The organism is Gluconacetobacter dulcium (assembly GCF_014174165.1).
Classification (GTDB): Bacteria; Pseudomonadota; Alphaproteobacteria; order Acetobacterales; family Acetobacteraceae; genus Gluconacetobacter; species Gluconacetobacter dulcium.
Map to the genome: position 1 here is coordinate 1 of NZ_JABEQN010000004.1, position 56,553 is coordinate 56,553.

Genomic DNA, 56,553 nt, shown 5'->3' on the forward strand with positions numbered 1-56,553 from the left:
GCTGCTGCTGTCGGAGATCGGGCAGCGGATCGGAGCGGAGATCCGCACGCTGGATATTCCCTGGGGTGAGGTGGCGACGCTGGAGCAGATCGAGGCGGCGATCGTGGCGCACCGGCCGCAGGTGTTCGCGGCGATCCATGGCGATACCTCGACGACGATGGCCCAGCCGCTGGACGGTGTGGGCGCGCTGTGCCGGCGGCATGGGGTGCTGTCCTATGTCGATGCCACGGCGACGCTGGGCGGCATGGCGGTGGCGACGGATGCGTGGGGCGTGGATGTGGTGACGGGCGGCTTGCAGAAATGCATGGGCGGGCCGCCGGGGTCTTCGCCGATCACGATATCCGACCGGGCGGCGGCGCATATCATGAAGCGGCGGCATGTCGAGGCGGGGATACGCGGCGCGGACCTGGACGAAGGGCCGGGGGCGCTGATCCGGTCGAATTACTTCGATCTGGCGATGATCATGGAATACTGGTCGGAGAAGCGGCTGAACCACCATACCGAGGCGACCAGCATGCTGTATGCGGCGCGCGAGGCGGCGCGGGTGATGGTGGAGGAGGGGCTGGAAGCGCGTTTCGCGCGGCATCGGGCGGCGGGTGCGGCGATGAGTGCCGGGCTGCGGGCGATGGGGCTGACCCTGTATGGGCAGGATGCCTACCGCATGACCAACGTGACGGGGGTGTATATTCCCGATGGTGTGGATGGCGAGCGGGTGCGGGCGCGGATGCGCGGGGAGTTCGAGATCGAGATCGGCACCGCGTTCGGGCCTCTGGCGGGGAAAATCTGGCGGATCGGGGCGATGGGCTACAACGCGATGCGGCACAAGGTGCTGATCACGCTCGGCGCGCTGGATGCCGTGCTGCGTGCCGAGGGGTATGTGCCGCCGGCGGGTGCGGCGATCGAGGCGGCCCGCGCCGTTTATGAGGCTGAACCATGACGGCGCCTTATCCCCGCGACCTTGTCGGCTATGCCGGCAATCCGCCCGATCCGCGTTGGCCGGGACAGGCGCGGGTCGCCGTGCAGTTCGTTATCAATTACGAGGAAGGGGCGGAAAACTCGGTCCTGCATGGCGATGCGGGGTCGGAAGCCTTTCTGTCCGAGATGGTCGGCGCCCGGTCCGTGCCGGGGGCGCGGGCGATGGCGATGGAAAGCCTGTACGAATACGGGTCGCGCGCCGGGTTCTGGCGGTTGCGCCGGCTGTTTGTGGAGCGCGGGTTGCCCGTGACCGTGTTCGGGGTGGCCGCCGCGATGGCCCGCAACCCGGATGCGGTGGAGGCGATGCTGGATGCGGGATGGGAAATCGCCAGCCATGGCCTGCGCTGGATCGATTACCAGGATATTCCCGAGGCGCTGGAGCGTGCGCATATCCGCGATTGCATCATGCTGCACACGCACCTGACGGGCTCGCGGCCGCTGGGGTGGTATCAGGGCCGAACCAGCCCGAACACGGCCCGGTTGATCGTCGAGGAGGGGGGCTTCGTCTACGATGCCGATTCCTATGCCGACGACCTGCCTTACTACGACTGCCATCATGGGCGGCCGCAACTGATCGTGCCCTATACGCTGGACGTGAACGACATGCGCTATGTCGCGCTGAACGGTTTTACCGAGGGCGAGCAGTTTTTCCGCTATCTGCGCGATACGTTCGATAGCCTTTACGAGGAAGGGGAGGTGGCGCCCAAGATGATGTCCGTCGGGCTGCATTGCCGCATTGCCGGCCGCCCTGGGCGTGCCCGCGCCGTTGCCCGTTTCCTGGACCATGTGCTGGCCCACGAGCGGGTCTGGGTGGCGACGCGGCTGGATATCGCCCGCCATTGGCTGGAGGTTCATCCCGCATGAATTCGGTGATGCGGCGCGTAAACGAGATGGCGTCGGCGCGGTTCGTCGAACGGTTCGGCGCGCTGTACGAACATTCGCCGTGGGTGGCGGAACGCGCGGCGGGCCTGCGCCCGTTTGGGGATTCCGGCGCGATGCTGGCGGCCATGAATGGCGTGCTGGCGCGCGCGACGACGGAAGAGAAACTGGCCCTGGTGCGCGCCCATCCCGAACTGGCGCGCCGGGCCGGGCTGGACCCCGACCTGACCCGAGCCTCGCAGGCCGAACAGGCCTCGGCCGGGCTGGATCGGCTGACGCCGGAGGAATATGCGCGGTTCAACAGCCTGAACGATGGCTACGCCGCGCGGTTCGGCATGCCGTTCGTGATCTGTGTCCGCCTGTCGGACAAGGCGCTGATTCTGTCGGAAATGACGCGCCGGCTGGCCCACACGCCGGAGCAGGAACTGGAGACGGCGATTGCCGAGATCGGCAAGATTGCCGGGTTGCGGCTGGCCGATGCGCTGGCGCGCGAGGAGCCGCGTTCATGAGCACCTTGTCGAGCCATGTTCTCGATCTGGTATCCGGCCGGCCGGCGGCGGGGATGGAGATCGTGCTGTGGGCCGGTGATGCGTGCCTGTTTCGCGGCCGGACGAACGAAGACGGACGGTGCCCGGATCTGGCGCGGGTGGGGGAGTTGCCGCCAGGAGCTTATCGGCTGGAGTTCGCGGTTGCCGCGTATTTCCGCCGGCAGGGCGTGGCGCTGAGCGAGCCGCCGTTTCTGGACGTGGTGCCGATCGCATTCGGGATTGCGGCGCCGGCGGCCGATGGCACGGGCGGGCATTACCATGTGCCGCTGCTGGTCTCGCCCTACGGGTTTTCGACTTACAGGGGGAGTTGAGGTTCGGACCGGGACATGAAGAGGCAGGCCCTGGTGGCCCGGATCATGGGTCGGTCAAGCATTCTGCGCCGCGTCGATGCCGGGTTCGGACATTAGAACGGCTTCAGGGTTTTTCTCTTCAGCTCCTGAGCCGCCAGCGAAGGGACGTTGAATGCTGCCCGGTTTTCGTCGGTCAGGAGTGCCCTGTTATAAGGTGCCTGGGTTACGTCTTTTCCCGGTGCGGCTGTAAATTGCGTTCCGAATATCTGAGGTTGACCTATCTCCTGAAGGTAACGATCGAGGGTTGCGGCTTCGAGCCAGCGTGCGTTTTCGTCACCAAGGGAAACGGCAGTCATCGCCAGGCAATGCGCAAGCAGATAGCCGTCAGATGTCTCCGCGTGTTGATAGACCATGGCCGCGTGCGCATAATCGGCCGCGCTATGAAGGGCTCCATGCTTCATCAACGTATTCAACGTTGCCCGGCGTGCCTCGTCCCGTTTCGCCAGTTTTGCCCAATCGGCCGCTGTGGCTTTGCCGTGCAGCAGGGTTGTGCGTTCATCCTGATCGGCTTGGAAAATATTTGTAATCTGTGGATTGTCTTGTATCGGGGAAGCAAAAGAATTTTGTTTACCGGTTGATAGCATTGTCATTATGACAATGAAACAAAGCAGACGCCTTCCGTTTGTGAGCTTCATATTGCGGTCCTGGCTTTGTAAATATTCAGCGTGGCATGGTCGCGTGCGATATTTACAGAACCATAGCTTGTTACGAAGTAAATTCAACCGGATGCGCGTGACGGTGTTGTGCTAACGAAGCCGCCGGTTCTGGAGAACCGGCGGCGGTGGGATCAGACCAGGTGCTGCTTCAGCGCGGCGGTGAATTCGCGCGTGCCGGACTTGCCGCCCAGGTCGCGGGTCAGCAGTTCGGGCTTGGTGATCACGGAGCGGATGCCGCTTTCGATGCGGGTGGACAGGTCGTCGCGGCCGACATGCTCCAGCATCATGTTCGCCGCCAGCAGCAGGGCCAGCGGGTTGGCGAGGTCCTTGCCGGCAATGTCGGGCGCGGAGCCGTGAACGGCCTCGAACACCGCGGCCTTCTCGCCGATATTCGCGCCGGGGGCCATGCCCAGGCCGCCGACCAAGCCGGCCGTGAGGTCGGACAGGATGTCGCCGAACAGGTTGGTGGTGACGATGACGTCATACTGCCAGGGGTCGATGACCAACTGCATGGCGCACGCATCGACGATGCGCTCGTTGCATTCCACGCGGCCTTCATATTCCTTGGCGACCTTGCGGCCTTCTTCCAGGAACAGGCCGGTCAGCAGCTTCAGGATGTTGGCCTTGTGGACCAGCGTCACCTTCTTGCGGCCATGCTTGACGGCATATTCGAACGCGAAGCGGACGATGCGGTTACATTCGGCGCGCGAGTTGTAGCCCGCGCCGGTCGCGATCCCGTGCGGGTCGTCGCCCACCGGGATGTAGCTTTCCATCGCCGCGTAGTACCCTTCCAGGTTCTCACGCACCAGGACCAGGTCGATCTTGTCGAAACGGCCCCCGGGGACGAACGTGCGCGTCGGGCGCAGGTTGGCATAAAGCCCGAATTCCTGGCGCAGGGTCACGTTGATGGACTTGAAGCCGCCACCCACGGGGGTCGTCAGCGGGCTTTTCAGGGCCAGGCCGGTGCGGCGGATGCTGTCGATCGTCTGGGGGGGCAGCGGATTGCCGGTCGCGTCAACCGCCGCCATACCCGCGAGCTGCTTGTCCCAGGCGAACGGCGCGCCAACCGCGTCCAGGATTTCGGTCACGGCATCCATGATTTCGGGGCCGATCCCATCGCCGGGGATCAGGGTAGCCGGAATCGTCTTTTCAGCGGACATTGTCGAACGTCTCCCTCTGTGCTCTGTCTGGCCCGACCTGCCGACCGTGCGTTCGCGAGGCGGGGGTAGCCGGGCCGGACCCGTATGGTCCTAAGCCCGTGGCAGACGGGTGACAATCGCGCCCATCCCCGTCACGCGGGCTTTCGCGGTCACATTATCTGGCGCTGTCCGGCGAGGTTTCGCGCTATTCCGCCACGATCGGGGCACAGGCCCCTGCGAGCCATGCGCGGGCGTCGGCGGCCAGTTGCGGTGCGATGAGATCAAAAACCCGTGCATGGTACGTATCCAGCCATGCCGTCTCTTCGCGGGTCAGCAATGCCGGGTCGATCAGCCGCCGGTCGAAGGGGGCGAGGGTCAGAGTTTCGAACGCCAGGAAGCTGCGTCCGGCCTCGGCGGGGGTCGGGTGGGCCAGCAGCAGGTTTTCCAGCCGGATGCCGAAAGCGCCTGGCCGGTAGTAGCCGGGCTCGTCCGACAGGATCATGCCCGCCGCGACCGCCACCGGCCGGTGAACGGGCGAGATCGAGCACGGCCCCTCATGCACCGAAAGATAACTGCCGATTCCATGGCCGGTGCCGTGGTCGTAATCCAGCCCGTCCTGCCACAGCGCGTAGCGCGCCAGGGCGTCCAGCGCGTGACCTGTCGTGCCGACCGGGAAGCGGGCCAGCGCCAGGGCGATATGGCCCTTCAGCACGCGGGTGAAGGGGCCGCGCACGCTGTCGGGCGCTGGCCCCTTGCCGGTCCAGAGGGTGCGGGTAACGTCGGTGGTGCCGAAGGGATACTGGCCGCCGCTGTCGATCAGATAGACCTCGTCGGCGCCGATCGTCCGGGCGGAGTCCGGGGTGACCCGGTAATGGATCACCGCGCCGTTGGGGCCGGCGCCCGAGATGGCGGGGAAGCTTTCCTCGCGATAATCGGGGCAGAGGGCACGGAACGCATCCAGTTGGGTTGCGGCCTGGAGTTCATTCTGCCCGACGCCCTGCGTGTCCACCCAGTGCAGGAAACGGCATAGCGCGATGCCGTCGAGCAGGTGGGCGCGGCGTGCGCCTTCCTGCTCGACCGGGTTCTTGCATGCGCGCGGCAGGGCGCATGGGTCGGTGGCGCGGGCGATGGTGGCGCCGGCGGCCTCCAGCGTCTGGATGAACCAGATCGCCGTGCCGACCGGATCGACCCGCACCGTCCGTCCGGTCAGGGCCGTCAGCGCCGCGTCGAGGCCGGAGGGCGGCACGACCCGGACCTGTTGGCCCAGCCAGTGGGCGGTATCGGGCGGCACGCGGGCCGGGTCGATGAACAGGTCGAGCTGGGCGTCGGCATGCAGGATGGCGAAGGCGAGGCAGGCCGGTGTGTAGGGAACGTCGTTGCCGCGAATGTTCAGCAGCCACGCGACGGATGTCGGGTCGCCCACGATGGCCGCGTCCTGGCCTTCGGCGCGCAGGACGGCCGCCATGCGTGCCCGCTTGTCGGCGCTGTCCTCGCCCGCGAAGGAGAGGGGATGGGGCAGGCAGGGGGTGCCGGGGGCGGCCGGCTGGTCGGTCCAGATCCGGTCCACCGGGTTGGCCGCCAGCGGCACCATGTCCAGCCCGCGTGCCAGGAACGGTTGCAGGCCGGCCTCGCCGACCAGGCGGGGATCGTAGCCGATCCGCAGGCCGCGCCCGCCCTGCGCCGCCAGCCATTCGGCCGGGGGGGTGTCGCGCATATGCAGGCGGGACCAGGCGGTGCCGTCCACCTGCTGGTCCATCTGCGTGATGTAGCGCCCGTCGGAGAAGACCGCCGCCGGGCCGTCGCGCAGCACCACCGCCATGCCGGCGCTGCCGGTGAAGCCGCTCAGCCAGGCCAGGCGCTCGGCATAGGGGGCGACATATTCGCCCAGATGCTCGTCGCCGCGCAGCAGGAGGAAGCCGTCGACATCCATGTCCTCCAGCACGCGGCGCAGCGCGGGGAGACGGGCTGAAATCTCGGGCATTTCCCTTGTCCTTTTACTTTGGAAACAATTGAGAGCAGATCCTGTTTGAATGCGTGCATTCAAACAGGTGGAAATGCTCTGGTCCGCTGGTTCGCGCCTGCGTTGCCTGAGCGGTCAGGCGCCGGTCGCGCCATCGGGGCGGCGCAGGACGAGCGTGGACCAGTCGCCTTCGGTCAGGTGCCGTTCCAGGACCAGGCCCTGCCGCCGGTGGGCGGCCACCACCATGCGGGCCTGGCTGTTGAGCAGGCCGGCCAGGATGGCGGTGCCGCCGGGGGCGAGGTGGGCGGCCAGGTCCTTGGCCATCAGGCAGAGCGGACGGGCGAGGATATTGGCGAAGATCAGGTCGAACGGCGCATGGCGCTTGAGGCCCGGCGTGCGCCAGCCATTGCCCAGCCGGGCGGCGACCAGGGTGGAGAGGCCGTTCAGCGCCGCGTTCTGCTGCGTGGTGCGGACCGACCATGGGTCGATATCCACCGCCAGGACCGGGCGGTGCAGGAGGGCCGCCGCCGCCATGGCCAGGATGCCCGAGCCGCAGCCCATGTCCAGAATCCGGCGCGGGCGGCGATGGGCGACCTGTTCGAGGGCGCGCAGGCATCCGCGCGTCGAGCCGTGTTCGCCCGAGCCGAAGGCCATGCCGGCATCGAGCGTGATCGCGATGCGCCGTGACTGGGTGGGGCCTTCCAGGTGGGTGCCGCGCACCACGAAACGCTGGCCGACATCCTGCTCGGGGAAGGATTCGTAGGTGCGGGCCAGCCAGCCCTCGGCCTCGGTCCGTGTGCGGTCCAGTTCGGCCGCGTGGCCGCTGACGGCGGCGGCGAGGGCCAGGGCGGCCGTCAGTTCGGCTTCGCCGTAACCGAGGTCGCGCACGCCTTCGACCCGCCACAGGACCTGCGTATCGTCCACCTCGAAGATGCCGATGGTGGAGCAGACGACCGACAGGGCCTCCTCGTACGCCATGACGGCATCGGCGGGGACGGTGACGGCGATGGTTTCGAGTTCCGTCGCGTGGCGACGGGTCAGACTTGTCATGGTGCTTTCTCGACAAAACTGTCCAGGAGACGTTTCGGTCCGGCCTTGTCGAAGGCGACTTCCAGCCGGTTGCCCTCGACGGACGATACCGTTCCATATCCGAATTTCTGGTGGAAGACCCGCGTGCCGACGGCCATCGTCGTCCTGGCGGGGGAGGCGGTCGTATCGGCCGCCGCGTCGGCCGCGCGGGGGCGGCGGGCGGTGATGGGGAAGGCGCTGGAGAAGGCGGGGGCCTGGCCGAAGCCGCGGCCGCGCGTCTGGCTGGCGGCGCCGGTGGTGGTCACGTATTCGTCGGGCAGTTCCTCGATGAAGCGGCTGGGGGTGGCCGATTGCCAGTTGCCGTAGATGCGGCGGCTGGCGGCATGGCTGATGATGGCCCGGTGCCGCGCCCGCGTGATGCCGACATAGGCGAGGCGCCGTTCTTCCTCCAGCCCCTTCAGGCCGCCCTCGTCGAGCGTGCGCTGGGAGGGGAAGACGCCTTCCTCCCAGCCCGGTAGGAAGACCGTGTCGAATTCCAGCCCCTTCGCGCCGTGCAGGGTCATGATGCTCAGCCGTTCGGTGCCGGCGCTTTCCTCGTTTTCCATCACCAGGGCGACATGTTCGAGGAAATGGCCCAGGCTTTCGAAATCGGCCAGCGCGCGCACCAGTTCCTTCAGGTTGTCCAGCCGGCCCGGCGCCTCGATCGAGGTGTCGGCCTTCCACATGTCGATATAGCCGCTTTCCTCCAGCAGCCTGTCGATGACCACGACATGGCCTTCGCGCGGGAGGTCTTCGCGGCCCTGTTGCAGGGTGTTCAGCAGGGTGGCCAGGCTGTCGCGGGCCTTGCCCTTGATCTCGCCGCGTTCGAGCATGCCGCCGATCGCCGCCGTCAGCGGCATGCCGCCGTCGCGGGCGGCCTGGTGGAATTTCTGCATCGCGACGGCGCCGATGCCGCGCCGGGGGACGTTGACGATGCGTTCGAACGCCAGGTCGTCCGCCGGCTGGTTCAGCACCCGCATATAGGCCAGCGCGTCGCGGATTTCCGCGCGTTCGTAGAAGCGCAGGCCGCCGACGACACGGTAGGGCAGGCCGAGGGCGATCAGCCGTTCCTCGAACGCGCGGGTCTGGAAGCCGGCGCGGACCAGGATGGCGATTTCGGACATGCGGTGGCCGCCGGCGCGCAGGCGTTCGACCTCCTCGCCGACCAGCCGGGCTTCGTCGTCCGAATCCCAGACGGAGGCCACGCGGACTTTTTCGCCGGATGCATCTTCGCGGCCGGGGCGCAGGGTCTTGCCCAGCCTGCCGTCATTATGCGCGATCAGGCCGGAGGCGGCGCCGAGGATCTGGGCGGTGGAGCGGTAGTTGCGCTCCAGCCGGACGATGGCGGCGCCGGGGAAATCGCGCTCGAAACGCAGGATGTTTTCCACTTCCGCGCCGCGCCAGGAATAGATCGACTGGTCGTCGTCGCCGACGCAGCAGATATTGGCCTGCTGGCCCTCGCGCTGGGCCAGCAGGCGCAGCCACAGATACTGGATGGTGTTGGTATCCTGGTATTCGTCGACCAGGATATAGCGGAACAGCCGGTGATACTGGGCCAGCACGTCGGGCCTGGTACGCAGGATTTCGGTGACGTGCAGCATCAGGTCGCCGAAATCGCAGGCGTTGAGCTGCACCAGCCGTGCCTGGTAGCTGGCGTAGATCGCCCGGCACTGGCCGTTGGCGAAATCGCAATCCTCGGCCGGGGTGACGCGCTCGGGCGTCAGGCCGCGATCCTTCCAGCGCTGGATCACGCCCAGGATGCCTTGCGGGGGCCAGCGCTTGCTGTCGATGCGCAGCGGCTCGATCACCTGCTTGAGCAGGCGGAGCTGGTCGTCGGTGTCGAGGATGGTGAAGCCGGAACCGAGCCCGACATATTCGGCATGGCGGCGCAGCATGCGCGCGCAAAGAGCATGGAAAGTGCCCAGCCACAGACCTTCGACCGGCTCGCCCAGCAGGGTGCCGATCCGCTCGCGCATTTCGCGCGCCGCCTTGTTGGTGAAGGTGACGGCCAGGATCTGGTAGGGCCGCGCCCGGCCTGAGAGCAGGATGTGGGCGAAGCGCGTGGTCAGGACGCGCGTCTTGCCCGTTCCGGCGCCGGCCAGGACCAGGAGCGGGCCGTCCGTCGTCTCGATCGCCATCCGCTGTTCGGGATTGAGGCGCTGGAGATAGTCCGGGGCGTCGGGGGTGGGGGCTGGGGTCTGGTTCACGGTTTCGGTATAGGGCGTCGCGGGATTATGACCAAGCATTGCGGATTGATTCCCGCGCCGGAGGGTGGCGTTCGGCGGGCGGGGGAGGCGGGGAGCGTCATGAGGCGGGCGGGCGGAAGGGGCGGAAAGGGCGCGGGGCAGGCGGCCCCTTTCAAGGAAACCGGGCCGGCCGGGCATCGGGGGCGGATGCGTGCCCGCGTTCTGACATCGGGTGCCGCGTCGCTGGCGGATTACGAGATCGTGGAGATGCTGCTGTTCATCGGCGTGCCCCGGCGGGATACCAAGCCGCTGGCCAAGGCCCTGCTGAACCGATTCGGCAGTCTGGGCGCGCTGCTGTCGGCCTCGCCGGACGGGCTGCGGGAAGCCGGACTGTCGGAGCGGGCGGCGGCGGCGCTGGGGTTGCCGGCCGCCGTGGCCGAGTGTCTGTCGCGGCCCGATCCGCTGACGCGCACTCCGATGCGAGACTGGGATGCGGTGCTGGCGTATTGCGACACCCGGTTGGCCGATGCGCCGCCCGGCCAGTTGCGGGTGCTCTTCCTCGACAGCATCAATCACATCATTGCCGATGAGGCGGTGGATGACGGCGGAGGCGGTGCGCCGGAACTGACCCAGCGCCATATTCTGCTGCGGGCGCTCGACCTGCACGCCACGGCGCTGGTCGGAATCCGGATGGCGCCCAACTGGCCGCCGCCGGTCGCGATGATCGAGGGGGATGCGGTGCTGATGCAGGCGATTTCCTACCACGCGCAGAACCTGTCCCTGACTGTTCAGGACCATGTGTTCCTGCGGCGCGGCCAGTGGCTCAGTCTGCGCCAGCAGCGACGCCTGTAGGAGGCCGGCGGCCGATGCGCGTGCGGCGATCGGGGGCGCATCGGCCGCCATGCGTCGGAAGGTTACTTCGCCGCGGGGTGGATATGCGCGGCCGCCAGTTGGCCCCGGATCGCCGCCATCAGTTCGCCGGGATCGGTGACCAGTGCGTCGGCACCGGCTTCGGTCAGTTCTTCCTCGTCGCCATAGCCCCACAGCACGCCAAGTCCCCTGATATGGTTGGCGTGGGCGCCGCTGATATCGAACCGACGATCGCCGACCATGATGGCGCGGTTTCGGGCGATGTCGTGCTCTTCCAGCAATTGGGCGATGAGTTCGGGTTTCTCCGCGCCGGTATCGTCGGGCCGGGCACCGTAGAGCGCCGTGAAATAGGGGGTCAGTTCCCGCAATTCCAGGATGGCGCGGGCCAGGTGAACCGGCTTGGAGGTTGCCAGGAACAGCCGGGCGCCGGAGGCCGTTACGGCTTCGATCACCTCGCGCATGCCTGGGAAGACCGGGCTGCGATGCATGCCGCGCCGCTCGTAATGATAGCGGTAGCGCCTTACGGCTTCCTCGGCCCTGTCGTCGCCGTAATGCGTGAGGACGCGGGCGACCAGATCGTGCAGGGGGGGACCGACAACCCAGGTCAGGTCTTCCGCCGGATCGGGTTCATGGCCAAGATCGCGTATCGCGTCATGCAGGGAATTGATAATGCCGGCGCGGGAATCGATGATGGTACCGTCGAGATCGAGAAGAACCGCGTCGCGATGATTGAGGGACGACAGAACATTCATACCGGCGATGGTCCTTTTGGCTCCATGAAGCTCCCTTATACCCAAGCTGCCGCTTCGCGGCCATTGGCGGCTTCCCCTCCGGGTGGCCGGGGCCGTGGGATGGCATGACCGCGCCTTCCGCCGATGCCGATGACGTTGGGCTGCTGTCCGCGATCCTGACGCTGATCCTGCCTTCGGGAGGCGACCCTGCCGGGCTGGCGCGCGCCATGCTGGCGCGATTCGGCACTGCCGGCGCAGTCTTCGCCGCCGATGCCGACGAATTGTCGGCGGCGGTCGAGGGGCGGATTCAGGTGGTCGTCACGCTTCCGCTGCTGCGTGAGGCGGCGATCCGGTTGATGCGGACGCGAATCCGGCAGGGCAACCTGCTGGCGTCGCATGACGCGCTGATGGCTTATCTTCAGGCCGTTCTGGCGCGCGACACGCTGGAACAGTTTCGCGTGCTGTTTCTGGACCGCAATGCCCGGCTGATCGCCGATGAAGTCCTGGCGCAGGGCACGATCGACCAGACGCCCGTCTATCCGCGCGAGGTCATGCGCCGCGCCATCCGCCTGAAGGCGAGCGAACTGATCCTGGTTCATAACCATCCCGGCTGGAACCCGATGCCGTCGCGCGAGGACATCGCGATGACCCGGCGGCTGGAGCAGATCGCCACCGTCCTGGGGCTGGCGGTGCGCGACCATGTGATCGTGGGCAATGGGGGAGCGACCAGTTTCCGGCAGGCGGGCCTGCTGTGAGAGGCAGCCTGCCGGCCGGGTGCTTGCTTCAGGTGCCGTTGGCGGTTTGCTCGGTGAGCGTATCTTCGGCGATCATCAGCCGGTTGCGGCCGCCCCTTTTGGCGACATAGAGCGCCTGGTCGGCGCGTTCGATCAGGGCCGCATGGTCCTCGTCGGGCCGGTGGCAGGCGATCCCCATGCTGATGGTGACGTGCAGGGTCGGACCGGATGGGACCACGATGGAATCCGACGAGACGGCGCGGACCAGGCGGCGCGCGAGGCTGATGGCCTGTTCCGGGTTCTGGTCCGTGATCAGGACCGCGAATTCCTCGCCGCCGATCCGGGCGACCATGTCGCCGTCGCGCACGGCGGCCAGGACCGTGGAGGCGACCCGCTGGAGCACGATGTCGCCGATCGGGTGACCGTAGCGGTCATTGACCAGCTTGAAATGATCCAGGTCGAAAATCGCGACCGCGATCTTCGCAGCATCCTGCGCCATGCAGGCATGGAGAGCCTGGAAGAAGGCGCGCCGGTTGGGCAGGCCGGTCAGTTCGTCCGTATTGGCCGCGTGCTCGTTGGCTTCGGCGATCCGGCGGTTCTGTTCGTCCTGTGTGAACTGTTCGGTGATGTCGCGGATCAGCCCGCCATAGCCCAGATCTTCATCCAGGCGATGGGCCAGGATCTCGACATGCCGGATCGTGCCGTCGCGGCGGCAGATGCTGACGACCTGCCGCAGATCTTCCCGGCTGCCCGATACCAGTTCGGACAGTGCCCGGCTGAGGGGAGGGCGGTCCTCGGGGATGACGCTCTCCAGCATGTGCTGGCCCAGCCGGTATTCGACCGGCACGCCGAACAACTGCTCGGATGCCGGATTGAGGTAGCTCCAGCGGCCGAAGGCATCCACCCGGAACAGCACGTCGCCCACGCGGTCTGCCAGGTGACGGAAATCGCGCAGTCGCCGTTCGGCCAGTGCGGCTTTCTGGTCGCGCTGGGTCAGTACGGCGCCCAGCGGCAGGGCGCAGAAGAAGATTGTCGCCAGGTCGAGCTGGAAAATATAGATCCTCAGCGAGTCCGGCCCATGAAAGGGCATGGCGGGGCCGACATCGGTGAAGATGAAATAGCTGCCGATCATGGCGATGATTGCGACGGCCAGCGCGGCGCCCTTGGCATACAGGTGGTAGGTGGCCAGGAGCAGCGGCGGCAGAAGCAGGAACTGGAACGGATAGTGGGCCTGGCCATAGACCACGATCGCTGCCCCCGCGACCAGCGCCATCAGGCCGCCGGCCACAAGCGATGACGGGGAATCGTGGTCCGGGTTGCCCTTGGTATCATAGGGGTTCAGGGCCAGCAGAACCGGAACCGTGATCAGTACGCCGGGCAGGTGGGCCATCGTCCAGGTCGTCGCACCACCCAGCCAGCCGCGCCCTTCGCTGAAATACAGGGCTTCTGCCGCGACGGCCGCCGAGCATATGACGGCCATTGCCGTCACAAGGGCGAAGCGGAATGCCCATCCGGGATGTTCGAAAAAATCGGAGATCGGGCTGAAACGGCGGGCCAGAAAAACGGCGAGCAGGATTTCGACCAGATTGGCGCCTGCAAAGCCGACGCTGGTGACCCAGGGGCGATGGTCACCCAGATTGACCAGCGTGGACAGGACCAGCAGCAGCGGCGGAAACAGCCGCCAGTCGAAATTGCGCATGCACAGGGCCGATGCCACCAGGACCGCGTTGGCCGGCCAGATCATGGCGGAACTGCCGCCATGGCGGGTCCATCCCACGCTGGCAATGGCGACGAGGCACCATACCACGCAGGTCAATATCGTCGACAGACTGTTCCGACCCGCCAGGATTGCTGTCATGCTGCGTGGCTCGTCCTCATTACCCGATGCCAATTATCATCAATTGCCGACTTCGGGACAGCGGGCCTGTTATATCAATTGCGACAGAATGCGGTCCGCATGAGTCCATTGCTGTGTGTGTTCCGGTTCTCGCGGCCCGATGGGCGCTGCATCGATCAGCCGCCGCATGCGCCCGTCCTGGAGTAGGTCCTGTTTGAATGCGTGCATTCGAACAGGTGAAGATTCTCCTAAAAACAATAAACTAGAGTATTTCCACCGAACCGGCTTTCGGTGGCAATGCTCTGGTCTGGCGTTCGACATATTTCTGGACGGTGATCTTCAGTTCGGTGGGCAGGCGGCGGTAGAGTTCGATCAGGTCGTGCTCGTCTGTCGAAAGCGTCATGGGGAATGCCTGTTCCACCATCCCGCTGAGGAAAAGTTCTTCCGGCACCTGAAACAGTTCCGCCAATCGCGGGATGTGCCCGCGTGCGCTGCTGCGGCCGGTCTCCAGCGCCGCGATGGCGGAGCGACTGACATGGAGGGCACCGGCGAGGTCGTTCTGGCTCATGCCTCCGGCCTTGCGCAGGGTTACGATCTTCTTGGCGAGTTCAGCCGCGGGAGATGCCTTTGTCGCATCATTCCCGGCCAGCGTGGCATCGGTATCCCGGATCCACTTTCGAAACAGGGACTGCGGGATGATACCGTCGGGGTTGGTGCCGGTCGGTTTTGGAGAACTCTTTGCCTGATAGGAAATCATGCCTTCGGGCAGGTCGATGATCCTGCGCGGTGGGATGGCGGGATTGCCCGGCATCCATATCTGTCCCGGCTGGAGAAGAGTTCTTCGGGCCATGATGCTTTACGAAAGGAGGACCCCGCTCTTTCATGGAGAGCGGGGTCTGTGGAGATGAACGGATCGGAGCCGTGATGCTCAGAGTGACGAGGTGAGGGCTCGGGTCGTTTCGTCGGAGGCGATATATGGGCCGGCGGACCTGACGGTGATGGCGAGCATGGCGATGCTGTTGGGATGACGCTCGCCGAGGGGAAGGGAGGCGTTACCGCTGGTCCAGCGGCTGTATTCTCCTTCCACGGCGTGCCAGCCGGGCAGGTCGCCGTCTGTCAGGTGGTCCGTGATGGTTCGGGCGTGGTTGCCTTCAAAGAGCCTGATCTCGCCGACTTCGATGCCGAAAGGGCGGCGGTCGTCGACGAAGGGGCCGATCGTGTCGCTGGGGCGGCTTGCCCTGGAGACAAGCCGGACGGTCCGAACGCCGGTCGGGACCATGAACAGGGTGCAGCCGTCGGCCTCACGGATCTTGCGGAGGATCTGTCCCTTGTCTGTGGTGAGGTGGAGGTCGGGCTCATCGGTCAGGACGGGCGCGGGTGCCTGATTTTCGAGATGCGCCGCTTCGGCACGGGATGCGAGCTGGCGGAACAGGGGCTCGACGAATGCGCGGGCGACATTCAGGGGGGCGCCGGCATCTTCTTCCCAGGTACGGACAACGCCGCGCAGCGTGGCGACCTTGCCGTCCTGATGGAAGGCGCGGCGGTTGCCGGTGTCGAGATAGCTTTCGGTCAACATGCCGTCGGCGCGGATCACCGCGTGCGGGTCTGTTTCGATGTGGTAATAGGTGTAGCTGGTAATGGATTTATCGTAGAAGATGGATGTGCCGTTGACGAGCATGCGGGCGGGGATGAAGCTGTTCGCGAAGAACAGGCAGTGCTCGGCGGTGATCAGCATGTCCTTGTAGGGAACGCCATCGGCGACGGCGTCCTTGAGGATGCGAACGGGATAGCCTGCCTCGTCGTCCGGGTAATCTGGACGGACCACGACTTTTCTGCTGCCGACCCAGACGACATCGCGTGTTGCTTCAATGTTGTTGCGCCAGTCGTAGACGCTGATTTCATCGCCGATCCGGATATCTTCGACGGCGCAATCACCATCCGGCGTCCGGATCATCGAGCCGGCGAGGAAGCAGGCACCGATATAGGTGTTGTGGTCCTTGTAGGTGATTTGCAGGGGGTTTGTGTTTACGTCTTCCGTCGCCAGGTTGTTATAGGTTCCGACGGGGAGGTTGGCATTTGCTGCGGGTGTTACAGTGTAGGTCGCAATCTGTGTGCCATCGCTTCCAAAAAGCGTAATCGTTTTGTTTGTGCCTGATGTGGCTATGGTATAACCGGAAACAGTGGCGACTGTATTCTTGATTTCTATGGTATCGTATTGCGGATCGTAGCCGGTAATCGATGTTCCCGACAGATTCAGGAATACACCACCACCATTCAGAACAAGCGTGCCGCCGCCAGTTGTGAAATTGATGGTCGTTCCCTGGAGCAGGCTGATCAGTTGTGTGTTGCCGTTATATGTGCCGCCATACCCTATGTTGATGGTTGAGCCACTCAACGCACCAGCGATGAGGCCACCCGAAAACGTCGCCGTTCCGCCATATATATTCATGGTAATGGCTGTTGCGGCGTTTACAACGAAATCAATATCTGTCGTTCCGCCGATTGTAAAAACGGGTGCCGACAGGGCAGACAGAACAATATCAATGGTACCGCTGGAACCTGGTACAGAGACCCATTGACCACCGATTATAGAAAGCAGACTACCATTGGTCGCATCGGTTCCCGTCTGGATATGGGACAGAAGACCGTCAGGAACGCCGGTTAGCGTTTTTATTGTATTTCCGTTGGAATCCGTAATTGTGATGTTGGAATTTCCGAGGCCGCCATTGAAAAGCGTTCCATCGGTAATTGTCCATGTTGTTTCAATATGACCTTGTGCGTCATATGTATAATACGTGCCAGCGCTCGACATACTGATATCCCCCCAAAGCTGGATGTGCCCCTGCGAAGATCGGGATCTCAGATTGTCATATGAAAGTTAACAAATGCCCCATGTCACCGAGCCTACAGGCATGGTGGCGATAAGCGCCATGCGCCCTGTCGCAGGGAGTGGCCGGGCCTGTGGGGACGAAAAAGGACAGCCGACGATTGCGTCGGTCATTTTTAAAAGGAGATTGGTGCCGGGTGAGGGATTTGAACCCCCGACCTTCGGTTTACAAAACCGCTGCACTACCGCTGTGCTAACCCGGCGGCGATGGGACGTTGCACCATCGTTAGACTATCCGTGGCATCGTGGTTCGTTTTGAGGACCAGGGCCGGGACTGTGTGCTTTTGCCTCTGTCTTCCCGACGGGTCAAGAGGGCAGGGTGGCGGCGGAGGGCCGCCACCCTTCTGATCAAGCCTGCTGGTAGAGCAGGCGGGCGCGGATTGTGCCTTTGAGGTCGCGCAGGCGGCGGAGGATGCGGTTGTCCTTGTCGGTGTCGCGCCCCGTATCCGCCTCGACCACCACGTAGCCCAGTTCACCGTCGGTCTGGAGATACTGGGCCGTGATGTTGCTGTTCTCGGCCATGAAGATCTCGTTGATCTGGAGCATGATGCCGGGAACGTTGCTGTGGACGTGCATGAAGCGGGTGCCGCGCGGGCTTTCCGGCAACTGCACGGTCGGGAAATTGACGGCGCCCAGAGTCGAGCCCACGTCGGAATATTCGACCAGCTTGCGCGCGACTTCGACGCCGATCCGCTCCTGCGCCTCGGCGGTCGAGCCGCCGATATGCGGGGTGAGGATGACGTTTTCCAGCCCCTGGAGCGGCGAGGTGAAGGAATCGCCCGCGCCCTTGGGTTCGGTCGGGAACACGTCGATCGCGGCCCCCAGCAGGTGGCCGTCACGCAGGGCGTCGGCCAGCGCCTCCAGGTCCACCACGTTGCCGCGGGCGTTGTTGATCAGGAACGAGCCGGGCTTCATCGCGCGGATCTGTTCGGCGCCGATCAGGTTGGCGGTGCTGGGGAGCTGCGGCACATGCAGGCTGACCACCTCGCTCTGCGCCAGAAGGTCGTTCAATGTCTCGACCGGCGTGGCGTTGCCGTGCACCAGCTTGTCGATCACGTCGTAATAGATCACGCGCATGCCGAACGCCTCGGCCAGGACCGAAAGCTGCGAGCCGATCGAGCCGTAGCCGACGATGCCCAGCGTCTTGCCCCGGACTTCCCAGCTATTGGCGGCGGATTTGTTCCAGCCGCCGGCATGGCACTCCACCGAGCGGGGGAAGATCCGCCGCATCAGCATCACGACCTCGCCCATGACCAGTTCGGCGACGGAGCGGGTGTTGCTGAACGGGGCGTTGAAGACCGGGATGCCGTGGGCACGGGCCGCCGTCAGGTTGACCTGGTTGGTGCCGATGCAGAAGCAGCCCACGGCGATCAGCCGGTCGGCGGCGGCGATGACCTCGTCGGTCAACTGGGTGCGGGAGCGGATACCCACGATATGCACGCCTTCCAGAGCCTCGCGCAGGGCCGCCCCTTCCAGAGCGGTCTTGAGTCGCGTGACGTTCTCATACCCGTTGGCCTTCAACAGCGACACGGCGCTGTCGTGGACGCCTTCGAGAAGCAGGATGCGGATCTTGTCCTTGGGGAGGGACAGGTGGGAGGTGGCTTCGCTGCTCATCTCGAATACTCGCGCTTATTCGGGGAAGATGGTTCTCCTATCCGATCGACGGATAAATGGATAGGGAGAGGACGGCATCGGTGCCATGTGCTGGCCGGACGGGTGAGGGGTGTCACCGCGCCGGCAGGCCCGTATTCAGCAGGGAGACGGCACCGGCCAGCATGGCCGGGTCGCCGACCGCCAGCACCGTGCCGTCGCTCTGCGCATGCAGCGTGCGGCCGTGCCAGTCCGTCACCCGGCCGCCGGCGCCTTCGATAATGGGCACGAGGGCGGCCCAGTCCCAGATCTTCATCGTGCATTCCGCGATCACATCGACCTGTCCCAATGCCAGCAGGCCGTAGGCATAGCAGTCACCGCCCCAGGTGACGCGGCGGGCGGCGCGGCGGAGCGCGTCCCAATATGGCGTCGGTGCGTCCGCGATCATCTCGGGCGAGGTGCAGGAGAGTTCCGCCAGTTTCAACGCGGTGCAACGACGGGTGCCGATGGTGCCGGGCAGGCGGGATTCGTAGCGCGTCGGCCGGCCGCGCATGCCGATCCAGCGTTCGCCGGTGATCGGCTGGTCGATGATGCCCAGCACCGGTACGCCGTTTTCCAGCAGGGCGATCAGGGTGCCGAAGGTGGGGCGGCCGGTGACGAAGGCCCGTGTGCCGTCGATCGGGTCGATCACCCAGCAGTGGCGGGAGCCCGCGCGCTCCAGCCCGAATTCCTCGCCCAGTACGGCATGGTCGGGCAGGCGTTCGGCCAGGATCGCCCGGATGGTGCGCTCGGCGGTGCGGTCGGCGACGGTGACCGGACTCTGGTCGCTCTTGTCGTCGACCGTGACCCCGGAGCGGAAGAATGGACGGATCACGCAGGCGGCGGCATCGGCGGCGGCGGTCGCTGCGTCCAGCAGGCGGTCGGCATCGGGGAGGGCGGCGGCGAGAGGCGTGCCGGTGTGGGTCATGGCTGGTGTCCTCCGTCGGACAGGGTGTGCAGGTAGGCGATGATCGCCGCGCGGTCGCGGATGTCGGACAGGCCGGGGAAGGCCATGCGGGTGCCCGGCGCGAAGCGGGCCGGGCTTTCCAGCCACGCCGACAGGGTTTCGTCGGTCCAGAGTTCCGACCGGTGTGCCAGGAGCGCGGGGGAGAGGCTGTAGCCGGGGAGGTCGGCGATCGGGGTGCCGGCGACGCCGAACAGGTTGGGGCCGACCGCCGGGGGGGCGCCCTGCGTGAAGCTGTGGCACATCGCGCAGGATCGTGCCGCGAGGGCCTGTCCGGCTTTGGGATCGGCATGCGCGAGGGCTTCGGCGACCGAGAGGCCGGCCGATCCGTCGGGCGGTTCGGGCAGGGCGAAGGCCGGGTGGAGCGGAATGGCCTCGGGTATGGCCCGGTGTCCGGCCCAGACGCTGCCGGCCATTGCCAGCGCGGTCAGCAGGAAAGCTGCGCCGATGCGGTTGGCGTCGTGGCTGTCCATCCGGGTTACGATGCTCCATCGGTGTTTCGGTTGCATGCTGGCCGGTCCTTACCTAGACTGCCGCCCGCCTTGTGTGAAGCTGCGTGGGATCGTGCCGATGGGCCGGAGCGCGTGTCCGCAGCGGCGTTTCCCCGGCCGGACGTTTCCGCCGCTTTCGAGTGTCAGGGCCTGCTGCGTGTTCGCATGAATCCAATCGTCATCATTCCTGCCCGCATGGCCTCGACGCGCCTGCCGGGCAAGCCGCTGGCCATGATCGGCGACCGGCCCATGATCGTGCATGTGCTGGAGCGCGCGCGCGCGGCCGATATCGGGCCGGTCGTGGTCGCCGTGGCCGACCCCGAACTGGCGCGGGTGGTGGAGGCGGCGGGTGGTACCGCCGTCCTGACCGACCCGGCGTTGCCTTCGGGCTCCGACCGGGTGTGGCACGCGCTTGCGACCGTCGATCCGGACGGCCGGCATGACGTGGTGCTCAACCTTCAGGGCGACCTGCCGGGGCTGGCGCCGGAGACCCTGGCCGCCGCCCTGCTGCCGCTGGCCGACCGGGCCGTCGATATCGGTACGCTGGTCGCCCCGGTCACGGAACCCGGCGAGGCGCAGGCGGACTCGGTGGTGAAGGTCGCATGCGCGTTTCCCGAGGGTGCCCCGCGCGCCGTGGCGCGGGCGCTGTATTTTTCGCGGGCGGCGGTTCCGTGGGGCGAGGGGGCGTTGTGGCATCATGTCGGGATCTATGCCTATCGCCGGGCGGCGCTGGCGCGGTTCGTGGCCCTGCCCGAAGCGGCTTTGGAAAGGCGTGAAAAACTGGAACAGCTTAGAGCCCTGGAGGCCGGAATGATCATCGGATGTGCCCGGATCGGGGCGGCGCCGTTCGGCGTGGATACGCCGGCGGACCTGGAACGCGCGCGCCGCATGATGGCGGACGTGGCATGAGCGGCGCGCCGTCGATATCTCCCGACGCGGCGGCGGGTCCCCATATGGGGATCATCGCCTTTCAGGGGCGGCCGGGCGCCTATTCCGACCTGGCGTGCCGGCAGGCCTTTCCCGGCTGGACCACGCTGCCCTGCGAAACCTTCGCCGATGCGATCGCGGCGGTGCATGACGGGCGCGCAGACCTGGGGATGCTGGCCTGCGAGAACAGCCTGGCGGGGCGGGTGCCGGATATTCATGCCCTGCTGCCGCAGGCGGGGCTGAACATCGTCGGCGAGCATTTCCAGCGGGTCGAGCATTGTCTTCTGGGCGTGCCCGGCAGCACGATCGCGCAGGCGCGGCGGGTCCATACCCATCCGGTCGCCATGGGGCAGATCCGGGGGATCGTCGAGGCGCTGGGTCTGACGCCGGTGGTGGAATTCGATACGGCGGGCGCGGCCGAACTGGTGGCGCGGTGGAACAACCCCGAGGATGTGGCCGTGGCGTCGGCGCTGGCGGCGGAACTGAACGGTCTCGTGGTGCTGCGGCATAATGTGGAGGACGCGGCGCATAATACGACCCGCTTCTACATCACGTCGCGCGAGGCGGTGCGGCCGCCGCCGGGGCAGGCAGGCACGCTGACCACCGTGCTGTTCCGTGTGCGCAATACGGCCGGGGCGCTCTACAAGGTGCTGGGCGGGTTTGCGACCAACGGCGTGAACATGACGCGGCTGGAGAGCTACATGCTGGACGGGTCGTTCGCCGCGACGCAGTTTCTGCTCGATGTCGAAGGGCACCCCGAGGATGCGGCGCTGGCGCAGGCTTTGGCGGAACTGGCCTTCTTTTCGGAAACCTCCGCGATTCTGGGTGTTTATCCGGGGTCGCCGTTCCGGGGAAACGGGATGGCGGACCGATGAAGGTTGCCTAGCCACCATGCCCGGCATTAACACCGTGGATTAACAGAACAGGCGGGATCACGATCCTGCCGGGGTGGCCCGAAGGGCGGCCCGTGTCACAGCCTGCGAGATTCGAGTGGAAACGACTATGTTCAAGGGTTCGATCACAGCCCTGATTACGCCGATGAACGATGACGGGTCGCTGGATTTTCCGGCGCTGGGCCGATTCCTCGATTGGCAGGTGACCGAAGGGTCGTCGGGTGTCGTGCCGGTGGGCACGACGGGGGAAAGCCCGACCCTGACGCATGACGAACATGCGCGCGTGGTCGAATACACGGTTCAGGTCGTGGCGGGACGGGTGCCGGTCATTGCCGGTGCGGGCTCCAACAGCACCGCCGAGGCCGTCAATATGGCCCGCCATGCCAAGGCGGCGGGGGCGGATGCCATTCTGGTCGTTGCGCCCTATTACAACAAGCCGACGCAGGAAGGGCTGTATCGTCACTTCATGGCGGTTGCCGATGCGACCGACCTGCCGCTGGTCGTCTATAATATTCCCGGCCGCTCGGTGGTCGATATTTCGGTCGAGACCATGGCGCGGCTGGCGCGGCATGCCCGGATCGTCGGGGTGAAGGATGCCACCGCCAACCTGCTGCGGCCGATCCAGGTGCGTCGGGCGATCGATCACAAGCCCTTCAACCAGCTTTCGGGCGAGGATGGTACCGTGGTCTCGTTTCTGGCCGCCGGAGGGGATGGCTGCATCAGCGTGACCTCGAATGTGGCGCCGCGCCTGTGCGCCGAACTGCACCGGGCCTGGCAGGATGGGCGCGTGGCGGATGCGATGGCGTTGCAGGACCGGCTTTCGCCGCTGCACGATGCGCTGTTCTGCGAGAGCAATCCGGCGCCGGTGAAGTATGCCGCCAGCCTGCTGGGGCTGGGGGGCGAGACCTGCCGGTTGCCGCTGGCGCCGCTGACCGAGCCTTCCCGCGCTCTCGTCCGCGAGGCGCTGGCCGCCGTGGGCCTGTTGAACTGACGATGGCCGAGAAAAACAAGAGTGGCATGATCTCGCACGGGATCGCGGCGCAGAATCGCAAGGGGCGGTTCGACTACAAGATCCTGGAGACGGTCGAGGCCGGGCTGGTGCTGAAGGGGCCGGAGGTCAAGAGCCTGCGCATGGGGCGGGCCACGATCAACGAAGCCTATGCCGGCGACCGGAATGGCGAGATCTGGCTGTTTAACAGCTATATCCCCGAATATCAGGGCGGCGTGCTATCGCGCTTCGAACCCCGCGCGCCGCGCAAGCTGCTGCTGCACGGCAAGCAGGTGAACAAGCTGCTGGGCGCCGTGGCGCGCGAGGGCGTGACGCTGGTGCCGCTGGATATCCATTTCAATGCCCGTGGCCTGGCCAAGGTGACGCTGGGGATCGGCGAGGGGCGCAAGAAGGCCGACAAGCGCCATGCGATCGCCGAGCGCGACTGGCAGCGCGACAAGGCGCGGCTGATGCGCAACAAGGGCAAGGAATAGGCCGGCTCGGCCGCCTTGCATTACGCTATTTTATTGTTTTAACGGCTCTTTGAGCGTGGCTGGGCGCGTGTGCCCCTGGCCGCGACCCGATTTGGGGGCGCGGCGCGCGGGGAAGCGTGCCGTCCAAACAAAAACAGGGCCGCCCGAGGGCGACCCTGCTTGTTGATCAGGCTTGATGCCGAATCAGTCGACGCTGATCGACGCGGCCTCGGGGCCCTTCTGGCCCTGGACGACCTGCACGTTCGCCGTCTGGCCTTCGGTCAGGCCGGTCAGGCCCGAACGCTCCAGAGCCGAAGCGTGGACGAAAATGTCCTTGCCGCCGCTTTCCGGGGTGATGAAGCCGAAGCCCTTCGTGGCGTTGTACCACTTCACGATGCCGCGCATGTCCTGCGCGTGCGACAGGTCGGGGGCCGGGCGGGCCGGACGGGCGCCGAAGCCGCCGGGGGCACGCGGCGCACCGGGGCCGGCACCGAAGCCGCGCGGACGCTCCGGCTGGGCCGTGCTCTCGTCGACCGACACCACACCGGCGACCTGGCGACCCTTCGGCCCCTGGCCGATGCGGACCACCAGCGTCGTGCCGGGGGAGACGGAGCTGTGGCCGGTCGTTGCCAGCGCGTTGGCGTGAAGGAAGACATCGCCCGAACCGTCGGCCAGTTCGACGAAGCCGAAGCCCTTCTCGCTGTTGAACCATTTTACGGAGGCACTGATCTCCGGTCCCGAGGCGATCACCTGGGAGGGGGCGCCACCACCACCGCCCATGGGGCGACGGGGAGCTCCGCTGCTGCCACGATCACCGAACGTCGGCGGCGACATGAAATCGTCGTCAAATCCGCCGCGGCGCGGGGAACGGGGGCTGCGGTCGGTCCTGTTACTTCTCAACGGTCGTAATCCCGAGGTCTAGTTGGCGGGTCCTGTCCCAGGAGCCACCGGATGAAGAAATTTTGCTGGATCAAGGCATTACACAACCGTTCTCCGAACCGCCTGAGCGGCCGTGGCGGACAGCATCCTTTCCCCGCGCGGACCCTAGCACGAATGCGTCGGTGTCCAATACAGATAAGCATAACTTCGGCCCGTGGTTCCATCATGCCGTCATCTTTAATATGACCAAGCATTAATGTTCGCGCCGTCGGCGGTGGGGGTCGGATAGCCGTGCATGACGGCCGGCTGGCGTGGGTCGTCCGATCACGAAAGTCACCCATGGGCTTTCTCGAAACGCCGGGACGTTTTAGACAGTCGGTGGGCGCGGTTCGGATGCGGCGTCGCGCAGGTGAAAAGGGAAGCTGATGGGCCAGACAAAGACGGAAAGAACAGCCCTTTGGATGGCGCGTGTCGGTACGCTCGCCGGGATGGGGTGCCTCGCGGCAGTCGTTTGTGCCCCGGCCCACGCCACGCCGTTGCAGGACCCGTACGGAACCTGGACGATTCAGGGGGAAAACGACGCGGTCAGCACCCTGAAGGGAACGTCGGACCAGTATTATACCAGTGGGCTGCGCCTGAACTGGACCTCGGGCACCGACAACCAGCCGGCCCCGATCGAGACCATCAACCATGCCATCATGGGGGCGGGCGTCACCCGCATCAGCATGGGCTTGCAGCAGCTTATCTTTACCCCGGAAAATACGCAGATCAGCACGCCGTCGCCGCGTGACCGGCCTTATGCCAGCCTTTTGCTCGGCACCATCAACCTGATCAACGATACCGATCTTTCCCGGTCGGTGTTCGGTATCCAGGTCGGTGTCATGGGGCCGGCCGGGCTGGGCGAGAAATTGCAGAACGGCTTCCACGGCGCGATTGGCGACACGCGGAACCTGGGGTGGCACCACCAGTTGCAGAACCAGCCGATCTTCCAGGTGCAGGCCGGGCGGACCTGGCGGTTTCCGCTGGCCGATGTCTTCGGTATTTCGATGGACATGCTGCCCGCGGCCTCGGCCGCGATCGGCGATTACCGGATCTATGGTTCGGTGGCCGATACGTTCCGGATCGGCCAGGGGCTGAACAGCGATTTCGGCACGCCCACGATCGGGCCGGGCACCGATGGTACCGATGCCTACCGGCTGACGCGCCCGGTGTCGTGGTATGTCTTCGGCAACGTGACTGGCTACGCCGTCGGTTATGATGCCACCCTGCAAGGCAATACGATCCGCAGCAATTCGCCGCATGTGCCGGTGAACTGGGATGTGGGCGAGATTCATGCCGGCCTCGCGATCATGTGGCACGGGATGCGCCTGTCCTACAGCCAGGTGTGGCAGACCCAGGAATTCAAGGGCGCGCGCAGCGGGCTGTTCAATTACGGGTCGCTGGCCCTGTCGGCCAAATTCTGAACGCCTGACCGAACATGTGGGCTGGAGAGCGAGAGCGGCCCGTTCCGCGCCGCGCCCGACATGTGTTTCCGAGCATCGGAGCGGAGTGGCCTTGATGGCCATTCGCCGCCAGCGCGCATGTTCGGTCAGGCTCTGGGAATCCGCCCGTCAGGGCGGGCGCGTTCTTCGCGGCGCCGAGGGTCTGCTCTAGCCGGAGCGTAGGGCTCGGGCGGCGTCGTGGCGGTCGAACAGTTCCACGGCCAGGGCGACCGCGCCGCGCCTTGTCTCGGCGTTGCCTTCGACGATCCGTTGCGCGTCCTGTGCTGCGATCGCGACCAGCAGGTCCAGCCGGGCGCCGGTGGCCAGTCGCAGGTCCGGCAGGCCGGACTGGCGGCGGCCCGTCAGGTCGCCGCCGCCGCGCAGGCGGAAATCCTCGTCGGCGATCAGGAAGCCGTCTTCGGTGTCGCGCAGCAGGGACAGTCTGCGCCGCGCCGTCTTGCCCAGGGCGTCGTCATGCAGCAGCAGGCAGAAGGATTCGTCGCCGCCGCGACCGACGCGGCCGCGCAACTGGTGCAACTGCGCCAGGCCGAACCGTTCGGCGTGCTCGATGACCATGACCGTGGCGGCGGGGATGTCGACCCCGACCTCGATCACCGTCGTCGCGACCAGGATGCGCGTGCGGCCGGCGGCGAAATCGGCGATCGCGGCCTCGCGCACCGCGATGTCCTGCTGGCCGTGGGCCAGGCCCACGATCGGGCCGAACCGTTCGGCCAGCACCGCGAAGCGGGCTTCCGCCGCCGCGATGTCCAGGGCCTCGCTCTCGCTGACCAGCGGGCAGACCCAGAAGACGCGCGCGCCGCCGGCGATGGCGCGGCCGATGCCATCCAGCAGGTCGCCCAGTGACGCCATGGCGTGCAGCGAGGTGCGGATGGGCAGACGGCCCGCCGGCTTTTCGTCCAGGCGGCTGACCTGCATTTCGCCCCACTGGGTCAGGAGCAGGGTGCGGGGAATCGGCGTGGCGGTCATGACCAGGATGTCGGTGAGGTGGCCTTTTTCGCCCAGCAGGAGCCGCTGTTCGACGCCGAAACGGTGCTGTTCGTCGATCACCGCCAGCGCGAGGTCGGCGAAGACCACCTTGTCCTGAAACAGGGCGTGCGTGCCGACCACCAGGGGGGCGCGGCCGGTGGAAATCTCGTCCAGCACCGCGCGTCGGGCGCGGCCCTTGATGCTGCCGCTGAGGAAGGCGACCGGGACGGGGGCCAGCCGGGTGAAGGTGGCCAGGTGCTGGCGGGCCAGGATTTCGGTCGGGGCCATGAGCACCGCCTGGTGGCCGGCCTCCACCACGCCCAGCATCGCTTGCAGGGCAACCAGCGTCTTGCCCGCGCCGACATCGCCCTGCACCAGGCGCAGCATCGGGCTGGGGGATGCGAGGTCGGCGTCGATCTCACGCAGGGCGCGGGTCTGGGCGCCGGTCGGAAGGTGGCCGAAACGCTCCAGCGATGTGGTGCGCAGCGCGCCTGTGGGCACGATCGACCGGCCGGGACGGTTGCGGTTGCGCCGCCGGGCTTCGGCCATCGCCACCTGTTCGGCCAGCAGTTCGTCGCAGGCCAGGCGCAGGCGCGCCCGTTCGGACGCGGCGGCGTAGGCATCGTCCTTCAGCAGGTCGGGAAATTCATCGGGGCAGTGCAACTGGCGGAGCGCGGTTTCGAAATCCGGCCAGTGCCGGCGTGCGACGAGCGTGGGGTCCAGCCATTCCGGCAGGGCGGGGAAGTGCTGGAAGACCTGTTGCAGCGCGTTGCGGACATGGCGGGGGAAGAGGCCCGCCGTCAGCGGCCAGACCGGGTCCAGCATCGGGATGCGCCCGATGTCGCCGCCCGGCACGATGTGGTCGGGGTTGGCGATCGAGAGTCGGTCGCCGAACGAATCCAGCATGCCCGAGATCGCGACCGCGCTGCCGGTGACCATCTGTCGTGCCTGATAGGGGGAGAAAAACGCCAGGTCGATCGCGCCGCTGCCGTCCGACAGGCGGACCCGCCAGGGTTGGCGCGAGCCGCGCGCGGGGGCGTCGATCCGCTGCACGGTGCCCGACAGGGTGCAGATCCGGCCCGGAACGGCATCGCGCATCGGGGGGCGATAGCGTCGGTCGATCACGGATTCGGGAAGGTGGAACAGCAGGTCCGCCACGCGCGTGCCGCTGGTCGCGCGCGCCAGCAGCTTCGCGGTGGCGGCGCCGACCCCTGGCAGCGTGGCGAGCGGGGCCAGAAGCGGGCCGAGGAGGCCCGGTGAATCGTCCTGGGGGGTGGTATCGGACACGCTGGGCTCGATCGTCCTCAATTCCCCGGTTTCTTTCTGCGGGGGCCGTTTCTGGGGGGCGGTGCGACTGCCGGGCTGACAGGACCCTGACGGAGGGCTATAGGACAGCAACGCGAAGGAACAAAACGAAACCATATCAGGGCAGGCACCATGTCCCTCGACATACCGGACTTTTCGACCCTCGATCCGCGCCGTCGCCGGATCTATTTCCGCGCCACGCATCGCGGCACGCATGAGGCCGACATCCTGATCGGCGGCTTCGTGGCGCCGCGTCTGGCGGGGATGTCGGAGGCGGACATGGATGCGCTGGAAACGGTGATGGACCTGCCTGACGCCGATCTGGCGGACTGGCTGAGTGGCCGCAAGCCGGTGCCGGCGGAGGTCGATTGCCCGATGATGCGCGCGATCATCGCCGACGCCAACGATCCCGCCCGGCAGGCCGCGATCCGGGGAGAACGATGACAGCAGAGGGAAGGGACCAGCCCGCCGGGCCTTCCGGCTGGATGAATGTCTGGGGCGTGCCGGATGGGTACGACGCCTTTCTCGTCGCCCGGCGCGCGCGCGAGCATGACGGGCCGGTGCTGCATGTGGCGCGCGACGACGCGGCCATGGCGCGGATCGGCGACCTGCTCTCGTTCATCGCGCCGCATGCGGAGGTCCTGCGTTTTCCGGCGTGGGATTGCCTTCCCTACGATCGGGTGTCGCCCAATCCGGCGATCGTCGCCGAACGGGTCGCGACACTGACGCGTCTGCTGGAGCCCGCGACGGGGCCGCGCATCGTGTTGACCACGGTGGGGGGGCTGGTGCAGCGGGTGACGCCGCGCGCGGCCTTTCGCGGCCAGTCGCTGACGGTCGCGGCCGGCGATAATCTGGACCAGGAATTCCTGATCGAACTGCTGGTGACCAACGGCTACAACCGCACCGATACGGTGATGGAGCCGGGCGAATTTGCGACCCGTGGCGGCATCTTCGACATATTCCCCTCCGGCGAGGCGGAGCCGGTGCGGCTGGACCTGTTCGGCGACGAGGTTGAGAATATCCGTCGGTTCGACCCGGCCACCCAGCGGTCCTCCGAGCGGCTGGACCGGTTCGTGATGCGTCCGGTGGCCGATTTCAGCCTCGATCAGGCCAGTATTTCGCGCTTTCGTACCGGTTGGCGCGATCTGTTCGGGCCGGCCGCCGCCGGCGACCCGCTCTACCAGCATGTCTCCGACGGGCGGCGCCATGCCGGGCTGGAGCACTGGTTGCCGCTGTTCTACGAACATCTGGAAACGCTGGTCGATTATCTGCCGGGTGTGGCGGTGATCATGGCGCATCAGGCGGACGAGGTTCTGTCGTCGCGGCTGGAGATGATCGCCGACCATTTCGAGGAGCGGCGCCAGCCGGTGCGCGAGGGCGAGGTTCCGTATCGTCCTCTGCCGCCGCATCTGATGTATCTGGACCGCAAGGGGTGGGACGGCATGCTGGCCGGCCGCCCGGTGGTGGTGTTCAACCCCTTTTCCCGCCCGGATGGGGCGGAGGGGATCGACGCGCTTGGGCGGCCGGGAATCCTGTTTGCCCGCTCGGCGGTGGATGGATCGCGTGAGAACGTGTTCGCCATGCTCGATGCGCAGGTTCGGCAATGGGGCGAGACCGGGCGCCGGGTCTATCTGTCGGCCTGGACCCGTGGATCGCGCGAGCGGATCGCGACGCTGCTGCGCGAGCATGGCATGCGGGCCGAGAGTTTCGAGACCTGGACCCAGGCGCAGGCTCTGCCGGCCGGCACCGTCGGGTTGCTGACGCTGGGGCTGGAGCGCGGCTTCATTGCCGACAATCTGGCCTTCGTGTCGGAACAGGATCTGCTGGGCGAGCGGATTGCGCGACCGCCGCGCCGACGCAAGCGGGCCGACCAGTTTATCGCCGAAGCGTCGGAGATCGCGGAAGGCGATCTGGTGGTGCATCAGGATTACGGCATCGGCCGCTATGACGGGCTGGAGACGGTGGCGGTCGGCAGCGCGCCGCATGACTGCCTGCGTCTGGTCTATGACGGCAGCGAGAAGCTGTTTCTGCCGGTCGAGAATATCGAGCTGCTCAGTCGCTTCGGGTCCGATCAGGCCGGGGTGGCGCTGGACAAGCTGGGCGGGGCGTCGTGGCAGAACCGCAAGGCGCGGATGAAGCAGCGCATTCGCGACATGGCGGGCGAGCTGATCCGTACCGCCGCGATGCGCGCCCTGCGCGAGGCGCCCAGCCTGACCCCGGCGGAAGGGCTGTGGGACGAATTTTGCAGTCGGTTCCCCTTTGCGGAGACAGAGGACCAGTCGCGCGCCATTGTCGATGTGCTGGAGGATATGGGCTCCGGCCGGCCGATGGATCGTCTGGTGTGCGGCGATGTCGGGTTCGGCAAGACCGAGGTGGCGTTGCGTGCGGCCTTCGTGGCCGCGATGTCGGGCGCGCAGGTGGCGGTGGTGGTGCCGACCACGTTGCTGGCGCGGCAGCATTTCCGCACGTTCTCCGCCCGGTTCGCCGGGCTGCCGGTGACGGTGGCGCAATTGTCGCGCATGGTGACGGCCAAGGAAGCGGCTGCCGTGCGCAAGGGGCTGGCCGACGGCACGGTCAACATCATCATCGGCACCCATGCCCTGCTGGCCAAGGGCGTGCAGTTTGCCGATCTGGGATTGCTGATCATCGACGAGGAGCAGCATTTCGGGGTCTCCCACAAGGAGAAGCTGAAGGCGCTGCGCGAGGATGTGCATGTCCTGACCCTGTCGGCCACGCCGCTGCCGCGCACGCTGCAACTGGCGCTGACCGGCGTGCGGGAGATGAGCCTGATTGCCACGCCGCCGACCGACCGGCTGGCGGTGCGTACCTTCATCATGCCCTTCGACAGCGTGGTGATCCGCGAGGCGATCCAGCGCGAGCGGTTCCGGGGCGGGCAGATCTTCTGCGTGGTGCCGCGGATCGAGGATCTGGACCGGATGGGCGCGCGCTTGCAGGAGATCGTGCCCGACGCGCGGCTGGTGCAGGCCCATGGGCGCCTGACGCCCACCGAGCTGGAACGGGTGATGACCGAATTCAGCGACGGCAAATACGACATCCTGCTCTCCACCAATATCGTGGAAAGCGGGCTGGACATGCCGGCGGTGAATACGCTGATCATCCATCGGGCCGACATGTTCGGGCTGGGGCAGCTTTACCAGCTTCGCGGGCGCGTGGGACGCGGCAAGCAGCGCGGCTATGCCTACCTGACCTGGCCGCAGACGCATGTGCTCTCCGCCGCCGCCGAGAAGCGGCTGGAGGTCATGCAGACGCTCGATACGCTGGGCGCGGGCTTTACCCTGGCCTCGCATGATCTGGATCTGCGCGGCGCGGGCAACCTGCTGGGTGACGAGCAGTCGGGTCATATCCGCGAGGTCGGAATCGAACTCTACCAGCAGATGCTGGAAGACGCGGTGGCGGAACTGCGGGCCGAGAAGGGCCGGCGCAAGGCCGCGGACCGGGACTGGACGCCGAATATCATCCTCGGCCTGCCGGTGCTGATTCCGGAAGAGTATGTGCCGGACCTGCCGGTGCGGCTGGGGCTGTATCGCCGCATCGCCGGGCTGGCGAACGATGCCGAGATCGAGGCGATGGAGGCCGAACTGGTGGATCGGTTCGGCTCGTTGCCCGATCCGGTGCGCAACCTGCTGGATGTCGTCGCGATCAAGCGCCTGTGCCGTGAGGCGGGTGTCGAGCGGCTGGAGGCTGGGCCGAAAGGGATGGTGATCCAGTTCCGGGGCAATCATTTCGCCAATCCCGCCGGGTTGGTGGCATGGATGGCGAAGCAGAAAGAGGGCAATGTCCGCCTACGTCCAGACCACAAGCTGGCGCTGGTGCGTGAGATGACGAATGCGCAGCGCATCCGTCTGGCGAAGGACACGGTTCAGGCCCTGGGTCGCCTGGCGGAACAGGAGAAGGCGGCCTGACGACACACCCCGCTTGTGGTGACGGACATGCGGAAGGAGGAAGCGGAATGAAAATCGATCTGGCAGGAAAAACGGCGATCGTCAGCGGCTCGACCGCCGGGATCGGGCTGGCTGTCGCGCTGGCGCTGGCCGAAACCGGGGCGGATGTGATCGTCAACGGCCGCAGCCAGGCCCGTGTGGATGAGGCCATGGCCTCTATCCGGACCCGCATGCCCACCGCGCGGCTGCGCGGCGTGCCGGGCGATCTGGGCACGAAAGAGGGGATCGACGGCTTTATCCGCCTCGTTCCGCAGGCCGATATTCTCGTCAATAATCTGGGTATTTTCGAGCAGAAGCCGTTTCTTGAGACGCCGGACGAGGATTGGCAGCGTTTCTTCGACATCAATGTACTGAGCGGCGTGCGCCTGACCCGCCATTATCTGCCGGGCATGGTGGAGCGGGCGTGGGGGCGCGTGGTGTTCGTCTCCAGCGAATCGGCGCTGAATATTCCGGCGGACATGGTTGCCTACGGGTTCTCCAAGGCCGCGCAGGTCGCCATTGCCCGTGGGATTGCCGAGGGGGTTCCCGGAACGGGCGTGACGGTCAATTCGGTGCTGCCGGGGCCGACGCGGACCGAAGGCGTGATGGAGATGTTCGCCACGGCGGCGCGGGAGACCGGTCGGCCGATCGAGGAGATCATGGCCGAGTTCGTGCCGCAGCACCGCCCGGCCTCGTTGATCCGCCGTCTGGCGGAGCCCGAGGAGATCGCCAGCATGGTTGCCTATGTCTGCTCGCCGCAGGCATCCGCCACGACCGGGGCGACCGTGCGGGTGGAAGGGGGCCTGCTGCGCCATCCTGGGTGACAGGCTGCTCCGTCCCCACAGTCGGCTGGCCCTTCAGTCTGCCGGTCATGCGAGGCGCGTTATTTTCAGATCGTTCCTGACGGGAGTGTGACGCGCTTTTGTGTCCTGCACGATGGTGTTTTCTTCACAAAACAAGTCACCGGGCGTGTCGCCCCTTTTCGTGCTGTCATCACGGGTGTTAAAAACAGTAATAATAATACAGAAAGGGAGCAGTGCATGCCTGAAATCGAGGATCGCGCGCCCCAGACCCCGCTGCGCGATGTCTTTCAGTTGATGGGTGCGATCCTGTTTGTCATCGGCATGATCCTGATCGGTTGGCGGGCGGCTTTTTTCTCGGGAGTGTGGCCCGCCTGACCCGTCTTCGGGGCCGCCTCGCTTTTCATGGCGCGGGCGGTTGGGCCTGATGGATGGTCAGTCGTCGCCGGAGAGCGCGGTTTCGAGCGCCGTGCGTTCTTCCGCCGTCAGCGGGTGCGCGGCGGCGGCGACGTTGGCCTCGATCTGAGCGGGGCGGGTGGCGCCGGCAATGACCGATCCTACGACATCGTGCGACAGGAGCCAGCCGAAGGCCAGTTCGGTCAGGCTGCGCCCGTGCGTGCGCGCTACGGTATTCAGCCGGTCGAGAAGGGTCCAGTTGGCGTCCGTCAGGTAGCGGTCGGCCAGATGAATCCACGCACTCAGCCGGCTGCCGGGGGGTGGCGGGGTGTCGCGATGGTATTTCCCGGTCAGGATGCCGCTGGCCAATGGGAAGTAAGGGAGCAGCCCCAGGCCGTAATGACGGATCGCCGGCACCAGGTCGCGCAATGCGTCGCGCGCCAGCAGTGACAGTTCGTCCTGGCATGAGATGAAGCCGGCCTGTCCGGTCGCGCGGGCGATGTGGCAGGCGTCGGCGACCTGCCAGGCGGGAAAGTTGGAGCAGCCGGCGTAAAGGATCTTTCCCTCGCGGGTCAGGTCGTCCAGGGCGCGCAGGGTTTCCTCGATCGGGGTGGCCGGGTCGGGGGTGTGGACCTGGTACAAGTCGATCCGGTCCGTGCGCAGGCGGGTCAGGCTGGCTTCGACGGCCTGGCGGATATAGCGGCGCGACGCGCCCTGAAGATGACCTTCGGCATCCATGGGCATGCCGAATTTGGTGGCCAGCACGATCGCGTCGCGGTGCGGCCCGAGGATGGCGCCCAGCGTTTCCTCCGAGGCGCCGTAATGGGCCTCGCGCCGGCCATAGACGTCCGCGACGTCGAACACGGTGATGCCGCTGTCCAGGGCCTGATGGACCACCGCCCGGGAGTCCTCCAGCCCGATGCGGCCGCCCAGATTGTTGCAGCCCAGCCCGACGGCCGAGACGCGCAGGCCGGAACGGCCGAGATGGCGATATTCCATGGGGAAACCTTCCTGCCCGGTCAGGGCATTTCCAGCCCGATCGAGACCGGGCAATGATCGGACAGGTCCGGCGCCTGGGCGGGGTCCCGCGCATCGTATGTCAGGACCCGGAGGCTGTCGGGGTGGAGCCATGCGCGGGCCTGGTTGCCCAGCAGGATGTGGTCGATGAAATAGGTGCCGCCCCAACATGGGCTGGCGCGCCCGGCCGTGGTCAATGTCAGCGGGCCGTCGGTTTCCAGTTGCTGGAAGAACGGGTCGGACGGGGTGAGGTTGCGGTTGAAGTCCCCCATGACCAGGAAGGCTACGCCTTCATCCTGTCGCTGGGCAATCCAGTCGTCCAGCACCGTCAGTTGCCGGGCGAGCGTGCGGCAGGCCGGTCGCCGGTCCGCCAGGGCCGCGTTGCGGCAGCCGGCCTTGAGATGCACGATGAGGATGCGCAGGCTGGCGGTGCCGTCGTCGATCGTGACATCCAGCCCCGTCCGCAGATGGTGGGGGGCGTCGGGCGGATAGACGTCGAGTGCCGACAGATCCGGATGGCGGGTGATGGTCAGCCCGGCGGCGACCGCCAGCCCGACGCGTTGGACTACATGATCGTCGCTCATGACGATCCGGTAACGGTTGGGCGGGAACAGGCGGGCGGCCAAGGCTGGGGAATCGACTTCCTGAAACCCGATGATGTCGGCGCCGAGCCGTGTGGCGTAGAGAGCCAACTGGCGCAGGCCGGCGTCGCTGCGATGATGAAGGTCGGGGGGAAGGGCGGGGTCGCCCTGCGGCCGAGCCGTCAGCCAGTCCAGGTTCCAGGTCGAGATCTTGATCGTGCGGGCGGCGGCACCTTGGCGTGGCGGTGCGGCGAGGACGGCCACCAGCCACCCGGCGCAGGCCAGGAGGCGGATGGCCGTCGATCGTGGATCAGGCCTGTACAGGCTTCGCATCCACCTCGCGGGTCAGGCGGGAGATGGCTTCATCGACATGGATGCTGGAGCGTGTGGACTCGTCCAGGATCACGACCTCGCCGCTGGCGATGTCGTAGAACCAGCCTTGCAGGATCAGCGTGTTGCGAGCCAGGCCGGCGGCGACGGCCGGATGGGTGCGCAGATGGGCGATTTGCAGCAGCACGTTCTGTTCCGCCAGGCTGCGGACGGATTCCGGACCCGCGTCGGTCGCCTTCAGGGCGCCCGCGACGGCCCGCGCGGCTTCGGCATTGCGCAGCCAGGAGGCGACGGTGGGCATGTGGGCCAGTTTCGACGGATCGGGGTCCAGCAATGCCTTCATCGCCCCGCAATCGGAGTGACCGCAGACGATGATATGCGATACGCCCAGTGCCAGGACCGCATATTCGATGGCCGACGACACGCCGCCCAGCATTTCGCCGTAGGCGGGGACGATATTGCCGATATTGCGCAGAACGAACAGGTCGCCCGGCTGGGTCTGCGTGATCATGCTGGGATTCACCCGGCTGTCGGCGCAGGCGATGAACAGCGTGTCCGGAGATTGCTGGCCCGCCAGTTCCGCGAACAGTTCGCGATTCTGCGGGAAGATCTCGGCATTGAATTTCTCGACCCCATGCAGGAGCGAGATCAATGTTTTCTTGGCGTCGGTGTCGGCCATCGAAGGTCCCTATGTTCTGAAGTCCGCCTGGAACTTCACGGTGGCGTTCGAACGGTCACCCTGACAACGGCCGTCCCGAAGGAGGCGTGCCGTCTTGGCATGGGGGCACCGGGGCGCCGGCATGGCCGGGCCCATCGAAGATAGCATGGAAACGAGGACGGCACAGGTCCGGTTTCGCCTGCGACGGTTCGGGACATACTATGTCAGGCACCGGACACATCGCCGTGTCATCGGGACACGGCGATGGGGAGGCTATTGAGGTCAGGTCAGGGACTTGCGTACCGCGTCGAGCGCCGCGTCGGCCTGCGCCACGTCCGGGCCGCCGGCCTGGGCCATGTCGCGCCGTCCGCCGCCGCCCTTGCCGCCCATGGCGGCACTGGCGGCCCGCACGAGTTCGACCGCGTCGAAACGTTCGGTGAGATCGGCGGTGACGCTGACGACCACGCTGCCCTTGCCGTCGGCGGTGGAGACCAGGGCCACCACGCCCGAGCCGACCTGCTGGCGCAGGGAGTCGGCCAGCGGCTTGAGTTCGCGCGCCGGCAGATCGCCCACATTGCGGGCGATGAAGCCGATGCCGTTGATCGTCTCGGTGGTGGCGCCGCCGTCGCCGCCGCTGGCCAGCTTGCGTTGCAGGTCGGAGATCTGGCGTTCCATGACCTTGCGTTCTTCGAGGATCACCGCCAGCCGCTCGGGGGCTTCGGCGGCCGAGACGCGCAGCATCGCCGCGACCTGCGCCAGCCGCTGCTCGGTAGCGATCGAGGCCGTTTCGGCGGCCTTGCCGGTGACCGCCTCTATGCGCCGGATGCCGGCCGAGACGCCGCTTTCCGACGTGATGCGGAACAGGCCGATATCGCCGGTGCGGTTGACGTGTGTGCCGCCGCACAGCTCGATCGACCAGGCCGGACGGTTTTCCTCGGCCGGGCCCATGAACACGACCCGGACCTCGTCGCCGTATTTCTCGCCGAACAGGGCCATCGCGCCCTGTGCCACCGCTTCCTCCTGCGACATCGGGCGGGTGGTGACCGCGCTGTTCTCGCGGATGCGGGCATTGACCTCGGCTTCGACCTCGGCGATTTCCTCCGGCGTCAGCGGGCGGGGCTGGCTGATGTCGAAGCGCAGGCGGTCGGGTGCGTTCAGGCTGCCTTTCTGCGTGACATGCGCGCCCAGGCGCCGGCGCAGGGCCTCGTGCAGCAGGTGGGTGGCGGAATGATGCGCGCGGATCGCGCTGCGTCGCTCGTGATCGACGGTGGCGGTGACCGCCTGGCCGACGCGGGCCGTGCCCTCGATCACCGTGCCGGAATGCACCAGCAGGTCGCCCAGCCGCTTCTGGGTGTCGGTGACGGCGATACGCAGGCCGGGCGCGGTGATCAGGCCGGTGTCGCCGACCTGGCCGCCGCTTTCGCCGTAGAACGGGGTCTGGTTGAGCAGCAGGGCGACTTCGGTTCCGGCCGGGGCGTCGGTCACGGACTGGCCGTTGCTGACGATGGCCTGGATTTCGGCGTCGGCCTGTTCGGTCGCGTAGCCCAGGAACTCGGTGGCGCCGAACGTGTCGCGGGCCTCGAACCACACGGTTTCGGTCGCGCTGTCGCCCGAGCCGCTCCATGCGGCGCGGGCGCGCTCGCGCTGCACCTGCATCGCGGCGTCGAAGCCCGCGACATCGACCTCGTGGCTGCCGCCGCGCAGGGCGTCCTGCGTCAGGTCCAGCGGGAAGCCGAACGTGTCGTAGAGTTTGAACGCCACGTCGCCGGGCAGTTTCTGGCCGTCACCCAGCTTGGCCGTCTCGTCGGACAGCAGCGCCAGGCCGCGCTCCAGCATCGCCTTGAAGCGTTCTTCCTCGCCGCGCATGGTCTCGCGGATCAGGGCTTCGGCCTGGACCAGTTCGGGGTAGGCGGCGCCCATCTGGCGCACCAGGGCGGGAACCAGGCGATGGAACACCGTCTCCTTGGTGCCCATCATGTGCAGGTGGCGCATCGCGCGGCGCATGATGCGGCGCAGGACGTAGCCGCGACCGTCCTTGGACGGCAGCACGCCGTCCGCGATCAGGAACGAGGTGGAGCGCAGGTGATCGGCCACCACGCGGTGGCTGGCGCGGAACGGACCGTCCGGGTCCTGGCCCGTGGCCTCGGCCGAGGCCAGGATCAGCGCGCGCATCGTGTCCGTGTCGTAATTGTCGCGCTTGCCCTGCATGATGGCGGCGAAACGTTCCAGCCCCATGCCGGTGTCGATCGAAGGACGCGGCAGCGGCGAGCGGGTGCCCGGCGGGTCCTCGAAGAACTGCATGAACACGAGGTTCCAGATCTCGACGAACCGGTCGCCGTCCTCGTCGGGCGAGCCGGGGGGGCCGCCGGGGACGTCGGGACCGTGGTCGTAGAAGATTTCCGAGCATGGGCCGCAGGGGCCGGTGTCGCCCATGCGCCAGAAATTGTCGGAGGTGCCGATGCGGATGATCCGCTGGTCGGGCAGGCCCGCGATCTTGCGCCACAGGGCGGCTGCGTCTTCGTCGTCGGCGTAGACGGTGACCAGCAGTTTTTCGGCGGACAGGCCGAAATTGCGGGTGATGAGGTTCCAGGCGAATTCGATCGCTTCGGGCTTGAAATAATCGCCGAAGGAGAAATTCCCCATCATCTCGAAGAAGGTGTGATGGCGGGCGGTGTAACCGACATTGTCCAGGTCGTTATGCTTGCCGCCGGCGCGGACCACCTTCTGCGCCGTGGTGGCGCGCGCGTAGGGGCGGGTTTCCTGCCCGGTGAAGACGTTCTTGAACTGGACCATGCCGGCATTCGTGAACAGCAGGGTCGGGTCGTTGCGCGGCACCAGCGACGAGGACGGCACGATCTGATGACCGTTGGCCGCGAAATAGTCGAGGAAGGTCGCGCGGATATCGTTTGTGGAGGTCATGGCGGAGGGCTGACGATCCTGAAATGGCGAAGGCTGGAAAGCTCGGATACCATCACCTAGCGCACGGCGTGCCCGGCAGGAAGAGCAAGGGCGCGCGGTGAGGCGAATCGGCGCCCCATAAGAACACCGACGGAAGGATGAACGCATGAACTGGATCGCGGAACGGGACTGGCCCCGCCTGGAACAGGGCCTGGCCGGCAGGCTGCGGCGCGATTGCGGCGCGGACTGGGAGCGGTTCATCGACCATCCCTTCGTCCGTGGCATGGCGGACGGGACGCTGCCCGAGGCCGATTTCAGGCGCTTCCTGATCCAGGACTATCTGTACCTGATTCAATATGCGCGGGCTTATGCGCTGGCGATCTACAAGGCCGATACGATGGAGGACATGCGCTCGGCCTCCGGCATCGTGTCCGGCCTGCTGGATACCGAACTGGCGCTGCATATTGCCTATTGCGCCGGATGGGGACTGTGCGTGGAGGATCTGCACGGCCAGCCCGAATCGCTGGAACTGCTGGCCTATACCCGCTTCATTCTCGACCGGGGGCAGACGGGCGATCTGCTGGACCTGATCGTGACGCTGGCGCCGTGCCTGATCGGCTACGGCGAAATCGGTGCCCGATTGATGGCGGACCCGGCGACCCGGCGGGAGGGGAACCCCTACTGGGACTGGATTGCCCTTTATGGGGGCGAGAAATTTATCGGGCTGGTGGATGCCGGGCTCATGACTCTGGAAAGGCTGGCCGGGCGCTATGGCGCGGAGGGGCGCTATCCCGCGCTGCTTGCCGAATTCCGGACCGCCGTGAAGCTGGAGGCCGCGTTCTGGCATGCCGGCCGGTCCGGTATGCTCTGATCCGCCGGATCTAGAGGCTCCGCTGCCGGTGGCGAAAGACCAGCCGGTGGCTGAGCGTGAAATTGGCGGCCAGGCCGGCAAGCGCCCCGGCGGCCAGAGCCAGGACGGGAAAGGCCCGGCAGAGGGGAAACAGCAGGAACAGCGTGAAGACCACGCCGCGATTCATGATGAAACCCACTGAACTGGCCAGGAGGAAACGGGCCCATTGAACCAGGGGCCGGTCGGCATGCACGACGTGACGGAACGTCCAGAGCCGGTTCATCAGCCAGTTCATGCTCGCCGCGATGAAATAGGCCAGCACGGTGGCGCCCGCCAGGCCCAGCAGGGGCCGGAAGCCGTAGACCGCCAGCGTATCCCAGACCAGCCCCGTTGTGCCGACGATCCCGAATTTCAGGAAAGGCCAGATCCGGGCGTGCAGATCGCCTTTCGCACCGGGACGCGGGGCATCGGCGGGAGAGGGGCGGGAATCCGGCACGTCGCGCGGTCTCGTTGGCTATGGATAGGGGCTATGGATAGGAAGGGCGCGCAATAAAAAAGGGATGCCCGAAGGCATCCCTCTTTACCCTGTCGAACCAGGCGGAAACCGCCAGGATCAGTGCAGGATGATTTCCACGCGACGGTTCTGCGGCTCGCGGGTGTTCGGACCCGTCGGAACCAGCGGATGCGCCTCGCCGTAACCATGGATGTCGATCGCGTTCGCGGGCACGCCGTCACGGATCAGTTCAGCCTTCACGCTCTGCGCGCGACGGTTGGACAGGCCGAGATTGTACTTCTCGCCGCGCGGACCCGGATGGGCCGCCGAGTTGTCGGTGTAGCCGTTGACTTCGATCCGCGTCGTCTGGATGTGGGTCGAAGCCTGGGCGGCTTCGGCCACGATCTCACGCGCGCGGCCCGTCAGGTCCGAACGATCCCAGTCGAAGAACACCAGATAGGTGCGCGCCGGGGTCGGGGCGGGCGGCACAACGACCGGAGCCGGCGGCGGCGGCGGCGGCGCGGTGTCGAACGCATAGCGCAGACCCAGGATGAACTGGTGGTTGAAGCGATGGTCGAAGTTCGCGTGACCACGGCTCAGGCCCGACGGGCTGTACGAGGACATCGTGAACGAGCCGTTGTTGAAGGTCTGGCCGACCATGCGGTACTGCGCGGTGATCTGCAGGCCCGGAACGTTCGGAACGTCGAAAGCCGCACCGGCGATGCCCTGATAGGCGAAACCACCCGTCGTGCCGCCCAGGCGGTCAACGCGATTGGCCGAGCTGGCGTAGCTGGTCGTGGTCGGGTTGTAGTGCTGCCACAGATAGCCGGCACCGACACCGACGAACGGCGTCACCGGAACATCGATCCCGAACTGCTTCAGGTCGATATCATACAGCACGTTCACGAGGCCGCCATAGGACTGGTCGCTGCCGCTGGTCCTGGCCGGAGCGGTGCCGCTGCGGTGATTGATCTCAGAATAGTTATAGAGACCTTCAACCTCGACGCGCAGGCCGTTGCCAAGGCCCCAGCCGAAGGCGCCGAAGCCCGTGAAGCCGTCATGATGACGGTACTGCGACGAACTGGACATGCCAGCCGTCGGATTGTTGGCGAAATGGCCATGCTGGTTCTGGACCAGGTTATAACCACCGCCCAGATCGACATACGGACCGGTAATGATTGTCGCGTTGGCTGCAACAGGTGCAGCTGCCATCAGCGTGGTGGCGAGTAATGCCGTGCGGAGACGCATTTTTTCGTCCTCTTGATCATCCGTTCGAGTAACCGTCAAACCACAGACGGCCAACCTCAGCGTGATGCTTAACCCCCTATAGAACTTCCGGTTCCGGATTAGGAACCCGCATCGTGGACAAAGCTGCTATTACAACTGAGCACCGTGTTGAAAAAGCAACAGTTTGTTTCGATAGGATTACGTGCGGATTGCAACTATTTCCGGACGAGGGGGATTCAGCGGCCCCACCGAGCGGGGCTATGGCGGGATTATGTGCTATCCGCGCATCTGTGTTGCGATATCGCAACGCATGACGGAAGCGTCATGCGGAGCATCCTTCCGCCAGCAGAATTTCCCGCACCAGGCTGTCGGGAACGTCGCGGCAGGTGAAAGCCTGCCCGATGCCGCGCACGAGGACGAAGGACAGGCGCCCGTCGCGCATCTTCTTGTCGCGCTGCATGTGGGCAAGCAGCCTTTCGGCCGAAAATGTCTGCTCCAGGTCGCGCAGCCGGGCCGGCATGCCCAGCCGTTCCAGGTGGGTCGTCACGCGCTCGACATCCGCGCTGCCGCACAGGCCCATCCGTTCGGAGGTGACGAAGGCCAGGCGCAGGCCGAGCGACACGGCTTCGCCATGTAGCAGGCGACCGTCATATCCCAGTTCGGCCTCCAGTGCGTGGCCGAACGTGTGGCCGAGATTGAGCAGGGCCCTTCCGTCCGATTTCCGTTCCTCCCGCTCGTCGTCGCCCACGACGGCGGCCTTGAACGCGCAGGCGCGGCGCACGGCCTCGGCCTGGCTGTCGGCATCGCCATCCAGCACCGCCTGGCCGTTGGCCTCGCACCATGCGAAGAGGGCGGCATCGCCGATCAGGCCGGCCTTGACGATTTCGGCGTAGCCGGCGCGGATCTCGCGTGGCGGCAGCGTGGCCAGGGTCGTGGTATCGGCCAGCACCGCCAGCGGCTGGTGGAATGCGCCGAGAAGGTTCTTGCCGAAGGGGGTGTTGATGCCCGTCTTGCCGCCGACGGAGGAATCGACCTGCGCCAGCAGGGTGGTGGGAATCTGCACGAAGGGCAGGCCGCGCATCGTGGTCGCCGCCGCGAAGCCCGCCAGGTCGCCGACGACGCCGCCGCCCAGTGCAATGACGGTAGTGCCGCGTTCAACCCCCATCTCCAGCAGGATGCCGGTGACGCGCTCATATTCCGCCAGCGTCTTGGAACCTTCGCCCGGCGGCACGACGATGGTTTCGGCCCGGATTCCGTCCTGGGCCAGCCCTTGGAGCAATTGCGGAAGATGCAGGGATGCGACGGTCGAGTCGGTCACGACCACGACGCGCTTCTGGGGCAGGACCGGCGAGAGCAGCATGCCTGCGTGGCGCAGGAGGTTTTCGCCGATCGTCACGTCATACCGCCAGCGATCCAGTATGACGGGAACGACGCGCGGTTGCCGGCCCAGTGCCAGGGCATTGATGACGGTCGCGGCGCTCTGTTCCACGCTTTCTTCTCCACAATCCACGGTAATGTCTGCCTCGGCATAGGTCGGGTAACGGATGTCCATCAGTTGTGCCAGGACGTCGCGCGGGTTGCCGGCGTTCAGCAGCGGCCGGTGGCCGCGCCCCTGGACCCGGCGCACCAGGACGGGCAGCGGGCAGCGCAGCCATACCGACGTCGCGCGCTCGCGGACGATCGCCCGTGTCATCGCGTCCATGAAGGCGCCGCCGCCCGTCGCCAGTACCACGGGGGGACCGTCCAGGATGCGGCGGATAACCCTGTGTTCGCCCTTGCGGAACTCGGCTTCGCCATACTGGGTGAACAGGTCGGCGATCGAGCAGCCCGCCGCGCGCTCGATTTCCAGGTCGGCGTCGATGAACGGCATGCCCAGGCGCGTTGCGATCCGTCGGCCGATCGTCGTCTTTCCGGCCCCCATCAGGCCGACCAGAACCACGCTGTCTTCGCGCGGGCCGGGGCCTGGGAACAGGGGGGTGGTCGTCGCTGTGCCGTGAGCGGTAGAGGCGGATGGCATCGCCTGGTCCCCGGCGGAAGGTTGAGGCATGGACTCGGACGGATCGGAGGCGTTCTGGCGTGACATGAAGGCCAACCTACCATAGAGCAAAGACAACTCGCCATGTCGCATCATGGCCGGATCTTCCGGCAAGGCGGCGGGCATCATTGCGTTGGGGTTCGGTCATGCTGCGCATCCTGCTGGCTCTTGCGGGCATTGGGGTTCTGGTCGGAATCGGTGGGTTCATGTCGCTGGGTGCGTTTCCGCCGCCGGCGCCGACCGTGCCGGTACACAAGGACCTGCCGCCGGATCGATTCGTTCATTCATGAGCGTGGCCGTCCAGGCCGAATCGTTCCTGGAAATGCTGGCGGCCGAGCGTGGGGCGGCCGCGAATACGCTGAGGGCCTATGCCCGGGACCTGCGCGACCTCGAATCGTTCGTGGCGGGGGCCGGGTGCGCGATGGCGGATGCCGACGCGGGCGTGTTGCGTGACTACATGGCGGGACTCGCCCAGGCCGGCCTGTCGCCCCGGACGCAGGCGCGGCGGCTGTCCTGCCTGAAGCAGTTCTATCTGTTCCTGAGCCGTGAAGGGGTGCGGACCGACAATCCGGCTGCATTGCTCGACGCGCCCCGTCTGCCGGCGACCCTGCCGCGCTTCCTGACCGAAGAGGAAGTCGATGCGCTGCTGGGCGCGTGCGGCACGCCGCCCGATGACGGGCGGCGCTGGCTGGCCGCGCGGGCGGCGCTGGAAATTCTGTACGCGTCCGGGTTGCGGATTTCGGAACTGCTGGCGTTGCCGCGCCGTGCCCTGGCGGGCGACGCGCGGATGCTGCTGGTGCGCGGCAAGGGGGGGCGGGAGCGTCTGGTGCCGTTATCCGTCCAGGCGCGCGCGGCGGCCGAGGCGCTGGCGGCGCGGGATCAGGCACTGCGCAGCCCCTACCTGTTTCCCGGCCGGGATGGGCAGCGGCCGCTGACACGGCAGGGATTCGATCGCATCCTGCATGATGTGGCGCTTCGGGCGGGGCTGGACCCCGCGCGCCTGTCGCCGCATGTGCTGCGCCATTCCTTTGCCACGCACATGCTGGCGCGCGGGGCCGATTTGCGTGCTCTTCAGATGCTTCTGGGCCATGCCGACATCGCTACGACGCAGATCTATACCCATGTGCTGGCCGAACGGCTGCGCGCGGTGGTCGAGGCGCATCATCCGCTCGCCGGCGGCCGAAAGGGCGCGGGCGGGCTGGGGAATACGCCGTCATGAGGCGCGCGGCGGGTGGTGATCGGGGGGCGTGCCACCCGATGGATTTGGTGGCGGACCGGGCGGGGGGACTTGGCAGGATTCGTGGCTGTGCTATCCGCACGGGATGCGCCAGTTTCTAGATTTTGAAAAGTCGGTCGCCGAGCTTGAGAACAAGATCGACGAACTCCGTCACATGTCCGGCCCCGACGGCATCAATATCGCCGAGGAGATCGCCCGTCTGACCGAAAAGTCGGACAAGCAGCTTCGGGCCGCCTATGCCAAGCTGACACCGGGGCAGAAGGTCCAGGTCGCCCGCCACGCGCAGCGACCGCACACGGCCGAATATATCGGCACCCTGATCCAGGATTTCACGCCGCTGGCCGGCGACCGCCTGTTCGGCGAGGACAAGGCCGTCATCGGTGGAATCGGCCGTTTCCAGGATATTCCGGTGGTGGTGATCGGGACCGAGCGCGGGTCGGAGCTGGAGAGCCGGCTGGAGCATAATTTCGGCATGGCGCGCCCGGAGGGCTATCGCAAGGCGCAGCGCCTGATGAAACTTGCCGGCCGTTTCGGCATGCCGATCCTGACCTTTATCGACACGGCGGGCGCGTGGCCCGGCATCGACGCCGAGGCGCGCGGTCAGGCGGAGGCGATCGCGCGATCCATCGACACCTGCCTCTCGGCCCCGGTGCCGGTGATCGCCACCGTGATCGGCGAAGGCGGATCGGGCGGGGCCATCGCGCTGGGCGCGGGCGACCGGGTGATGATGCTGGAGCATGCGATCTATTCGGTTATTTCGCCTGAAGCCTGTGCGTCGATTCTGTGGCGTGACCCCAAGCTGGCGACCAGCGCGGCCGAGGCGTTGAAGCTGACGGCCCAGGATCTGCTGCAACTGCATCTGATCGACCGCATCATTCCCGAGCCGCTGGGGGGCGCGCAGCGCGATCCGGGGATTGCGATTCGCGCGGTAGGTGATGCCATCGCTGCCGAACTGCCGGACCTGATGTCGCTCAGCGGAGCGATGCTCGTGGCCCAGCGCCGCGAGAAATTCCTCGCCATGGGACGCGACGGCCTGACCTGACCACCTGAATGGTTGCGTGACTGCGGCCAAATCGGACGAACGGCTCCGGGGCCGTCACCGCGTGTGGTGACGGCCCCGAATCTATTGGTCGGGGCGCACGATCATGCAGTCCAGCCCCTGCTGGTGCAGCGACGAGCATGCGGTGGCGGCGCTGCCGCGGGCCAGGCCGGCCAGCCGCGCGCGATAGAGCGGGTGCCCTTTGAACGAGGGGACGGGCTGCACGACGCTGCGTGCGCCGTTCAGGGCGTTGAACGCTGCCTGGCGGGCCATGGTGGCGGCGAATCGGGCCTGCCCTTCCGAGGCGAACGCGCCGACCTGAATCGACCACTGGCCGTAATTCACGCCGGCCGGAGCAATGGCAGCCATGGGTGCGCGGGCGGCGGCCGGTGTTGCGACGAATGGCGCGGCGGCCATGGACTGGGCGACGGTCGGCGTAGGTGGTGGGAGTGCCGACGGCATGGGCGGCGCCAAGGGTTGGCAGGGGGCATCGGGGTCGTAGGCTGCGTCAGGATCTCGGGCACATTGCCGGGCGCGCGTGGAGCGCGGCACGTAGGCGGCGTACTGGACGGGCTGGCCGCCGGTGGGGTTGGCGATGGTGGGGGTGACGACGATGGGCGGTGTGGCGCGGGATGCCGCCGCCATGGCGACGGGTAGCCTGGTCGGCGTGGCCGATACCATCTGGGTGCCGCTGCCATAGGCGGCCAGCGGGCCGCTGAGTGCCACCTTCGTGCCCAGGTTTGGTGTGACCGAGGCGAGGTAGTTGACTGTCTCGTTCGGTAATTGCCGTCCGGTCTGGAGATAGTCGTCCAGGCGTTGCGGACCGGCATTGTAGGCGGCGAGAAAGCCCGGTGCGCCGTAACGGTCGTACATCTGCCGGATATAAGCGGTGCCGGCGAGGATATTGTCGTGTGGTTCGTAAGGGTCCGGTCCCAGCCCGTTCTGCGCCTGCATGTCGGCGTAGGTCTGGGGCATGAGCTGCATCAGGCCCATGGCGCCGGCGGATGAGGTGATCGGCTGCCCGTGCAGATATTCATGGCCGCCCGATTCCTGCTGCATCACGGCGCGTACCCATTCCTGGGGGACCGAGAAGCGGGTCGAGGCGTCGGAAATATAGGGCCCCCACGGGTCCTGGGGCGAGCCGGGAGCCCGATAGGCGCCATTGCGGGCGTAATAGCGGGAATAACGCGAACCGGGCGTGCTGCTGCACGCCGCCAGCATGGCGGGGACGATCAGGGCCAGCCCGATCATGGCGGCTTGGCGGCCGCGCCTCCGGCGGGAGCCGGCCGCAGGGAGGGGGGCTAGATCAGGCATAGTCCGGCGAGGTCCCGCCGTAATGATTCTGGAAGCATGTCGCCAGTGCCGCCGCTTGCGGTCAGGTCGGGTGGCGCGTCGGCTGGGGAGAGGTAGCGCCAACCCTGGAACGGGCGCATCGGGCGTGGCGCGACCGGGACGATCTCGGGTGCCAGCACCACCAGCGCGCAGGCCACGCCGTCCTCGCGCGTGTCGGGGCGGATCTCGACGACGCGCTGACGGCACAGGATCAGGCCGCCGATGACCCGGTAGAGCGAGCCGCCATCGAGGATTTCCGATGCCCGGCGGGGAAACATGCGGGTGCGCAGCCACGGGTGGCCGGACGGCCGGGTGCCGTCCAGCCCGTCTCCGGCCCCTTCGGCCATGGTACGTTGCCGGTGCGCCAATTCTTCAACCGAGGCGATGCCGACCGCGAGCTTGACCAGGTGCAGCATGGATCAGGGATGGGCGGCTGGATGCACGTCGCTCTGCGCCTCGCGCAGGAACGTATCCAGGAAGCGCGGGGCGTCGATCGACTGCACGATTCGTACCTTGCGGATGCCTGTTTCCTTCGGTGCCGTCGCGTCGGGCCAGACGACGACATGGCCGTAATGAGGCCCGTTGGCGAGGTCGATGTCCATATAGGCGTCGAGCGACGTGCTGATCAGCGTGGGGTCGGCCGCGATGGCCGTCGCCATTTCATCCCACATCGGCAGCGGGTCGTAATAGGTGCCGATATAGTCGGTCATCGGTGTGCGTTTCTGCTGGATGCGCTTGAGATAGTCGCGCGTCATCATCAGGTCGTTGGACACGTTGCCGACGACGGTGATCGACGGCCATGGGGCGGTGAGGGTGATGTGCGCCGCCTCGGGATCGAAGATCATGTTGAAGTCCGAAGCGAAATCGACGTTGCCGGTCAGGGAGCGCATGCTGGTGTCCAGCAGGCCGCCCATGAAGATCAGTTCCTTCGCGGTGGCGGCGAAGGTCGGGTCGATACGGATCGCCAGTGCCAGGTTGGTCATCGGCCCGGCTTCGACGATGGTGACCTGATGCGGATGCGCGTGGACCTGCCGGATCAGGAACAGGGCGGCGCTTTCCGCCGTGGGTTTCAGGCTCGGGGCACCGTCCTTCATCGCCGGCAATGGCGGCTGTTCGGAGGGGACCTTGTCCATCGAACCCAGTCCGCCCCACGCACCCTTCCAGGGAATGGTGCCGAACTGCTTCTCGCGCAGGCGCATCCGGGGCACGCTGTTGATCAGCGGATAGACGGCGCCGTCGGCGACCGGAACGTCGGTCCGGCCGATGATCTCCAGAAAGCGCCGGAGATGGGCGGATTCCTGATTCTCCCAGCCATCACCAGTGGCGACGGTAAAGCCCAGCACTTTGACGGCGGGGTTGAACAGCAGGGGGATGATCGATTGCTGGTCGGAACCGCCGGGGCCGAGAAAATCATTGTCCTCGATCACCAGTCGCGGCTCGGCCGCATGAGCGGTCGGCTGGGTGGCGGCCAGGAGGCCAGCGCCCAGGACGAGCGCACGCAATGCGGTGGGCAGGAGGCGGCGGGAGGCAGTGTGCGTCCGGCGCCGGGAAGGGGAAAATGGCATGCTGCGTCCTGTGTACGAGAGCCCGGCTGTCCGGTTATCCTGAGACTGTTTTAAAAAGGCTGCATCTGGCAATCCGGCGCGTGTTTCCTCCGCCACGTCGCGATCGGCGATGATGTTGCGGTGCTGGGCGAAAACGCAATCCTTGGGCGTTTCTGGCTCAGTATTTATCAATTTGGAACAGTGTTTTAAAGAACCGTGGCGCCGAGCAGGGCCTCCAGGCGGAGACGGCCCGCATTCGTGGCACGCAGGACGGCCCCCTGGATGGTTTCGTCACGCACGAGGTAGCCTTCTTCCAGCGCTGCCGCCAGAATCACCGGATCGAGCGCATCGTTCATCGCCATGCCCGTGCGCTGTGCGAATCGTGCCTCCGGCACACCTTCGGTGAGGCGCAGGCCCATCAGCAGCATTTCGCGGGCGCGGTCGCGCGATGTCAGGATGTCATCCTGCATCAGGCCGCTACCCGTTCGTTCCACCCGTTCGGCCCAGGGTTCCGGGGCGCGGTGGCGGCGGGTGGCGTGCAGGCCGTCCGCCAGGGTCGTTCGTCCGTGGGCGCCGGGGCCGATCCCCAGATAATCGTCATAGCGCCAGTAGGTCAGGTTGTGACGGCTTTCCGCGCCCGGCCGGGCGTAGTTCGAGACTTCGTAGGCGGCCAGTCCGTGGCCGGCGGCGACGGTGGCGGTTTCCTCGTACATCAAGGCCCCCGAATCCTCGTCGGGCAGGGTCAGCAGCCCCTGGCGATGCAGCCCTTCGAAGCGGGTGCCGGGCTCGATGGTCAGTTGGTAGAGCGACAGATGGTCCGACACCAGGGCGAGGGCCTGGTTCAGTTCGGCTCGCCAGGCGGCCGGCGACTGGTTCGGCCGGGCATAGATGAGGTCGAAGGAGATCCGCCCGAACAGGTCGCGCGCCGTCTCCAGTGCCGCGATGGCCTGGCCGGCGGAATGCTGGCGCCCCAGCAGGTGCAGCGCGTCGTCGTCGAGGCTCTGGATGCCCAGCGACACCCGATTGATTCCGGCATCGTGAAAAGCGCGCAGTCGACCGATTTCGACGCTGGTCGGGTTGGCCTCCAGCGTGATTTCCAGATCGGGGGCCGTGGCGAACTGGGACCGGGCGTCGGCGATCAGGTCCGCGACCGTTTCGGGCGCCATCAGCGACGGCGTGCCGCCGCCGAAGAAGATCGACCCGAGCCGGCGCGGGCCGTCTTCGGTCAGGCGGGCGGCTTCATGGGCCAGTTCGCGCCGCAGGGCCGCGGCGAAGCGGGCCTGGGGAATGGTGTCGCGGACGTGGCTGTTGAAATCGCAGTACGGGCATTTGGCCAGGCAGAACGGCCAATGGACGTAGAGTGCCAGGGGCGCCCCTTCATTGGCCGGCGCCTGTACGTCAGATGGCAAGCCGCACGCCCAGTTCCACCACACGATCGGGCGGAATGCGGAAGAACTCGGTGGCGGGGACGGCGTTGCGCGCCATCAGCAGGAACAGCGACATCCGCCAGCGCGACATCTTGGGCACCGAGGAGCGGACCAGCAGTTCGCGGCTGGTGAAATAGGACGCTTGCATGGCGTCGAACTCCACGCCGTTGGCCTTCAGGTCTTCCAGCGCGCGGGGCAGGTTCGGTGTTTCCATGAAGCCGTAACGCAGAATGACCCGGTAGATATTCGGTGCGAGCTGCTGCAGGGCGACACGGTGGCCGCGCGTGGCCTCCGGCTGGTCGAGGGTCTGGACGGTGACGAACAGCACATGCTCGTGCAGCACCTTGTTGTGCTTCAGATTGTGCAGCAGGCAGGTCGGCACGAATTCCGGTGTTGCGGTCATGAAGACGGCCATGCCGGGCACGCGGATGGTGCGCGATTGCGGCAGGCGGGCCAGGAACGAATTGACGGGCAGGCTGTCCAGTTTCTGCCGGGCCATGATCAGGCTGCGGCCGCGTTTCCAGGTCGTCATCATCAGGGTCAACGCGGTGCCCAGCAGGACCGGCACCCAGCCGCCCTGCGGGATCTTGAGCGCATTCGACGCGAAGAAGACGCTGTCCATGACGAAGAAGCCGCCGAACGTTGCCGCCGCCGCCGCCCGCGACCAGTGGTACTGGCGGCGGAACACCACCATTGCCAGCACGCAGGTACACATGAAGGTGCCGGTGACGGCGATGCCGTAGGCCGAGGCAAGGGCATCGGAACTGCGGAAGGACACCACCAGGAGCAGGGCGCCGACCATCAGGAAGCGGTTGAATTCGGGCAGGAAGATCTGCCCTTCCTCATCCTTGTTGGTGTGGGTGATGCGCATGCGCGGCAGGTAGCCGAGCTGGATGAGCTGGCGGCAGAGCGAAAAGCCGCCCGAGATGCCGGCCTGGCTGGCGATGACGGTCGCCATCGTCGACAGGACGATCATCGGGATCTGCAGCCAGTGCGGCCCGAGCAGGAAGAACGGATTGCTGATCGCGGACGGGTCGGAAATGATCAGGGCGCCCTGGCCCATATAGTTCAGCGCCAGGCAGGGTAGGACGCAGAACAGCCACGCATAGCGGATGGGTTGGCGGCCGAAATGGCCCATATCGGCATACAGCGCCTCGGCGCCGGTCACGGACAGGACGACCGAGCCCAGGGCGATGAAGGACAGCCAGCCGTGGTAGATGATGAACTTCACCGCGTAGATCGGCGAAATGGCCATGAGAATATGCGGATGGCGGATGATCGCCAGCAGGCCCAGGACGCCGAGCATGCTGAACCAGACCACCATGACCGGACCGAAGATGGTGCCGACCTTGCCCGTGCCGTAGGACTGCACGCTGAACAGGCCGATCAGCACCACGATTGCGATCGGTATGATCAGTTCGCGCGCGGCGGGAAAGCTGACCTCCAGCCCTTCGACGGCCGAGAGGACCGAAATCGCCGGCGTGATCAGTCCGTCGCCGAAGAACAGGCAGGCGCCCGCGATTCCGGCCATACCCAGAAGCAGCTTCAGTCGGCTGTCGGTGGATACTTTCTGCGCCAGCGCCATCAGCGAGATGATGCCGCCTTCGCCATTATGGTCGGCGCGCATGATCAGGATCACATATTTGACCGTGACGATCAGGATCAGCGACCAGAGGATCAGGCTTTCGACCCCCATGACTTCCCAGGCGTCGATCTGGTGATGCTGCGAGACGACGAGGATGGTGGAGCGCAGGGCGTAGAGCGGGCTGGTGCCGATGTCGCCGAAGACCACGCCCAGGACGGCCAGCAGGGCGGCGAAACCGACCGGATTGGCTGCGTGTTCGTGCTGGTCGGCACCGAATTCGGTAATCTTGGACGAGGTGTCCGAATGGCCTCCCGTTTCCGCAGCCGCTGCGGCTGTCTGGGCGGGCGGTATGGATCCGGCAGTGTGGTCGACCGGGTCTGGCGTCATGTCGGGACGGCTCCGAGGACTGTTGGCAGGCAACGGCGCGCCGGCCGCGTTATCACCCGGCATAGCGTCATGATTCGGGGGCAGCAAGGCGAGCGGGCGGGATAGCGCCATTCGGTGCGCTGGCGGGTCGATGACCGAAGATCGCGCTGCCGACGCGGACATGGGTGGCACCAGCCGCGATCGCGGCCTCGAAATCCGCCGACATGCCCATCGACAGCAGGGCCAGGCCGTGGGTTTGTGCCAGATCCGCCAGGTAGCGGAAATGCGGCGTCGGGTCCTCGTCGGCTGGGGGGATGCACATCAGGCCGCGCACGGCGTGGCCGAAACGCCGGCGGCACGCCGTGATGAAACTGTCGGCCTGCGCACGCGGGATGCCGGATTTCTGGGATTCGTCGCCGGTGTTCACCTGGACCAGCAGATCCGGCAGCCGCCCCGTGCGGTCGGCGGCGCGGGCCAGCGCGTCGGCCAGCGCGGGGCGGTCGAGGCTTTCGATCATGTCGGCGATCCGCACTGCCTCCAGGGCCTTGTTGGTTTGCAGGCCGCCGATGATATGCAGGCGCATGGCGGGCCAGTCCTGGCGCAGGGCGGGAAACTTCTCGGCCGCTTCCTGCACGCGGTTTTCGCCGAATACGGTCTGGCCGGCGCGCAGGGCCTCCACCACGCTGGATTGCGGGTGGAATTTCGAGACCGCGACCAGTGTGACGGCATCGGGCGCGCGGCCCGCGCTACGGGCTGAAGCCACGATCCGCGCCCGGATGTCGGCCAGGGCGGTGGTGATCGGGGATGGGCTGGGCGGGTGGGCGGCGGGGTGGGTCGTCATGGCTTTACGGTTGGACGGGGCTGGTCGCCGGTCAAGGGGGATATGACGCAGATTCCGGGGGCGGAGGGGTGGCGGTGGGAAGATGGGCATGCCATCAGCACGCGGCATCATGAAACGGGACGGGAGGAGCATACGCACCATGAACCAGGGCGCACCAGACGGACGGGGGCAGCGCGGACCGCGCGGGGCCGGGGCGGACCCGACGCGGGATATCGCCTTCGATATCGTGCAGGGCGTTCTGGAACATCGCCGTATGCTGGAGACCAGCCTGGACCAGTCTCCGGCGGCGCGTGGCGCGGATGCGCGCGACCGGGCCGCTGCGCACCGGTTGGCGGCGACTGTGCTGCGCCATCTGGGCACCGCCGGCATGGTGCTGGAACCGTTCCTGAAGAAGGAACCGCCGCTGCCGGTGCGCACAGTACTGCTGATCGGCGTGGCGCAGATCCTGTTTCTGGACACGCCCGCCCATGCGGCGGTTGGCACGGCGGTCTCGCTGGCGCGTCGGCGGGGGCTGACGCCGTTCGCAGGTTTGGTGAATGCCGTGCTGCGCCGCGTGGCACAGGCCGGCGTGGGCGCGCTGGACGGGCTGGACCAGGACCGGCTGGATGTACCGCCCTGGTTGTGGGGCGCGTGGGGCGGATTGGCGCGACCGATCGCTGAAGCGCTGGGCCGGGAGGCCCCGCTGGACCTGACCATGCGCCCCGGTGCGGAGTGCCCGCCGGGCGCGGACCTGTTGCCCACCGGTACGGCGCGCCTGCCGGCCGGGACGCGGGTGGTGGAACTGCCGGGGTACGCCGAGGGGGCGTTCTGGGTGCAGGATGCCGCGGCGTCGCTGCCCGCGCGCCTGCTGGCGGCGCGGCCGGGTGAGCGGATTGCCGATCTGTGCGCGGCCCCGGGGGGCAAGACGGCGCAACTGGCCTTTGCCGGGGCCGAGGTGACGGCCATCGAACGCGAGCCCGGTCGCATGGCGCGGCTGCATGAGAATCTGGCGCGTCTCGGCCTGACGGAGCGGGTGGCAACCGTGCTGGGCGATGCGACAACCTGGCGGCCCGATGCGCTGCTGGATGGCGTGCTGCTGGATGCGCCCTGTTCGGCGACCGGCACGGCGCGGCGCCACCCCGATGTGCTGTGGATCAAGCGCCCGCGTGATTTGCAGGCCCTGACCGAGGGGCAGGACCGGTTGCTGGCGGCGGCGCGCGACATGCTGCGCCCCGGTGGGCGCCTGGTTTATGCCGTCTGTTCGCTTCAGCCCGAGGAAGGGCCGGAGCGCGCCCGCGCCGCGGAGGCGATGGGGCTGGTGCCCGACCCGTTCTCGGCGGAGGAGCTGGCGATGCTGCCCGAGGCCCTGACCCCGGAAGGCTGGCTGCGGACCCATCCGGCGCTCTGGGCGGGAATCGGGGGGATGGACGGGTTTTTCGCGGCGCGTTTCCGCCGCCCCTGACGGCTCCTGCGATCGTGAGGGCAGGGGTTATGGCTGGGCGGCACGCAACTGCTTGCATGCCGCCCGTGATTTCCTGTTACAGTGTTCGTCATGCCCATTCATTTTCCCCCCCTTATCGCGCCCAGTGTCCTTTCGGCTGATTTTTCGCGCATGGCGGACGAAGTCGCCGCCGTGGAGCGGGCTGGGGCCGACTGGCTTCATCTTGATGTGATGGACGGCCATTTCGTGCCGAATCTGTCCTTCGGCGCGCAACTGATCAAGGCGCTGCGCCCGCAATCGAGCCTGGTGTTCGACGTGCATCTGATGATGGCGCCGGTCGATCCGTTTCTGGAGATGTTTGCCGAGGCGGGGGCCGACCATATCCATGTGCATGTCGAGGCCGGGCCGCATACGCATCGGACCTTGCAGCAGATCCGCGCGCTGGGCGTGAAGCCGGGCGTGGCCATCTGTCCGGCGACGCCGGCGCAGGCGCTGGAGGAAGTGCTGGACCTGGTGGACGTGATCCTTGTCATGACCGTCAACCCCGGGTTTGGCGGCCAGAAATTCCTGACCAGCCAGTTGGGGAAGATCCGCACGCTGCGCCGGATGGCGGAAGCGACAGGTCGCGATATCCGGATCGGTGTCGATGGCGGCGTGGATATCAGGACCGCGGCTCTGGCGACCGAGGCCGGGGCCGACATGCTGGTGGCCGGCACTTCGGTCTACGGCCAGCCGGATTATGAGCGGGCCATTGCCGATCTGCGCGGGGCGGCCAGACGGGCTTCATGAGTCAGGGCGGGCTGTCAGACGTGGGGTGGGCGGATCTGCCTCGTGAAATGAGAGGGGCCTGATGGTCCTGCGACGTTGGAGCCAGGATGCACGTCTTTCGCTGGCTCGCCTGCCGTCGCTGGCGGGGTTGGGGCGTGTTCCTGCTGCCCCGGTCCATGTTGTGCGCGACCTGTGGCCCGGCGACCCGACATCCGGGGCGCAACTGGCGCTTGGTAGCCTGACCCATGGCGGCGTGACGCGGCGGATTGGCCCCGGCCGGTGGGAAGATCCGTCCTATCCCGATTCGTTCCGGGCCTATCTGCATGGGTTCACCTGGCTGCGGGACCTGCGCGCCGTTGGAACGGATTCGGCGCGGCTTCAGGCCCGCGCATTGGTCAATGACTGGCTGGCCCACCCGCCGACCGACCCGATGGTGCGAGACTGCGCCGTAACCGGCGCCCGGCTGGCCTCGTGGCTGGGGCATTACGATTTCTTCGCCGCATCGGCCGACGACGGATTCCGCCATCGCCTGATGCAGCGTCTGCTGGCCGAAGGACGGACGATCGCGGCCCTGCTGCCGCCCGAGACGCATGACTGGCGGGCGCTGGTCGCCTTCAAGGGCCTGCTGGCGGCGGCGATCGCGATGCCGGAGCATAGCGGCTTCCTCTCCCGCTTCATGCGCTATCTCGATGCCGAACTGGCGCGGCAGATCATGCAGGATGGCTGCCATATCCAGCGCAGCCCCGAAATCCAGTTCCTCGCCCTGCGCGAACTGGCCGAGATGCGGGCGATGATTCAGGCGGCCCAGTTGCCGTTGCCTGATTCGCTGGCGCTGGCGCTCGACCGGATGAGTCCGGTCCTGCGCGCCCTGCGGCATGGGGATGGGGGGCTGGCGCTGTTCAACGGCAGCCATGTCGGCAATGTCGCGATGATCGAGATGGTCCTGGCGCAATCGACCCGGTCGCGGGTCGTGGCGACCACCATGCCCGACGGGGGCTTCATCCGCTTGCAGGTCGGGCGCTCGTTGCTGCTGGTCGACGCGGCGGCGCCTCCGCCGGCCGGTTTTGATGGCCTGGCCCATGCGGGGACGTTGTCCTTCGAGTTTTCGGTGGCGCGGCAGCGTGTGATCGTCAATTGCGGCGCCGGGCAGACGCCGGAATGGCGGCGCGCGCTGCGTGAAAGCGCCGCGCATTCGCTGCTGGTGCTGGAGGGCTGTTCGTCCTCCGACATCGGGGCCGATGGCGGTATCCAGCGGCGCCCGCCGCATGTGACGGCGGAACAGATGGGCCAGGACGGGGCGCACTGGCTGGATCTGTCACACGATGGCTATCACGCGCCCTTCGGTGCTTCGTGGCGTCGTCGGCTCTATCTGGGGGACGGGGGCGAGGACCTGCGGGGTGAGGAAATCGTCGAGGGCGAACGGGCGCAGTCCTTCGACCTGCGGTTTCATCTTCATCCTGCGGTCGGGGCCGAATGGGACGCCGAGGGGCAGATCGTCATGCTGGACGTCGGGGGCCGGATCTGGAAATTCCGCGCCGACGGCGGGACGCTGGCGGTTGAGGAGAGCATCTATTGCGGAGCAGGGAAGCCCGAGCGGACGCGCCAGATCGTTATTCACGTTCGGCCGGGCGATACCGTGGCGGCTGAAGCGACAGCCGAGGTGGCGGAGGCGGAGCCCCGACCGGACGAGACGGCGGAGTCGGTGCCCGTCGAAGGCGCGGCCGTGGACCGGGAGGGCGACGGAGTGAAGGACGAGACGAAGGCAGCCGCTATCCCGGAAGCGCATGCCCGCGTTTCGCGCGCGGGAAGCGAGGAGCGGACGCGCCAGATCGTTCGCTGGGGACTGACGCGGGTGGAAGGTTAGAGCATCTCTGTGTCCAGCCGTGGCGGAGAACGGGTCGGTGGGCTTGTCCGCCGATCCGCCATTGCGC

49 protein-coding genes and 1 tRNA gene are annotated in these 56,553 nt (G+C 66.7%); 22 read left to right on the forward strand and 28 right to left on the reverse strand.

Going from position 1 to position 56,553, the window contains the following annotated elements:
* From HLH25_RS04145 to uraH, 4 genes are all read left to right on the forward strand, one after another.
* The coding region (locus HLH25_RS04145; protein WP_182972885.1) for a pyridoxal-phosphate-dependent aminotransferase family protein at positions 1 to 937 on the forward strand (937 nt) is incomplete at its 5' end.
* Entirely contained in the window at positions 934 to 1,839 is a 906-nt protein-coding gene (gene puuE, locus HLH25_RS04150; protein ID WP_182972886.1) for an allantoinase PuuE, read from the forward strand. The genes HLH25_RS04145 and puuE, both read left to right, overlap by 4 nt.
* On the forward strand, positions 1,836 to 2,363 hold the full coding sequence (gene uraD, locus HLH25_RS04155) for a 2-oxo-4-hydroxy-4-carboxy-5-ureidoimidazoline decarboxylase (protein WP_246401256.1): 528 nt from the start codon (positions 1,836 to 1,838) through the stop codon (positions 2,361 to 2,363). Before puuE ends, uraD begins: the two co-directional genes overlap by 4 nt.
* Positions 2,360 to 2,713, forward strand: a complete 354-nt coding sequence (gene uraH, locus HLH25_RS04160; protein ID WP_182972887.1) for a hydroxyisourate hydrolase — start codon at positions 2,360 to 2,362, stop codon at positions 2,711 to 2,713. Before uraD ends, uraH begins: the two co-directional genes overlap by 4 nt.
* A gap of 92 nt (positions 2,714 to 2,805) precedes the next feature.
* Here the strand turns inward: uraH and HLH25_RS04165 are convergent, their stop codons facing one another.
* The 5 genes from HLH25_RS04165 to HLH25_RS04185 form a co-directional block, all read right to left on the reverse strand.
* Positions 2,806 to 3,387: a hypothetical protein gene (locus tag HLH25_RS04165; protein ID WP_182972888.1), complete on the reverse strand. Its 582-nt coding sequence runs from the start codon at positions 3,385 to 3,387 to the stop codon at positions 2,806 to 2,808.
* A 152-nt stretch (positions 3,388 to 3,539) separates the two neighbouring features.
* Positions 3,540 to 4,568 (reverse strand): isocitrate/isopropylmalate dehydrogenase family protein, encoded by a 1,029-nt coding sequence (locus HLH25_RS04170; RefSeq protein ID WP_182972889.1) that lies wholly within the window; start codon positions 4,566 to 4,568, stop codon positions 3,540 to 3,542.
* Between the two features lie 184 nt (positions 4,569 to 4,752).
* Positions 4,753 to 6,528, reverse strand: coding sequence for an aminopeptidase P family protein (locus HLH25_RS04175; RefSeq protein ID WP_182972890.1), 1,776 nt, complete (start codon positions 6,526 to 6,528; stop codon positions 4,753 to 4,755).
* A gap of 114 nt (positions 6,529 to 6,642) precedes the next feature.
* A complete protein-coding gene (locus HLH25_RS04180; RefSeq protein ID WP_182972891.1) occupies positions 6,643 to 7,557 on the reverse strand; it encodes a 50S ribosomal protein L11 methyltransferase in 915 nt (304 codons plus the stop codon).
* A complete protein-coding gene (locus tag HLH25_RS04185) occupies positions 7,554 to 9,821 on the reverse strand; it encodes an ATP-dependent helicase (RefSeq protein ID WP_182972892.1) in 2,268 nt (755 codons plus the stop codon). The genes HLH25_RS04180 and HLH25_RS04185 overlap by 4 nt, the downstream gene beginning before the upstream one ends.
* A gap of 60 nt (positions 9,822 to 9,881) precedes the next feature.
* On the opposite strand from HLH25_RS04185, the gene HLH25_RS04190 reads away from it, so the two are divergent.
* A complete protein-coding gene (locus HLH25_RS04190) occupies positions 9,882 to 10,613 on the forward strand; it encodes a JAB domain-containing protein (protein ID WP_182973075.1) in 732 nt (243 codons plus the stop codon).
* A 62-nt stretch (positions 10,614 to 10,675) separates the two neighbouring features.
* Here HLH25_RS04190 and HLH25_RS04195 read toward each other — a convergent pair whose 3' ends face one another.
* Entirely contained in the window at positions 10,676 to 11,383 is a 708-nt protein-coding gene (locus HLH25_RS04195; RefSeq protein WP_182972893.1) for an HAD hydrolase-like protein, read from the reverse strand.
* A 104-nt stretch (positions 11,384 to 11,487) separates the two neighbouring features.
* On the opposite strand from HLH25_RS04195, the gene HLH25_RS04200 reads away from it, so the two are divergent.
* Positions 11,488 to 12,117 carry a JAB domain-containing protein gene (locus HLH25_RS04200; RefSeq protein WP_182972894.1) on the forward strand — a complete coding sequence of 210 codons (630 nt, stop codon included), beginning with the start codon at positions 11,488 to 11,490 and terminating at the stop codon, positions 12,115 to 12,117.
* 28 nt (positions 12,118 to 12,145) lie between these two features.
* Here HLH25_RS04200 and HLH25_RS04205 read toward each other — a convergent pair whose 3' ends face one another.
* From HLH25_RS04205 to HLH25_RS04235, 7 genes are all read right to left on the reverse strand, one after another.
* On the reverse strand, positions 12,146 to 13,954 hold the full coding sequence (locus HLH25_RS04205) for a sensor domain-containing diguanylate cyclase (RefSeq protein WP_182972895.1): 1,809 nt from the start codon (positions 13,952 to 13,954) through the stop codon (positions 12,146 to 12,148).
* Between the two features lie 241 nt (positions 13,955 to 14,195).
* Entirely contained in the window at positions 14,196 to 14,744 is a 549-nt protein-coding gene (locus HLH25_RS04210; RefSeq protein WP_246401259.1) for a helix-turn-helix domain-containing protein, read from the reverse strand.
* A 117-nt stretch (positions 14,745 to 14,861) separates the two neighbouring features.
* Entirely contained in the window at positions 14,862 to 16,745 is a 1,884-nt protein-coding gene (locus tag HLH25_RS04215) for a Hint domain-containing protein (protein ID WP_182972896.1), read from the reverse strand.
* A gap of 203 nt (positions 16,746 to 16,948) precedes the next feature.
* Positions 16,949 to 17,023 (reverse strand) — tRNA-Thr (locus HLH25_RS04220).
* A gap of 145 nt (positions 17,024 to 17,168) precedes the next feature.
* Positions 17,169 to 18,434, reverse strand: coding sequence for a phosphoglycerate dehydrogenase (gene serA, locus HLH25_RS04225; protein ID WP_182972897.1), 1,266 nt, complete (start codon positions 18,432 to 18,434; stop codon positions 17,169 to 17,171).
* Between the two features lie 112 nt (positions 18,435 to 18,546).
* A complete protein-coding gene (locus HLH25_RS04230; protein ID WP_182972898.1) occupies positions 18,547 to 19,377 on the reverse strand; it encodes an inositol monophosphatase family protein in 831 nt (276 codons plus the stop codon).
* On the reverse strand, positions 19,374 to 19,922 hold the full coding sequence (locus HLH25_RS04235) for a c-type cytochrome (protein ID WP_246401262.1): 549 nt from the start codon (positions 19,920 to 19,922) through the stop codon (positions 19,374 to 19,376). The genes HLH25_RS04230 and HLH25_RS04235 overlap by 4 nt, the downstream gene beginning before the upstream one ends.
* 147 nt (positions 19,923 to 20,069) lie before the next feature.
* On the opposite strand from HLH25_RS04235, the gene HLH25_RS04240 reads away from it, so the two are divergent.
* From HLH25_RS04240 to smpB, 4 genes are all read left to right on the forward strand, one after another.
* A complete protein-coding gene (locus HLH25_RS04240) occupies positions 20,070 to 20,813 on the forward strand; it encodes a 3-deoxy-manno-octulosonate cytidylyltransferase (protein ID WP_182972899.1) in 744 nt (247 codons plus the stop codon).
* The gene (locus HLH25_RS04245) at positions 20,810 to 21,706 is read left to right on the forward strand and encodes a prephenate dehydratase (RefSeq protein WP_246401265.1); all 897 of its coding nucleotides are present in this window, start codon (positions 20,810 to 20,812) and stop codon (positions 21,704 to 21,706) included. Before HLH25_RS04240 ends, HLH25_RS04245 begins: the two co-directional genes overlap by 4 nt.
* Positions 21,707 to 21,833: 127 nt before the next feature.
* The gene (gene dapA, locus HLH25_RS04250) at positions 21,834 to 22,715 is read left to right on the forward strand and encodes a 4-hydroxy-tetrahydrodipicolinate synthase (RefSeq protein WP_220791683.1); all 882 of its coding nucleotides are present in this window, start codon (positions 21,834 to 21,836) and stop codon (positions 22,713 to 22,715) included.
* Positions 22,716 to 22,717: 2 nt separating this feature from the next.
* Positions 22,718 to 23,206: an SsrA-binding protein SmpB gene (smpB, locus tag HLH25_RS04255; RefSeq protein ID WP_114726869.1), complete on the forward strand. Its 489-nt coding sequence runs from the start codon at positions 22,718 to 22,720 to the stop codon at positions 23,204 to 23,206.
* Positions 23,207 to 23,389: 183 nt separating this feature from the next.
* Here smpB and HLH25_RS20475 read toward each other — a convergent pair whose 3' ends face one another.
* Positions 23,390 to 24,085, reverse strand: a complete 696-nt coding sequence (locus HLH25_RS20475) for a cold-shock protein (RefSeq protein ID WP_114726870.1) — start codon at positions 24,083 to 24,085, stop codon at positions 23,390 to 23,392.
* Between the two features lie 440 nt (positions 24,086 to 24,525).
* Here HLH25_RS20475 and HLH25_RS04265 point away from each other — a divergent pair, with 440 nt between their 5' ends.
* On the forward strand, positions 24,526 to 25,527 hold the full coding sequence (locus tag HLH25_RS04265; RefSeq protein WP_375272706.1) for a lipid A deacylase LpxR family protein: 1,002 nt from the start codon (positions 24,526 to 24,528) through the stop codon (positions 25,525 to 25,527).
* A 186-nt stretch (positions 25,528 to 25,713) separates the two neighbouring features.
* Here the strand turns inward: HLH25_RS04265 and recG are convergent, their stop codons facing one another.
* Positions 25,714 to 27,831, reverse strand: coding sequence for an ATP-dependent DNA helicase RecG (gene recG, locus HLH25_RS04270; protein ID WP_310889048.1), 2,118 nt, complete (start codon positions 27,829 to 27,831; stop codon positions 25,714 to 25,716).
* 138 nt (positions 27,832 to 27,969) lie between these two features.
* Here recG and HLH25_RS04275 point away from each other — a divergent pair, with 138 nt between their 5' ends.
* The 4 genes from HLH25_RS04275 to HLH25_RS04290 all read left to right on the forward strand — a co-directional run bounded on the left by HLH25_RS04275 (position 27,970) and on the right by HLH25_RS04290 (position 32,956).
* Complete coding sequence (locus HLH25_RS04275) at positions 27,970 to 28,281, forward strand: FAD assembly factor SdhE (RefSeq protein ID WP_182972903.1); 312 nt, start codon at positions 27,970 to 27,972, stop codon at positions 28,279 to 28,281.
* The gene (mfd, locus tag HLH25_RS04280; RefSeq protein ID WP_246401287.1) at positions 28,278 to 31,760 is read left to right on the forward strand and encodes a transcription-repair coupling factor; all 3,483 of its coding nucleotides are present in this window, start codon (positions 28,278 to 28,280) and stop codon (positions 31,758 to 31,760) included. Before HLH25_RS04275 ends, mfd begins: the two co-directional genes overlap by 4 nt.
* A 47-nt stretch (positions 31,761 to 31,807) precedes the next feature.
* Entirely contained in the window at positions 31,808 to 32,602 is a 795-nt protein-coding gene (locus tag HLH25_RS04285) for an SDR family NAD(P)-dependent oxidoreductase (protein ID WP_182972904.1), read from the forward strand.
* A 216-nt stretch (positions 32,603 to 32,818) separates the two neighbouring features.
* Positions 32,819 to 32,956 (forward strand): hypothetical protein, encoded by a 138-nt coding sequence (locus tag HLH25_RS04290; RefSeq protein ID WP_182972905.1) that lies wholly within the window; start codon positions 32,819 to 32,821, stop codon positions 32,954 to 32,956.
* 57 nt (positions 32,957 to 33,013) lie between these two features.
* Here HLH25_RS04290 and HLH25_RS04295 read toward each other — a convergent pair whose 3' ends face one another.
* From HLH25_RS04295 to alaS, 4 genes are all read right to left on the reverse strand, one after another.
* Positions 33,014 to 33,973 carry an aldo/keto reductase gene (locus HLH25_RS04295; protein WP_182972906.1) on the reverse strand — a complete coding sequence of 320 codons (960 nt, stop codon included), beginning with the start codon at positions 33,971 to 33,973 and terminating at the stop codon, positions 33,014 to 33,016.
* Between the two features lie 20 nt (positions 33,974 to 33,993).
* A complete protein-coding gene (locus tag HLH25_RS04300; protein WP_182972907.1) occupies positions 33,994 to 34,905 on the reverse strand; it encodes an endonuclease/exonuclease/phosphatase family protein in 912 nt (303 codons plus the stop codon).
* Complete coding sequence (locus tag HLH25_RS04305) at positions 34,883 to 35,581, reverse strand: carbonic anhydrase (RefSeq protein ID WP_182972908.1); 699 nt, start codon at positions 35,579 to 35,581, stop codon at positions 34,883 to 34,885. Before HLH25_RS04305 ends, HLH25_RS04300 begins: the two co-directional genes overlap by 23 nt.
* Before the next feature lie 261 nt (positions 35,582 to 35,842).
* Positions 35,843 to 38,479: an alanine--tRNA ligase gene (alaS, locus tag HLH25_RS04310; protein WP_182972909.1), complete on the reverse strand. Its 2,637-nt coding sequence runs from the start codon at positions 38,477 to 38,479 to the stop codon at positions 35,843 to 35,845.
* Positions 38,480 to 38,624: 145 nt separating this feature from the next.
* Between alaS and HLH25_RS04315 the strand changes: the two genes are divergently transcribed.
* Entirely contained in the window at positions 38,625 to 39,329 is a 705-nt protein-coding gene (locus tag HLH25_RS04315) for a TenA family protein (RefSeq protein WP_182972910.1), read from the forward strand.
* A gap of 10 nt (positions 39,330 to 39,339) precedes the next feature.
* Here the strand turns inward: HLH25_RS04315 and HLH25_RS04320 are convergent, their stop codons facing one another.
* The 3 genes from HLH25_RS04320 to aroB all read right to left on the reverse strand — a co-directional run bounded on the left by HLH25_RS04320 (position 39,340) and on the right by aroB (position 43,111).
* A complete protein-coding gene (locus HLH25_RS04320) occupies positions 39,340 to 39,804 on the reverse strand; it encodes a GtrA family protein (protein ID WP_310889047.1) in 465 nt (154 codons plus the stop codon).
* 117 nt (positions 39,805 to 39,921) lie between these two features.
* Positions 39,922 to 41,049 (reverse strand): OmpA family protein, encoded by a 1,128-nt coding sequence (locus HLH25_RS04325; protein ID WP_182972911.1) that lies wholly within the window; start codon positions 41,047 to 41,049, stop codon positions 39,922 to 39,924.
* A 301-nt stretch (positions 41,050 to 41,350) separates the two neighbouring features.
* On the reverse strand, positions 41,351 to 43,111 hold the full coding sequence (gene aroB / locus HLH25_RS04330) for a 3-dehydroquinate synthase (protein ID WP_375272709.1): 1,761 nt from the start codon (positions 43,109 to 43,111) through the stop codon (positions 41,351 to 41,353).
* Positions 43,112 to 43,209: 98 nt separating this feature from the next.
* Between aroB and HLH25_RS04335 the strand changes: the two genes are divergently transcribed.
* The 3 genes from HLH25_RS04335 to HLH25_RS04345 all read left to right on the forward strand — a co-directional run bounded on the left by HLH25_RS04335 (position 43,210) and on the right by HLH25_RS04345 (position 45,342).
* Positions 43,210 to 43,353 (forward strand): hypothetical protein, encoded by a 144-nt coding sequence (locus tag HLH25_RS04335; protein WP_182972912.1) that lies wholly within the window; start codon positions 43,210 to 43,212, stop codon positions 43,351 to 43,353.
* On the forward strand, positions 43,350 to 44,282 hold the full coding sequence (locus tag HLH25_RS04340) for a tyrosine recombinase (RefSeq protein WP_182972913.1): 933 nt from the start codon (positions 43,350 to 43,352) through the stop codon (positions 44,280 to 44,282). The genes HLH25_RS04335 and HLH25_RS04340 overlap by 4 nt, the downstream gene beginning before the upstream one ends.
* Before the next feature lie 103 nt (positions 44,283 to 44,385).
* Positions 44,386 to 45,342: an acetyl-CoA carboxylase carboxyltransferase subunit alpha gene (locus tag HLH25_RS04345; RefSeq protein WP_182973081.1), complete on the forward strand. Its 957-nt coding sequence runs from the start codon at positions 44,386 to 44,388 to the stop codon at positions 45,340 to 45,342.
* An 81-nt stretch (positions 45,343 to 45,423) separates the two neighbouring features.
* Here the strand turns inward: HLH25_RS04345 and HLH25_RS04350 are convergent, their stop codons facing one another.
* The 6 genes from HLH25_RS04350 to HLH25_RS04375 form a co-directional block, all read right to left on the reverse strand.
* Positions 45,424 to 46,653 (reverse strand): lytic transglycosylase domain-containing protein, encoded by a 1,230-nt coding sequence (locus tag HLH25_RS04350; RefSeq protein WP_246401330.1) that lies wholly within the window; start codon positions 46,651 to 46,653, stop codon positions 45,424 to 45,426.
* Complete coding sequence (locus HLH25_RS04355) at positions 46,641 to 47,087, reverse strand: DUF1489 family protein (protein ID WP_182972914.1); 447 nt, start codon at positions 47,085 to 47,087, stop codon at positions 46,641 to 46,643. The genes HLH25_RS04350 and HLH25_RS04355 overlap by 13 nt, the downstream gene beginning before the upstream one ends.
* 3 nt (positions 47,088 to 47,090) lie before the next feature.
* Positions 47,091 to 48,236, reverse strand: coding sequence for a nucleoside hydrolase (locus tag HLH25_RS04360; RefSeq protein ID WP_182972915.1), 1,146 nt, complete (start codon positions 48,234 to 48,236; stop codon positions 47,091 to 47,093).
* Between the two features lie 185 nt (positions 48,237 to 48,421).
* Positions 48,422 to 49,624, reverse strand: a complete 1,203-nt coding sequence (gene hemW, locus HLH25_RS04365) for a radical SAM family heme chaperone HemW (RefSeq protein ID WP_182972916.1) — start codon at positions 49,622 to 49,624, stop codon at positions 48,422 to 48,424.
* Positions 49,614 to 51,614: a potassium transporter Kup gene (locus HLH25_RS04370; RefSeq protein ID WP_182972917.1), complete on the reverse strand. Its 2,001-nt coding sequence runs from the start codon at positions 51,612 to 51,614 to the stop codon at positions 49,614 to 49,616. Before HLH25_RS04370 ends, hemW begins: the two co-directional genes overlap by 11 nt.
* Positions 51,615 to 51,681: 67 nt before the next feature.
* On the reverse strand, positions 51,682 to 52,434 hold the full coding sequence (locus HLH25_RS04375) for a YggS family pyridoxal phosphate-dependent enzyme (RefSeq protein ID WP_182972918.1): 753 nt from the start codon (positions 52,432 to 52,434) through the stop codon (positions 51,682 to 51,684).
* Positions 52,435 to 52,573: 139 nt separating this feature from the next.
* Here HLH25_RS04375 and HLH25_RS04380 point away from each other — a divergent pair, with 139 nt between their 5' ends.
* The 3 genes from HLH25_RS04380 (at position 52,574) to HLH25_RS04390 (ending at position 56,486) form a co-directional block, all read left to right on the forward strand.
* Complete coding sequence (locus HLH25_RS04380; RefSeq protein ID WP_182972919.1) at positions 52,574 to 53,875, forward strand: RsmB/NOP family class I SAM-dependent RNA methyltransferase; 1,302 nt, start codon at positions 52,574 to 52,576, stop codon at positions 53,873 to 53,875.
* Between the two features lie 90 nt (positions 53,876 to 53,965).
* Positions 53,966 to 54,643, forward strand: a complete 678-nt coding sequence (gene rpe / locus HLH25_RS04385; RefSeq protein WP_182972920.1) for a ribulose-phosphate 3-epimerase — start codon at positions 53,966 to 53,968, stop codon at positions 54,641 to 54,643.
* 61 nt (positions 54,644 to 54,704) lie between these two features.
* Positions 54,705 to 56,486, forward strand: coding sequence for a heparinase II/III family protein (locus HLH25_RS04390; protein ID WP_182972921.1), 1,782 nt, complete (start codon positions 54,705 to 54,707; stop codon positions 56,484 to 56,486).
* Positions 56,487 to 56,553 lie beyond the last annotated feature (67 nt).

Excerpts from the sequence above, each read along its gene's own strand:
- puuE (WP_182972886.1), top strand. The coding sequence starts at position 934 with ATGACGGCGCCTTATCCCCGCGACCTTGTCGGCTATGCCGGCAATCCG.
- uraD (WP_246401256.1), top strand. The coding sequence starts at position 1,836 with ATGAATTCGGTGATGCGGCGCGTAAACGAGATGGCGTCGGCGCGGTTC.
- uraH (WP_182972887.1), top strand. The coding sequence starts at position 2,360 with ATGAGCACCTTGTCGAGCCATGTTCTCGATCTGGTATCCGGCCGGCCG.
- HLH25_RS04165 (WP_182972888.1), bottom strand. The coding sequence starts at position 3,387 with ATGAAGCTCACAAACGGAAGGCGTCTGCTTTGTTTCATTGTCATAATG.
- HLH25_RS04170 (WP_182972889.1), bottom strand. The coding sequence starts at position 4,568 with ATGTCCGCTGAAAAGACGATTCCGGCTACCCTGATCCCCGGCGATGGG.
- HLH25_RS04175 (WP_182972890.1), bottom strand. The coding sequence starts at position 6,528 with ATGCCCGAGATTTCAGCCCGTCTCCCCGCGCTGCGCCGCGTGCTGGAG.
- HLH25_RS04180 (WP_182972891.1), bottom strand. The coding sequence starts at position 7,557 with ATGACAAGTCTGACCCGTCGCCACGCGACGGAACTCGAAACCATCGCC.
- HLH25_RS04185 (WP_182972892.1), bottom strand. The coding sequence starts at position 9,821 with ATGCTTGGTCATAATCCCGCGACGCCCTATACCGAAACCGTGAACCAG.
- HLH25_RS04190 (WP_182973075.1), top strand. The coding sequence starts at position 9,882 with ATGAGGCGGGCGGGCGGAAGGGGCGGAAAGGGCGCGGGGCAGGCGGCC.
- HLH25_RS04195 (WP_182972893.1), bottom strand. The coding sequence starts at position 11,383 with ATGAATGTTCTGTCGTCCCTCAATCATCGCGACGCGGTTCTTCTCGAT.
- HLH25_RS04200 (WP_182972894.1), top strand. The coding sequence starts at position 11,488 with ATGACCGCGCCTTCCGCCGATGCCGATGACGTTGGGCTGCTGTCCGCG.
- HLH25_RS04205 (WP_182972895.1), bottom strand. The coding sequence starts at position 13,954 with ATGACAGCAATCCTGGCGGGTCGGAACAGTCTGTCGACGATATTGACC.
- HLH25_RS04210 (WP_246401259.1), bottom strand. The coding sequence starts at position 14,744 with ATGCCGGGCAATCCCGCCATCCCACCGCGCAGGATCATCGACCTGCCC.
- HLH25_RS04215 (WP_182972896.1), bottom strand. The coding sequence starts at position 16,745 with ATGTCGAGCGCTGGCACGTATTATACATATGACGCACAAGGTCATATT.
- serA (WP_182972897.1), bottom strand. The coding sequence starts at position 18,434 with ATGAGCAGCGAAGCCACCTCCCACCTGTCCCTCCCCAAGGACAAGATC.
- HLH25_RS04230 (WP_182972898.1), bottom strand. The coding sequence starts at position 19,377 with ATGACCCACACCGGCACGCCTCTCGCCGCCGCCCTCCCCGATGCCGAC.
- HLH25_RS04235 (WP_246401262.1), bottom strand. The coding sequence starts at position 19,922 with ATGCAACCGAAACACCGATGGAGCATCGTAACCCGGATGGACAGCCAC.
- HLH25_RS04240 (WP_182972899.1), top strand. The coding sequence starts at position 20,070 with ATGAATCCAATCGTCATCATTCCTGCCCGCATGGCCTCGACGCGCCTG.
- HLH25_RS04245 (WP_246401265.1), top strand. The coding sequence starts at position 20,810 with ATGAGCGGCGCGCCGTCGATATCTCCCGACGCGGCGGCGGGTCCCCAT.
- dapA (WP_220791683.1), top strand. The coding sequence starts at position 21,834 with ATGTTCAAGGGTTCGATCACAGCCCTGATTACGCCGATGAACGATGAC.
- smpB (WP_114726869.1), top strand. The coding sequence starts at position 22,718 with ATGGCCGAGAAAAACAAGAGTGGCATGATCTCGCACGGGATCGCGGCG.
- HLH25_RS04265 (WP_375272706.1), top strand. The coding sequence starts at position 24,526 with ATGGCGCGTGTCGGTACGCTCGCCGGGATGGGGTGCCTCGCGGCAGTC.
- HLH25_RS04275 (WP_182972903.1), top strand. The coding sequence starts at position 27,970 with ATGTCCCTCGACATACCGGACTTTTCGACCCTCGATCCGCGCCGTCGC.
- mfd (WP_246401287.1), top strand. The coding sequence starts at position 28,278 with ATGACAGCAGAGGGAAGGGACCAGCCCGCCGGGCCTTCCGGCTGGATG.
- HLH25_RS04285 (WP_182972904.1), top strand. The coding sequence starts at position 31,808 with ATGAAAATCGATCTGGCAGGAAAAACGGCGATCGTCAGCGGCTCGACC.
- HLH25_RS04290 (WP_182972905.1), top strand. The coding sequence starts at position 32,819 with ATGCCTGAAATCGAGGATCGCGCGCCCCAGACCCCGCTGCGCGATGTC.
- HLH25_RS04295 (WP_182972906.1), bottom strand. The coding sequence starts at position 33,973 with ATGGAATATCGCCATCTCGGCCGTTCCGGCCTGCGCGTCTCGGCCGTC.
- HLH25_RS04300 (WP_182972907.1), bottom strand. The coding sequence starts at position 34,905 with ATGCGAAGCCTGTACAGGCCTGATCCACGATCGACGGCCATCCGCCTC.
- HLH25_RS04305 (WP_182972908.1), bottom strand. The coding sequence starts at position 35,581 with ATGGCCGACACCGACGCCAAGAAAACATTGATCTCGCTCCTGCATGGG.
- alaS (WP_182972909.1), bottom strand. The coding sequence starts at position 38,479 with ATGACCTCCACAAACGATATCCGCGCGACCTTCCTCGACTATTTCGCG.
- HLH25_RS04315 (WP_182972910.1), top strand. The coding sequence starts at position 38,625 with ATGAACTGGATCGCGGAACGGGACTGGCCCCGCCTGGAACAGGGCCTG.
- HLH25_RS04325 (WP_182972911.1), bottom strand. The coding sequence starts at position 41,049 with ATGCGTCTCCGCACGGCATTACTCGCCACCACGCTGATGGCAGCTGCA.
- aroB (WP_375272709.1), bottom strand. The coding sequence starts at position 43,111 with ATGTCACGCCAGAACGCCTCCGATCCGTCCGAGTCCATGCCTCAACCT.
- HLH25_RS04335 (WP_182972912.1), top strand. The coding sequence starts at position 43,210 with ATGCTGCGCATCCTGCTGGCTCTTGCGGGCATTGGGGTTCTGGTCGGA.
- HLH25_RS04340 (WP_182972913.1), top strand. The coding sequence starts at position 43,350 with ATGAGCGTGGCCGTCCAGGCCGAATCGTTCCTGGAAATGCTGGCGGCC.
- HLH25_RS04345 (WP_182973081.1), top strand. The coding sequence starts at position 44,386 with ATGCGCCAGTTTCTAGATTTTGAAAAGTCGGTCGCCGAGCTTGAGAAC.
- HLH25_RS04350 (WP_246401330.1), bottom strand. The coding sequence starts at position 46,653 with ATGCCTGATCTAGCCCCCCTCCCTGCGGCCGGCTCCCGCCGGAGGCGC.
- HLH25_RS04355 (WP_182972914.1), bottom strand. The coding sequence starts at position 47,087 with ATGCTGCACCTGGTCAAGCTCGCGGTCGGCATCGCCTCGGTTGAAGAA.
- HLH25_RS04360 (WP_182972915.1), bottom strand. The coding sequence starts at position 48,236 with ATGCCATTTTCCCCTTCCCGGCGCCGGACGCACACTGCCTCCCGCCGC.
- HLH25_RS04370 (WP_182972917.1), bottom strand. The coding sequence starts at position 51,614 with ATGACGCCAGACCCGGTCGACCACACTGCCGGATCCATACCGCCCGCC.
- HLH25_RS04375 (WP_182972918.1), bottom strand. The coding sequence starts at position 52,434 with ATGACGACCCACCCCGCCGCCCACCCGCCCAGCCCATCCCCGATCACC.
- HLH25_RS04380 (WP_182972919.1), top strand. The coding sequence starts at position 52,574 with ATGAACCAGGGCGCACCAGACGGACGGGGGCAGCGCGGACCGCGCGGG.
- rpe (WP_182972920.1), top strand. The coding sequence starts at position 53,966 with ATGCCCATTCATTTTCCCCCCCTTATCGCGCCCAGTGTCCTTTCGGCT.
- HLH25_RS04390 (WP_182972921.1), top strand. The coding sequence starts at position 54,705 with ATGGTCCTGCGACGTTGGAGCCAGGATGCACGTCTTTCGCTGGCTCGC.